50 protein-coding genes (1 of these 50 cut by a window edge) are annotated in these 56,065 nt (G+C 74.1%); 28 read left to right on the forward strand and 22 right to left on the reverse strand.

The genetic code is table 11. The features are described from left to right. Positions 1-124 precede the first annotated feature (124 nt). Entirely contained in the window at positions 125-1,810 is a 1,686-nt protein-coding gene (locus tag ACFY2K_RS17215; protein ID WP_387712168.1) for an LCP family protein, read from the reverse strand. A gap of 222 nt (positions 1,811-2,032) precedes the next feature. On the opposite strand from ACFY2K_RS17215, the gene ACFY2K_RS17220 reads away from it, so the two are divergent. The 3 genes from ACFY2K_RS17220 to ACFY2K_RS17230 all read left to right on the forward strand — a co-directional run bounded on the left by ACFY2K_RS17220 (position 2,033) and on the right by ACFY2K_RS17230 (position 4,570). Then, the gene (locus tag ACFY2K_RS17220) at positions 2,033-2,431 is read left to right on the forward strand and encodes a hypothetical protein (RefSeq protein WP_380642059.1); all 399 of its coding nucleotides are present in this window, start codon (positions 2,033-2,035) and stop codon (positions 2,429-2,431) included. A 163-nt stretch (positions 2,432-2,594) separates the two neighbouring features. Beyond that, positions 2,595-3,800 carry a trans-sulfuration enzyme family protein gene (locus ACFY2K_RS17225; RefSeq protein WP_380642056.1) on the forward strand — a complete coding sequence of 402 codons (1,206 nt, stop codon included), beginning with the start codon at positions 2,595-2,597 and terminating at the stop codon, positions 3,798-3,800. 134 nt (positions 3,801-3,934) lie between these two features. Next, entirely contained in the window at positions 3,935-4,570 is a 636-nt protein-coding gene (locus tag ACFY2K_RS17230) for a hypothetical protein (RefSeq protein WP_375890969.1), read from the forward strand. A 63-nt stretch (positions 4,571-4,633) separates the two neighbouring features. Here the strand turns inward: ACFY2K_RS17230 and ACFY2K_RS17235 are convergent, their stop codons facing one another. Further along, positions 4,634-6,361 carry a SpoIIE family protein phosphatase gene (locus ACFY2K_RS17235; protein ID WP_387712172.1) on the reverse strand — a complete coding sequence of 576 codons (1,728 nt, stop codon included), beginning with the start codon at positions 6,359-6,361 and terminating at the stop codon, positions 4,634-4,636. A gap of 182 nt (positions 6,362-6,543) precedes the next feature. On the opposite strand from ACFY2K_RS17235, the gene ACFY2K_RS17240 reads away from it, so the two are divergent. Both ACFY2K_RS17240 and ACFY2K_RS17245 read left to right on the forward strand, forming a co-directional pair. Further along, positions 6,544-7,416 (forward strand): SDR family NAD(P)-dependent oxidoreductase, encoded by an 873-nt coding sequence (locus tag ACFY2K_RS17240; RefSeq protein WP_387712175.1) that lies wholly within the window; start codon positions 6,544-6,546, stop codon positions 7,414-7,416. 200 nt (positions 7,417-7,616) lie between these two features. Continuing rightward, complete coding sequence (locus ACFY2K_RS17245; protein ID WP_375890975.1) at positions 7,617-8,837, forward strand: ROK family protein; 1,221 nt, start codon at positions 7,617-7,619, stop codon at positions 8,835-8,837. Between the two features lie 106 nt (positions 8,838-8,943). Here ACFY2K_RS17245 and ACFY2K_RS17250 read toward each other — a convergent pair whose 3' ends face one another. After that, entirely contained in the window at positions 8,944-10,119 is a 1,176-nt protein-coding gene (locus tag ACFY2K_RS17250; protein WP_380523017.1) for a S1 family peptidase, read from the reverse strand. 239 nt (positions 10,120-10,358) lie between these two features. On the opposite strand from ACFY2K_RS17250, the gene ACFY2K_RS17255 reads away from it, so the two are divergent. After that, positions 10,359-10,865, forward strand: coding sequence for a hypothetical protein (locus ACFY2K_RS17255; protein ID WP_380589158.1), 507 nt, complete (start codon positions 10,359-10,361; stop codon positions 10,863-10,865). A gap of 1 nt (position 10,866) precedes the next feature. On the opposite strand, the gene ACFY2K_RS17260 is transcribed toward ACFY2K_RS17255, so the two are convergent. The 6 genes from ACFY2K_RS17260 to ACFY2K_RS17285 all read right to left on the reverse strand — a co-directional run bounded on the left by ACFY2K_RS17260 (position 10,867) and on the right by ACFY2K_RS17285 (position 15,132). Then, the gene (locus ACFY2K_RS17260) at positions 10,867-11,517 is read right to left on the reverse strand and encodes a transcriptional regulator (protein ID WP_387712179.1); all 651 of its coding nucleotides are present in this window, start codon (positions 11,515-11,517) and stop codon (positions 10,867-10,869) included. 204 nt (positions 11,518-11,721) lie between these two features. Beyond that, positions 11,722-12,120 carry a hypothetical protein gene (locus tag ACFY2K_RS17265; protein ID WP_387712182.1) on the reverse strand — a complete coding sequence of 133 codons (399 nt, stop codon included), beginning with the start codon at positions 12,118-12,120 and terminating at the stop codon, positions 11,722-11,724. A 109-nt stretch (positions 12,121-12,229) separates the two neighbouring features. Beyond that, positions 12,230-12,808: a DUF6817 domain-containing protein gene (locus ACFY2K_RS17270; protein ID WP_387712184.1), complete on the reverse strand. Its 579-nt coding sequence runs from the start codon at positions 12,806-12,808 to the stop codon at positions 12,230-12,232. Between the two features lie 108 nt (positions 12,809-12,916). After that, on the reverse strand, positions 12,917-13,789 hold the full coding sequence (locus tag ACFY2K_RS17275; protein ID WP_387712186.1) for a ketopantoate reductase family protein: 873 nt from the start codon (positions 13,787-13,789) through the stop codon (positions 12,917-12,919). A gap of 72 nt (positions 13,790-13,861) precedes the next feature. Next, positions 13,862-14,611 carry a hypothetical protein gene (locus ACFY2K_RS17280; RefSeq protein WP_387712189.1) on the reverse strand — a complete coding sequence of 250 codons (750 nt, stop codon included), beginning with the start codon at positions 14,609-14,611 and terminating at the stop codon, positions 13,862-13,864. After that, a complete protein-coding gene (locus ACFY2K_RS17285) occupies positions 14,608-15,132 on the reverse strand; it encodes a hypothetical protein (protein ID WP_380589176.1) in 525 nt (174 codons plus the stop codon). Before ACFY2K_RS17285 ends, ACFY2K_RS17280 begins: the two co-directional genes overlap by 4 nt. 124 nt (positions 15,133-15,256) lie before the next feature. Here ACFY2K_RS17285 and ACFY2K_RS17290 point away from each other — a divergent pair, with 124 nt between their 5' ends. The 4 genes from ACFY2K_RS17290 to ACFY2K_RS17305 all read left to right on the forward strand — a co-directional run bounded on the left by ACFY2K_RS17290 (position 15,257) and on the right by ACFY2K_RS17305 (position 20,560). Beyond that, entirely contained in the window at positions 15,257-16,624 is a 1,368-nt protein-coding gene (locus tag ACFY2K_RS17290; protein ID WP_380523026.1) for a HEAT repeat domain-containing protein, read from the forward strand. A gap of 250 nt (positions 16,625-16,874) precedes the next feature. After that, positions 16,875-17,648, forward strand: coding sequence for an ABC transporter ATP-binding protein (locus tag ACFY2K_RS17295; RefSeq protein ID WP_380523027.1), 774 nt, complete (start codon positions 16,875-16,877; stop codon positions 17,646-17,648). 5 nt (positions 17,649-17,653) lie between these two features. After that, on the forward strand, positions 17,654-19,048 hold the full coding sequence (locus ACFY2K_RS17300) for an FtsX-like permease family protein (protein ID WP_380589185.1): 1,395 nt from the start codon (positions 17,654-17,656) through the stop codon (positions 19,046-19,048). A 201-nt stretch (positions 19,049-19,249) separates the two neighbouring features. Then, positions 19,250-20,560 carry a sensor histidine kinase gene (locus ACFY2K_RS17305; protein WP_387712378.1) on the forward strand — a complete coding sequence of 437 codons (1,311 nt, stop codon included), beginning with the start codon at positions 19,250-19,252 and terminating at the stop codon, positions 20,558-20,560. A 45-nt stretch (positions 20,561-20,605) separates the two neighbouring features. Here ACFY2K_RS17305 and ACFY2K_RS17310 read toward each other — a convergent pair whose 3' ends face one another. Beyond that, complete coding sequence (locus ACFY2K_RS17310) at positions 20,606-21,271, reverse strand: response regulator transcription factor (protein WP_380405365.1); 666 nt, start codon at positions 21,269-21,271, stop codon at positions 20,606-20,608. A 114-nt stretch (positions 21,272-21,385) separates the two neighbouring features. On the opposite strand from ACFY2K_RS17310, the gene ACFY2K_RS17315 reads away from it, so the two are divergent. Both ACFY2K_RS17315 and ACFY2K_RS17320 read left to right on the forward strand, forming a co-directional pair. Further along, positions 21,386-21,910 (forward strand): MarR family winged helix-turn-helix transcriptional regulator, encoded by a 525-nt coding sequence (locus ACFY2K_RS17315; RefSeq protein WP_387712194.1) that lies wholly within the window; start codon positions 21,386-21,388, stop codon positions 21,908-21,910. Then, on the forward strand, positions 21,907-23,430 hold the full coding sequence (locus tag ACFY2K_RS17320) for an MFS transporter (RefSeq protein ID WP_387712197.1): 1,524 nt from the start codon (positions 21,907-21,909) through the stop codon (positions 23,428-23,430). Before ACFY2K_RS17315 ends, ACFY2K_RS17320 begins: the two co-directional genes overlap by 4 nt. An 82-nt stretch (positions 23,431-23,512) precedes the next feature. Here the strand turns inward: ACFY2K_RS17320 and ACFY2K_RS17325 are convergent, their stop codons facing one another. Then, positions 23,513-24,559: a ScbA/BarX family gamma-butyrolactone biosynthesis protein gene (locus ACFY2K_RS17325; protein ID WP_387712200.1), complete on the reverse strand. Its 1,047-nt coding sequence runs from the start codon at positions 24,557-24,559 to the stop codon at positions 23,513-23,515. A 608-nt stretch (positions 24,560-25,167) separates the two neighbouring features. On the opposite strand from ACFY2K_RS17325, the gene ACFY2K_RS17330 reads away from it, so the two are divergent. From ACFY2K_RS17330 to aspA, 5 genes are all read left to right on the forward strand, one after another. After that, complete coding sequence (locus ACFY2K_RS17330) at positions 25,168-26,268, forward strand: lactonase family protein (RefSeq protein ID WP_387712203.1); 1,101 nt, start codon at positions 25,168-25,170, stop codon at positions 26,266-26,268. Positions 26,269-26,465: 197 nt separating this feature from the next. Further along, complete coding sequence (locus tag ACFY2K_RS17335; protein WP_380523089.1) at positions 26,466-27,143, forward strand: FadR/GntR family transcriptional regulator; 678 nt, start codon at positions 26,466-26,468, stop codon at positions 27,141-27,143. Beyond that, complete coding sequence (locus tag ACFY2K_RS17340; RefSeq protein ID WP_380523033.1) at positions 27,140-28,660, forward strand: amino acid permease; 1,521 nt, start codon at positions 27,140-27,142, stop codon at positions 28,658-28,660. Before ACFY2K_RS17335 ends, ACFY2K_RS17340 begins: the two co-directional genes overlap by 4 nt. Before the next feature lie 81 nt (positions 28,661-28,741). Continuing rightward, the gene (locus tag ACFY2K_RS17345; RefSeq protein WP_380589199.1) at positions 28,742-29,770 is read left to right on the forward strand and encodes an asparaginase; all 1,029 of its coding nucleotides are present in this window, start codon (positions 28,742-28,744) and stop codon (positions 29,768-29,770) included. A gap of 76 nt (positions 29,771-29,846) precedes the next feature. Beyond that, a complete protein-coding gene (gene aspA / locus ACFY2K_RS17350; RefSeq protein WP_387712381.1) occupies positions 29,847-31,256 on the forward strand; it encodes an aspartate ammonia-lyase in 1,410 nt (469 codons plus the stop codon). 115 nt (positions 31,257-31,371) lie between these two features. Here the strand turns inward: aspA and ACFY2K_RS17355 are convergent, their stop codons facing one another. The 4 genes from ACFY2K_RS17355 to ACFY2K_RS17370 form a co-directional block, all read right to left on the reverse strand. After that, on the reverse strand, positions 31,372-32,835 hold the full coding sequence (locus ACFY2K_RS17355) for a SulP family inorganic anion transporter (protein ID WP_380523035.1): 1,464 nt from the start codon (positions 32,833-32,835) through the stop codon (positions 31,372-31,374). Positions 32,836-32,954: 119 nt separating this feature from the next. Beyond that, a complete protein-coding gene (locus tag ACFY2K_RS17360; RefSeq protein ID WP_375891007.1) occupies positions 32,955-33,545 on the reverse strand; it encodes a carbonic anhydrase in 591 nt (196 codons plus the stop codon). Between the two features lie 209 nt (positions 33,546-33,754). Beyond that, complete coding sequence (locus ACFY2K_RS17365) at positions 33,755-34,105, reverse strand: hypothetical protein (RefSeq protein WP_380589202.1); 351 nt, start codon at positions 34,103-34,105, stop codon at positions 33,755-33,757. A gap of 238 nt (positions 34,106-34,343) precedes the next feature. Beyond that, positions 34,344-34,880, reverse strand: coding sequence for a TetR/AcrR family transcriptional regulator (locus ACFY2K_RS17370; RefSeq protein WP_387712384.1), 537 nt, complete (start codon positions 34,878-34,880; stop codon positions 34,344-34,346). Between the two features lie 268 nt (positions 34,881-35,148). On the opposite strand from ACFY2K_RS17370, the gene ACFY2K_RS17375 reads away from it, so the two are divergent. After that, positions 35,149-36,096 carry an alpha/beta hydrolase family protein gene (locus ACFY2K_RS17375; protein ID WP_387712209.1) on the forward strand — a complete coding sequence of 316 codons (948 nt, stop codon included), beginning with the start codon at positions 35,149-35,151 and terminating at the stop codon, positions 36,094-36,096. A gap of 113 nt (positions 36,097-36,209) precedes the next feature. Here the strand turns inward: ACFY2K_RS17375 and ACFY2K_RS17380 are convergent, their stop codons facing one another. After that, the gene (locus ACFY2K_RS17380) at positions 36,210-36,485 is read right to left on the reverse strand and encodes an HPr family phosphocarrier protein (RefSeq protein WP_380405335.1); all 276 of its coding nucleotides are present in this window, start codon (positions 36,483-36,485) and stop codon (positions 36,210-36,212) included. 333 nt (positions 36,486-36,818) lie between these two features. On the opposite strand from ACFY2K_RS17380, the gene ACFY2K_RS17385 reads away from it, so the two are divergent. From ACFY2K_RS17385 to ACFY2K_RS17395, 3 genes are all read left to right on the forward strand, one after another. Further along, complete coding sequence (locus tag ACFY2K_RS17385) at positions 36,819-37,580, forward strand: DeoR/GlpR family DNA-binding transcription regulator (protein WP_380642010.1); 762 nt, start codon at positions 36,819-36,821, stop codon at positions 37,578-37,580. Then, positions 37,577-38,536, forward strand: a complete 960-nt coding sequence (pfkB, locus tag ACFY2K_RS17390; protein ID WP_375891018.1) for a 1-phosphofructokinase — start codon at positions 37,577-37,579, stop codon at positions 38,534-38,536. The genes ACFY2K_RS17385 and pfkB overlap by 4 nt, the downstream gene beginning before the upstream one ends. A gap of 107 nt (positions 38,537-38,643) precedes the next feature. Continuing rightward, the gene (locus tag ACFY2K_RS17395) at positions 38,644-40,647 is read left to right on the forward strand and encodes a fructose-specific PTS transporter subunit EIIC (protein ID WP_380642007.1); all 2,004 of its coding nucleotides are present in this window, start codon (positions 38,644-38,646) and stop codon (positions 40,645-40,647) included. Between the two features lie 42 nt (positions 40,648-40,689). Here the strand turns inward: ACFY2K_RS17395 and ACFY2K_RS17400 are convergent, their stop codons facing one another. The 6 genes from ACFY2K_RS17400 to ACFY2K_RS17425 all read right to left on the reverse strand — a co-directional run bounded on the left by ACFY2K_RS17400 (position 40,690) and on the right by ACFY2K_RS17425 (position 47,623). Further along, positions 40,690-41,400 (reverse strand): lactate utilization protein C, encoded by a 711-nt coding sequence (locus tag ACFY2K_RS17400; RefSeq protein WP_380523042.1) that lies wholly within the window; start codon positions 41,398-41,400, stop codon positions 40,690-40,692. Continuing rightward, positions 41,397-42,890, reverse strand: a complete 1,494-nt coding sequence (locus ACFY2K_RS17405; RefSeq protein ID WP_387712214.1) for a lactate utilization protein B — start codon at positions 42,888-42,890, stop codon at positions 41,397-41,399. Before ACFY2K_RS17405 ends, ACFY2K_RS17400 begins: the two co-directional genes overlap by 4 nt. Further along, positions 42,887-43,627, reverse strand: a complete 741-nt coding sequence (locus tag ACFY2K_RS17410; protein ID WP_387712217.1) for a (Fe-S)-binding protein — start codon at positions 43,625-43,627, stop codon at positions 42,887-42,889. Before ACFY2K_RS17410 ends, ACFY2K_RS17405 begins: the two co-directional genes overlap by 4 nt. 218 nt (positions 43,628-43,845) lie before the next feature. Then, positions 43,846-44,766, reverse strand: a complete 921-nt coding sequence (locus ACFY2K_RS17415; RefSeq protein WP_380523044.1) for an NADP-dependent oxidoreductase — start codon at positions 44,764-44,766, stop codon at positions 43,846-43,848. A 160-nt stretch (positions 44,767-44,926) separates the two neighbouring features. Beyond that, a complete protein-coding gene (locus ACFY2K_RS17420) occupies positions 44,927-45,343 on the reverse strand; it encodes a winged helix-turn-helix transcriptional regulator (protein ID WP_375891027.1) in 417 nt (138 codons plus the stop codon). 201 nt (positions 45,344-45,544) lie between these two features. Then, complete coding sequence (locus ACFY2K_RS17425; RefSeq protein WP_380642000.1) at positions 45,545-47,623, reverse strand: radical SAM protein; 2,079 nt, start codon at positions 47,621-47,623, stop codon at positions 45,545-45,547. A 380-nt stretch (positions 47,624-48,003) separates the two neighbouring features. Between ACFY2K_RS17425 and ACFY2K_RS17430 the strand changes: the two genes are divergently transcribed. From ACFY2K_RS17430 to ACFY2K_RS17460, 7 genes are all read left to right on the forward strand, one after another. Beyond that, complete coding sequence (locus tag ACFY2K_RS17430) at positions 48,004-49,128, forward strand: LLM class flavin-dependent oxidoreductase (protein ID WP_380523046.1); 1,125 nt, start codon at positions 48,004-48,006, stop codon at positions 49,126-49,128. Positions 49,129-49,196: 68 nt separating this feature from the next. Further along, positions 49,197-49,361: a thiomuracin/GE37468 family thiazolyl RiPP peptide gene (locus ACFY2K_RS17435; protein WP_380523047.1), complete on the forward strand. Its 165-nt coding sequence runs from the start codon at positions 49,197-49,199 to the stop codon at positions 49,359-49,361. A gap of 61 nt (positions 49,362-49,422) precedes the next feature. Next, positions 49,423-49,587 (forward strand): thiomuracin/GE37468 family thiazolyl RiPP peptide, encoded by a 165-nt coding sequence (locus ACFY2K_RS17440; protein WP_375891032.1) that lies wholly within the window; start codon positions 49,423-49,425, stop codon positions 49,585-49,587. A gap of 120 nt (positions 49,588-49,707) precedes the next feature. Then, positions 49,708-51,705 carry a hypothetical protein gene (locus tag ACFY2K_RS17445; protein ID WP_387712223.1) on the forward strand — a complete coding sequence of 666 codons (1,998 nt, stop codon included), beginning with the start codon at positions 49,708-49,710 and terminating at the stop codon, positions 51,703-51,705. After that, a complete protein-coding gene (locus ACFY2K_RS17450; protein ID WP_380589231.1) occupies positions 51,698-53,383 on the forward strand; it encodes a TOMM precursor leader peptide-binding protein in 1,686 nt (561 codons plus the stop codon). The genes ACFY2K_RS17445 and ACFY2K_RS17450 overlap by 8 nt, the downstream gene beginning before the upstream one ends. Positions 53,384-53,409: 26 nt before the next feature. Then, positions 53,410-55,035, forward strand: a complete 1,626-nt coding sequence (locus tag ACFY2K_RS17455; RefSeq protein ID WP_387712226.1) for a SagB family peptide dehydrogenase — start codon at positions 53,410-53,412, stop codon at positions 55,033-55,035. A gap of 20 nt (positions 55,036-55,055) precedes the next feature. Further along, positions 55,056-56,065 carry the 5' end (the start) of a lantibiotic dehydratase gene (locus ACFY2K_RS17460; RefSeq protein ID WP_387712229.1) on the forward strand. It continues 1,642 nt past the right edge of the window, so only the first 1,010 of its 2,652 coding nucleotides appear in the window; it begins with the start codon at positions 55,056-55,058; its stop codon lies beyond the right edge, outside the window.

The following is a 56,065-nucleotide window of genomic DNA, read 5'->3' on the forward strand; positions in this document are numbered from 1 at the left end:
CGGCGTGCTCGGCGACGGCGCCGCGCTGCTGGCGGGTCTGGCCCTGGGGCGGCTGGCCCGGGGGTAGCGGCCCCGTCGCGTCGTCCCGGGCCGTCGGTCGCGGGACGGCCCCGGAGCGGGAGGCTCAGCCGTACGACACGTTGGCGCACGGGTCGTCGTCGGCCGAGCGGGCGGTGCCGCTGACGCTGCTCGGCAGCGGGGCCGGGGCGGCGGGCGCGCCGGGGGTCGAACCGGCGGCCGGGCCCGGGTTGGCGGCGGCGAAGTCGTGGCCGAGCACCACGCTCAGGCCCTTGCCGCCGGCCTGGACGCTCGCTCCGGGGAAGAGCTTGGCGACGGCCTCGGCGTTGCTGCGCTCGCCCGCGCCGTACTCGACCACGGTGGTGCTGCGGGCCTTGCCGGCCGCGTTGCCGACGGCGGTGACGGTGTAGCCGGCGCCCTTGACGGTCTCGGCGCCCTTGCTGCCGATGCCGCTCTCGCCGGTGCCGTTGAGGACGGCGACCTTGATGTCCGCGTTCCTGGCGGCCGCGGCGGGGGAGGGGGTGGCCTCGGCCGCGGGCGGGGTGCTGGGGGCGGCGGAGTCGGTGGCGGCCGGGCTCTGGGCGCTGGCGTCCTGGCCGTCGATGGTGCGGTCGGCCTTGAGCGCGGCCCAGAGCTGCTCCACGTCGGGGTGGACCAGGGCGACCCGGGGGCCTTCGTAACGCCAGGGTGCGGTGAGGAACTTGACGTCGTGCAGGTCGACGTCCTTGATCGACATGGCGAAGGACATCAGCTTGGCGGCCGAGCCGAGGTCGGGGTCGACGGTCAGCGACTTGGTCGCCGCGTCGGCGAGCGGCAGCAGGGTGGTCGGGTCCATGCCGCGGGACTTGACCTCCTTGATGAGGGAGGAGAGGAAGGCCTGCTGGCGCTTGGTGCGGCCGATGTCGGAGCCGTCGCCGATGCCGTGCCGGACCCGGACGAAGTCCAGTGCGGACTGGCCCTCGACCTTCTGCTTGCCCTTGGCGAAGATCTGCTTGCCCTTGTGGCCGAGGTTGGGGTTGAGGTCCCCCTCGTAGACGTTGTTCGGCAGGCAGACCTCGACGCCGCCGACCGCCGTGGTCATCGCGGCGAAGCCGCCGAAGTCCACCACGATGGTGTGGTCGACGCGCAGGTTGGTGAGCTTCTCGACGGCGTTCTGGGTGCAGGCCGGGTTGCCCTGGTCGGTGTTGCCGACCGAGAACGCGCTGTTGAACATCACATTGGTCTGTTCCTTGGTCCACTTGCCGTTGGGCAGCTTGCACGGCGGGATGTCGACCAGGGAGTCGCGGGGGATCGAGATGCCGACGGCGTGCTTGTGGTCGGCGTAGATGTGCAGCAGGATCGCGGTGTCCGAGCGGGCGCCGTCGTCCCCGCCGCCGCCCAGGTTGCTGTTGCCGTTGCCGCGGCTGTCCGAGCCGATCATCAGGACGTTGACCGGGGTGCGGCCCTGGGCGTCCGGGGCGGCCGCCTCCGGGCGGTCCTTGCTCAGGGCGTCGCGGTCGAAGGTGGTGATGTTGCTGTTCAGGCGGTAGTAGACGGCGCCGCCGGCGAGGACCAGCAGCGCGGTGCAGCCGGCCGTGACCCAGAGCACCTTCTGCTTGGTGCTGCGCTTGGGCTTCGGCTTGGCCCGGCCGGCGGGGCGGGCGTCGGGTATCTCCTTGCCCGGGCCGTCCTCGACCGAACCGTCCTTGGCCGAACCGTCCCTGCCCGTACCGGGCTTGCGGTTCGCCGCTCTGCTTCCACCGGCCCGGTGCGACGAATTCTCGCCCTCGGTGGAACCCCTGCGACCCGACACGGCGTCATCCTCCACAGTTGCCACGGAACCCCCGACGGAGCGGTGGCTTGCGTGGTCCTGGGTCGGAGTGTCGATCCGGGTCGTCCCGCCGCTAAACTTTTACACCGCTGTAGAACTTCCAGAGGAGCATACTAGGCGCAGATGAGAAAAATACTGGTCAGACCATGAGAGAAGGTCGACCGGGTCTCATCTCCGTCGCTCCGTACCCGCACGAGGAGCACGATGACTCACCGGATCGCACGTTCGATAGCCGGCGCCCTGGTGGCACTGCTGGCCGCCGTCGGCCTCAGCGCCGCGGCGTCGAGCGCGACGGCGGTGGCCGCACCCCGGACCGCCGCGAGCGGCACGGCCGTTGCCGGGGGACCGGCGGCCGGCGCCGCCGCCCAGGCGCCCGTTGCCGTCGGCGCCGCCGGCACCGTCGCCCAGGGCGTTCAGAGCGTTCAGGGCGCGCAGGACCGGCAGGTCGCGCACGTCGCGGCCAAGGAGGAGAAGAAGAAGTCCGGCTTCTTCGCCAAGCTCGGCAAGTTCCTGCTGGTCGTGGTCATTCTGATCATCCTGTTCATCATCCTGGTGATCTGGGGCATCGTTCACCTGGTGCGGAAGCTCTTCCGCCGTCGCTGAGCCGCTGGGTCGCTGAGCCGCTGGGTCACTGAGCGGCTGGGCCGCTGAGCCGCTGGGCCGGTTCCGGGGCGGTCGGCCCGGGCGCCGACACGGCGCCGGGGCCGGGCCACCCGGCGGTGATTGGCCCTGTCCCGCCCGACCGCCGCGCCCCAGGATGGGCGGCATGAGCGACTTCCCGCGCAACCCCGCCGCCGCGCTGCGCCCCGAGAGCCGGATCGTCCACCCGCCGCTGGCCGGACTCGGCGGCGCCCGGCCGCTGGGCGTCCCGCTGCACCAGGGCCACCTGTACGCCTTCGAGACCAGCGAGGCGCTCACCGCCTCCTTCGCCGGCCCCGACGGGGCGTTCGTCTACAACCGCTACGGCAACCCCACCGTCCGGTCGCTGGAGGACGCCGTCGCCGACCTGGAGGGCGGCACCGGGGCGCTCGCCACCGCCTCCGGAATGGGCGCGATCAGCACCGTACTGCTCGCCCTGCTGCGCTCCGGCGACCACCTGATCGCCCAACGGAGCCTGTACGGCGGGACGTTCGCGCTGCTGGCCGACCTCGCGCAGCGGTGGGGCGTCGAGGTCACCCACGTCTCCGGCTCCGACCCGGACGAGGTGGCGGCGGCGCTGCGGCCCACCACCCGGCTGCTGCACCTGGAGACCGTCTCCAACCCCACCACCCGGGTCACCGACCTGCCCGGGCTGATCGCCGTCGCCAAGCGGGCCGGGGTGCTCAGCGTGGTCGACAACACCTTCGCCACCCCGCTGCTGTGCCGCCCGATCGAGCACGGTGCGGACGTGGTGGTGCACTCGGCCACCAAGTACCTGGGCGGGCACTCGGACGTGCTGGCCGGGATCGCCGTCTTCGCCGACCCCGAACTGCACCGGAAGGTCTGGCACCACGGGACCGAACTCGGCGCCAGCGCCGATCCCTTCGCCGCCTGGCTGACCCTGCGCGGCCTCCAGACGCTGGCGTTGCGGGTCCGCCGCCACTGCGACTCCGCGCTCGACCTGGCCACCCGGCTGGCCGCCCACCCGGCCGTCGACGCCGTCCACTACCCGGGCCTGCCCGACCACCCCGACCACGAACTCGCCCGCCGCCTGCTGCCCGACGGCCACGGCGGCGTGCTGGCCTTCGACCTGGCGGGCGGCCGGGAGGCGGCCCGGGCCTTCACCGAGTCCGTCCGGCTGGCCGCGCTGGCACCCTCGCTGGGCGGCGTCCACACCCTGGTGGTCCACCCCGCCAGCACCTCGCACCGGCAGCTGTCGGACGAGGAGTTGGCGGCGGCGGGCATCGGCCCGGGCACTGTGCGGGTCTCGGTGGGCATCGAGCACCCTGAGGACCTGTGGGCGGACGTCGAGCAGGCCCTCGCGAAGGCCTGAGGTCCGACCCGGAGGCCGGGGGAGGCCTGAGCGGGAGGCCGGGCGGGGCCTGAGCGGACGACCGGGTGAGACCCGCCCCGGCGGGGTGGAAATCCGGCTGCGGGGGTACCGGCGGACCGGGCATGATCCGGTCCATGGGAACGGACATCCGGGGCTTCGTGGAGTGCCGCACCTGGGCCCCGGGCCTCGACCCCGGGGAGCGGGCCTGGCAGGCGGCCGTCGACCTGTCCCTGCTCGGCCCGACCAGGGACTACGGCTCCTTCGCCTGCCTCTTCGGGGTCCGGGACCCGCACCGTCACTGGCGGCCGGTGGTCGGTGCCCGCGGCCTGCCCGCGGACGCCTCGGCCACCACCCGCGCCGGGCACGCCTCCTGGGGCCCGGCGGCCTTCGGCGCCACCTGGCTGGGCTGGGACGAGGTGCTCGCGGTGGACTGGGACGAGCCGGCGCTGCCCCGGGCGACCAGGATCGCCCGGTACCGGCGGCGGCCCGACGGCTCGCTGGAGCCGGTCCGCCGGGAGGACTGGAGCCGGGCCTTCGCCCGGGCCGCCGGGATCGACAGCCGGACCTTCGACTTCGGCCGGCTCGGCGAGCACTGGGCGGAGGGCACCGAGTGGGACACCGGACCGCTGCTCTTCCGGGCCGAGCGCGACCGGCGCCGCGACGCCGTTCCCGCGGACGGGCCGTGGCGGCCGGTGTGGACGGTGCTGCGCACCCTCGCCGAGGTGCACGGGGAGCAGCACGTCCGGCTGGTGGTCTGGTTCGAGGAGTAGTCCGGCGGAGGGGCGGGCCGGGTCGGTTGGCGTGGAGCGAGGAGTAGGCCGGCGGGCCGGCCGTCAGCGGGCCCTGGGCCGGGCGGCGAGCAGGGCGATGTCGTCCTCGGCGGCGGGTGCCGGGGGCGGGGCGAGGGAGTGCAGGACGGCGTCGAGCAGCTCGTCGAGGTCGCCGGTGGCAGGGAGCCGGAGGGCGGCGAGGCGCGCCAGCGAGGTGTCGATGTCCTCGTTCCGCCGCTCCACCAGGCCGTCGGTGTAGAGCAGCAGGGTCTGCCGGGGGTCGAGCGGATGGGTGGACTGCTCGTAGCCGCCGAAGCCGGTGCCCAGCGGTGGGCCGGTGGGGACGGCCAGCAGTTCGGTGGGGTGGTCCGGGGTGATCAGGGCGGGCGGCAGGTGGCCGGCGCTGGAGAAGGTCCAGCGGGCGCGGCCGGGGTCGGCGAGGGCCAGCAGGCAGGTCGCGGGGCGGGCGGTGTCGTCGGCGGAGATCACGTGGTCGAGCTGGCGCAGGATCCGGTGCGGGGGCAGGTCCATGCCGGCGACGTCGCGCAGCGCCGAGCGGTAGTGGCTCATGTCGACGGCGGCCTCGACGCCGTGCCCCATCACGTCGCCCATGGCCAGCAGGGTGCGGCCGAAGGGCAGCCGGACCGTCTCGTACCAGTCGCCGCCGACCACCGAGCTGCTGCCGGAGGGCAGGTAGCGGGAGGCCAGTGCGAGGTTCTGGTGCGGGTTGCCGGGCTCGCTCAGCAGGGCCCGCTGGAGTTCCAGGGCGATGCCCTGGGAGCGGGTGTAGCTGCGGGCGTTGTCGATGGCGGTGGCGGCGCGGGCCGCGAGGTCGCCGAGCAGGGCGGCCTCGTCCGGGGTGAAGGCCGGGCTGGCGTCGGTGCGGCCGAGGGTGAGCACCCCGACCAGGTGGCCGCGGGCGGCGAGCGGCAGGACCAGCAGTGAGGCGGTGCCCGCCGGGCAGGCGTCGGCGGGGCCCGGTGCGGTGAGCACGGCGACGCCGCCGGCCAGGCCGCGGGCCGCGGCCGAGCCCTCGCGGTGGCGCACGGACTCGCCGGGGCGCGCCAGTTCGGCGAGGGCGGCGTCGAGTCCGGGGACGGCCCGGACCGCGGCGCGGTGCAGCCGCTGGGCACCGGCCCGGCCCGGGCGGGCGGGTTCGGCCTCGGGCGGCAGCACGTCGACGACGGCGAGGTCGGCGAGGGCGGGCACGGTGAAGCCGGCGAGTTCGGCGCAGGTGGTGCGGATGTCGAGGGTGGTGCCGATCCGCTCGGCGGCGGCGTCCAGCAGGGCGAGCCGGGCGCGCGCCTGTTCGAGCTCGCGCAGCTGCGCGCGGGCCGGGTCGGGGTCGTCCAGGACCACGACGATCACGCCGGTGGTCCGCCCGCCGTGCCGCAGCGGCCGGTAGCGCACCCGCAGTCCGGGTGGCACGGGGGCGCCCGCGCCGTCGGGGCCGCCGGTGACGTGCTCGCGGTCGCGGCCGTCGGCGAGGACGCGGCGCAGGGTGGGGACGGCACCGGCGAAGGGGGTGGTCGCGGCGGCGCGGCCGAGCAGGTCGGCGCGGCGCAGGCCGGTGACGGTGGTGAACGCGGGGTTGAGGTAGTGCCAGCGCAGCTGGTCGTCGAGCAGGGCGATGCCGACCGGGGCGGTGGCGAGCAGCTCGCGGAGCAGGTCGGGGTCGTTCCCGGGGCCGTGGCCAGGGTCGTGACCGGGGTCGTGGCCGGAGGGTTCGGAGGCGGGGTCCTCGTCCGGGGGCGGGGTGCCCTCTGCGCGGGGCCCGTGCCGGAAGTGCATAGGCCCATGATCACGCGTCGGGGCGCGGCACGCCCACAACTGGGTGAAACCTTGACCGCTCGGAGACGGTGTTGTAGCGAAGCGTGCCCGGTTGCGTGCGCGCACACGCACTTGTAGAGTGCGTGCACACGCACACAGTCATGGCCGTCCGGAACCGTCCGGCGGCCGCGAGGAGGGCCCGCATGGCAGTCACCCCGATGAACGGCACCCGGATCGTCCTGATCACCGGCACCTCCTCCGGAATCGGCCTCGCCGCCGCCGTGGCCGCCGCCCGGGCCGGCTTCCGGGTGGTCGCCACCATGCGCGACACCGGCCGGGCCGGGAACCTGCTGCGCGCGGCGGAGGAGGCGGGCGTCGCCGAGCGGATCGAGATCGAGCGGCTCGACGTCACCGACCCCGCCTCCGTCGCGGACTGCCTCGGCGTCGTCGTCGAGCGGCACGGGCGGCTGGACGCCGTGGTCAACAACGCGGGCGCGGGCTTCGTCGGCACCGTCGAGCAGGACGGCATGGCACCGGTGCGCGCCGCCATGGAGGTCAACTACTTCGGCGTGGTCGAGGTGACCAGGGCGGCGCTGCCGCACCTGCGCGCCGCCGGCGGCCGGGTGGTCACCGTGACCAGCGTCGGCGGGGTGGTCGGGCAGCCCTTCAACGAGGCCTACTGCGCGGCCAAGTTCGCCGTCGAGGGCTTCATGGAGTCGCTGGCGCCGGTCGCCGCCGCCGTCGGGGTGGCCGTCACCGTGGTCGAACCGGGCGCGGTGGCCAGCGAGTTCATCGGCAACCAGGGCATCGACGTGCCCGCGCTGGTGGCCGCCGCCGGCCCCTACGGCCCCGCCCTGGAGGCGTACGTCGACCGGACCATGAAGGCCTTCGGCAGCGCCCAGACCCCCGAGGAGGCGGCCGCGCCGATCGTCGACGTGCTCACCGCCGAGCGGCCGCCGCTGCGGGTGCAGACCTCCGAGGCGGCCCGGGCCTTCGTCGGGGTCAAGTTGGCCGACCTGGACGGTTCGGCGGTGGGGGCGATGACCGGCGGCTGGGTCGCGACCGGCGGCGCCTGACGTCGGGCGGGGTGCGGGGGTGGGGGCACCGGGGTGCTGGGTGCGTGCGGCTCCGGGTCCGGGCGACGGGTCGCGGGTGATCAACGGTCATACTTGGGCGGCGGCGCCCGACACCGGGTGCCGCAGACGGTGCCACAGCGCCGTTCGCAGGCAACGGGCCGCCAGGAGCGGCCCGTCGGCAGCCCAGACCGGAGGAACCGATGAGCCCCCACCAGCCGACCAGTCGTCCGGCGGCAGGGGCCCCCGGGGTGCCGTGGAACCGGCAGCGGCTGCGCAGCAACAACGAGTGGCTGCTGCTGGAGCTGCTGCGTACCGGCGGCGGTACCTCACGCGCCCAACTGGCCCGGGACACCGGCCTGTCGAAGCCCACCGTGTCCGCCGCGCTGGCCGACCTGGAGCAGGCCGGGTTGGTCCGCGAGGCCGGGCGGGTGGCCCCGGAGCGGGGCCGCACCGCGGTGCTCTACGAGGTCGACCCGACGGCCGGTCACGTGCTCGGCGTGGACGTCGGCCGGGCCCGGCTGCGGGTCGCCGTGGCGGACCTGGCCGGCACCGTGGTCGCCCGGCGGGACGTGCCCAACCGGGGGCGGACCGCGGACGCCGTCGCGGACGCGGTGGTCGCCGCCGCGGGGGAGGCGACCGCCGAGGCGGGCCTGGCCGCCGGGGACCTCGTGCACGCGGTGATCGGCACGCCCGGGGTGTGGGACGAGGAGCGGCGCGGCCTCCGGTACGCCACCAGCCTGCCCGACTGGGGCCGGCCGGGGCTGTTCGACCGGATCGGCGAGGGTCTGGGCACGGCCGTGACGGTGGCCAACGACGCCAACCTGGCCGCGCTCGGCGAGTACACCCTGGGAGCCGGGCGCGGCAGCCGGATGTTCGCCTACCTGCTGGTCGGCACCGGCCTCGGGGTCGGGGTGGTGAAGGACGGCGAGCTGCTGCTCGGTGCGCACGGCGCGCTCGGCGAGATCGGCCTGGTGCCGCTGCCCGCCCGTCCGGGCGAGCCGGCCGTGACCACGCTGGAGGAGGAGGCGGCGGCGGACGCGGTGGTGCGTGCCGCCCGGGAGTTCGGGCTGGCGGGGAAGGGCCGGAGCCGGCTGACCGCCAAGCAGGTCTTCGAACGGGCCCGGGCCGGGGAGGACGCGGCGCTGCGGGCGGTGGAGTGGGAGGCGGAGCGGCTCGCGTACGCGGTGGCGGTGCTGTCCGCCGTGCTGGACCCGGACCTGCTGGTGCTCGGTGGGGGGATCGGCAGCAGCGCGGACCTGCTCCTGGAACCGCTGGAGCGAGCCCTGCGCCGCTTCGCGCCGATGCGTCCGACGCTCGCCCCGAGCCTGCTGGGGGAGGAGGCGGTCCTCCTGGGCGCGGTGGCCACGGCGCTGGAGACGGCGCGTCCCGAGGTGTTCGAGCGTCGGACGGCGGAGTTGTGAGGCCGGGTCCGTAGGTGTGAGGCGGGGTCCGTAGGTGTGGGGCCGGGGCCGGTGGGTGTGGGGCCGGGGCCGGTGGGTGTGGGGGAACCCACCGGCCCCGGGCGGGTCAGCCGGTGGCCAGGGTCAGGCCGTAGGTGCTGAGGATCGGGTTGACCGGCTGGAAGTAGGTCTCGCCGCCGGAGGTGCAGTCGCCGGAGCCGCCCGAGGTCACGCCCTGGGCCTGGTTGCCGGAGATGAACGAGCCGCCGGAGTCGCCCGGTTCGGCGCACACGTCGGTGCGGGTGAGGCCGTAGACGCTGCCCTCCTGGTAGTTGACGGTGGCGTTCAGCTCCTGGACGGTGCCGCAGTGCCAGCCGGTGGTGGAACCGGAGCGGCAGACCGAGCCGCCGACCGCCTGCTCGGACGAGCCGCCCACCGTGACCGCGCCGCCGGCGTAGTCGTTCACCTGCGGCTGGGCCGTCCAGTCGGATCCGGCGGCCACCCAGGAGTAGTCGTTGCCCGGGAAGGTCGAGCCCTGGAAGGTGCCGATCGAACTGCCGTCGGAGGTCGTGGCGTTGGAGCCGGGCTGGCCGCAGTGGCCGGCGCTGACGAAGCCGGGCTGGCCGTTCTGGGTGACCGGGAAGCCGATCGAGCAGCGGGCGGCGTTGTCGATGTAGTAGGCGTCCCCGCCGTGCAGGTCGGCGAGCGGTCGGGGTGCGGCGGTGGCCCGCTCGACCCGGACCAGGGAGCGGTCCACCCCGGCCCGGTCCAGGAAGGCCCCGGTGCGGGCGTCGTCGGCGGACTGCACCACGACGGCGTTGGAGCGGACGTCGACGTACCAGAGCGGGGTGGCGTCCGGGGCGGCCGCCCGGGAGGCCCGGTCGAGCGCGTCCTTCGCCCGGTCCAGGGACGCCAGCGCGTGGCGGACGACGGTGGCCCGGCCGCCGTGGGCGGTGATGGTCCGGGCGGCGGAGGCGTCGGTGGTGGCGACCACCAGGTCGGCCTGCGGTCCGTCGATCCAGGCGCCGGCCCAGTGCTCGCCGAGCGCCTGGGTGAGGGCGTGCTGGACGGCGGTGGCGCGGCCCTCGCGGGCGATCCGGTCGGCGGCGGCCTGCGGGGCGAGCCCGAGGTCGCGCTGCATCGCGTGCAGCAGGGCGGTGGGCACGGCCGTGGTGCGGGTGGGGGTGGCGGCCAGGGCGGCCGTGACGGACGGGTCGTCAGCGGGGGCGCTGACGGCGGGTGCTGCGGTGAGCGCGACGGTCGCGAAGGCTGCGGCGACGGCCAGCGCACGGATCCGGAGCATGGGGTCTCCTCGTTCGGCGTGGGGGTTGCCGGAACCGTAGCGACCTGATTGGCATGTCCGGAACATGTCGTAACGCCCCGCGCTCCGGCGCTATACCCCCCCCGCCGGAGGCTCGACGTGGGGGCCGGAAGATCTCGATCCGCCAACGAGTGGGGAAACGGTGCTCACAGCGTGTGCGGACTCTGCTTGAATCGCACGCCTCACCCGTACGGACCTACGGAACGGAGCGTTCTCCCCTCATGGCCTCACCGATATCCGGGCGCCGCAGAACGGCCGGCCTGGCCGGATTCGCCGGACTCGTCCTCACCGTCGGCCTGGCGCTGACCGGTTGCGACCCGTCGGCGGCGGACGCCACGCCGACCTCCTCCCCGACCGTCGCGGCCACGCCGGCTTCCGCCACGCCCACCGCGGCGAGCCCGACGGTCCCGGCGCCGCCGGTGGTCACCCCCTCGGCGCCGCCCGTCGCGTCCGCCCCGCCGCCGTCCGCCCCGCCCGCCGCGCACCCGCAGACGCCGTCCGCCAAGCCGCAGCCCAAGGTCACCACCGCCCAGCCGCCGAACGACCCGCAGCCCCAGCACACCCAGGCAGCGGGCGGCACCGAGTGCGAGCTCCGCTCCAACGCGGGCAACTGCTACGCGGCCGGCCAGTTCTGCCGCAACGACGACCTGGGCCGGAGCACCCACGACGCCAACGGGCGGATGATCTACTGCCGGATGGTCAGCGGAAAGCCGCACTGGCAGGCGTGAGTCACCCGCCGAGGGTGTCCCAGAACAGGTGCTCGTAGGCCTGGAGCAGCAGGCCGTACTCCCGGGCGGCGGTCAGTGCGGGGTCGTCCAGCGGGTCCGGGCCGAGGGCGTCGGCGGCCTGCTGTTCCAGTTCGGGGGCCGGCTGGGCGAAGAAGTCGAAGAAGGCGCAGGCCTCGTCGGAGAAGCCGTGGTGACGGCGCAGCGCCGCGGCGATGGTGGCACAATAGCCGCCCCAGGCGGCGAAGTTGGCCACCAGGGCGGCGGCTGCGGCCGGTGGCGGGGCGTTCAGGGCGAGCCAGGCGAGGTAGGACGGGTAGGCCTGGCAGCCGGGGAGCGGTACCCGGGCGGCGGCCGCCCGGCGGTCCAGGCCGCAGGCTTCGGCCAGGGCGGGCAGGGTGCGCAGGGCGGCGCTCTCGCCCCCGGCGAGAGTGACGTACCAGGCGCCGAGCGGCCGGTCGGCGCAGCGGGTGGCGAGCAGCAGCAGGCTGCGCCGGTCCGAGGTGATGATCCGCTGCTGCTGGGCGGCGAGTTCGGCCACCGCGGAGAGCGGGGCGGTGCCGGCGGCGAGCGCGGTGACCAGGGCGGGCACGGTGTCGCCGGGGGCCGACTCGGCGCGCAGGCGGCGGATCTGGTCGAGGATCGGGTGGTTCACCGGTGCCTCCGGGGTGCGGTTCGGTCCGGTGCCCATTCCTACCGCGTGCGGGCCTCGGTGCGGTGGCGACAGGCCGGGGTGCCCGGGGGCGCTCGGGGATGTCCCGGGAGCGCTCGGGGATGTCCCGGGGGTGCTCGGGCGGTGCGGGTGCCGGGAGCGCCCGGTGGTTCGGCGCTCCCGGCCCGGGTGGCGGCTGTGCGGGGATCAGGCTCCGGCGCAGGCCTTGGTCAGCTCGCCGGCGGCGTCGCCGATCGGCCCGAAGTCGGGTTCCTTGCCCTTGGAGACGGCGGTCTGGGCGTTGTCCACGGCCTTGGACAGCTTGTCGGCCGCCGCGTCCACCTTGCCGTCCCCGTCCTGGCGGATCTTCTTGACGTCCTCGACGATCTTCTTGAGGGCCGTGACGGTGTGTTTGCGCCGGCTGTCGTCGGTGATCTGGCCGACGTTGAGCGCGGAGTCGGTGAGGTCCTGGACGTCGCCGGTGAGGCTGATCGCCCGCTTCCCGCAGTCGAGGGCCTGGTCGGTGTTCTTGCACGCGGTCAACAAGGGGGCCGCCACGAGCAGAACGAGCGCGGTGGCGGCCAGGCGGTACGGCTTCTTTGTCATGTCTGTATCCCTCCCGCGTTCTAGAACGTCCCGTGCTCGCGCGGCGGTTCCGGTGCGGAGGGTGAACGGTCGGCGAAGTCTCGACTTCGGGTGAAAAAGTGACGGATCGTCAGGTCGTGCTGCTCTGCCGGTGATGCCAGTCCTGCCAGTCCTTCCAGGCGGCGGGCGGGAGCAAGGTGCGGCTGCGCGAGACGAGTTCGTGGAGGCCGGGTCCGTAGCAGGCGGCCAGCTCGGCGTTGTGGACGAACACGTCGAGCTCGTTGGCGGCGGTGATGGCGAGGAAGGCCCGCAGGTCCTCCTCCGGCGGGGTGTGGTCCTCGCCGGTGAAGCGGTCGTGGAACAGCGGCGTCTCGTCCCGGCCCAGGCGCGGGTAGACGGCGGCCCGGCCGCAGCTGGCGTACAGGTAGACGATCGCCTCGGCGCGGTCGCCCAGGAGGTCGACCAGGGTGGCCCGTTCGTCCAGGGCCAGCAGGGCGCCGTCGAACCCGTCGGTCCCGTACGCGGCGTGGCAGAGCCCGGCTGTCTGGACGGCGGAGTCGGTGCCCCAGTCGGCCAACCGGGCCGCCACCCGGGTCAGGTGCGCCAGCAGGGTCCCGCCCGGGTGGGGGATCCGGTCGGCCTCGTGGGCGCGCAGGAACTCCTCGATGTGGCTCCAGGCGGGAGCGGTGGGGTGATCGGGTGAGGTCATCCGACGAGTTCTACTCCGGTGCCCGACCGCCCGCAACCGGGTTCGGCCATGGGGGTCGAACGCCCGCCGTCGGTCCGTGCAGAGGTTCGACGGCGGGAGTTCGAGGCGTCAGGAGAGTTCGCGCACCAGTCGGGCGATGGCCGGGGTGGGGACGGAGTGGGCCTCGGCGACCCGCAGCACCGCGCCGCCGATCGCGTCGAGTTCGGTCGGTCGGCCCGCCTCGACGTCCCGCTGCATCGAGGACTTCATCCCGGCGGGGATCCGATCGAAGGCGGCGAGCAGCGCCTGCGCATCCGCCGGGGCGCCGACGGCGTCGGCGACGGCGGTGATCTCGTCCAGGACGGCGAGCAGTTCGTCCCGGTGCTCGGTGCGCACGACGCCGACGCCGTCGGCGTGGCGGGTGGTCAGCAAGGCGAAGGGCGCGAGGAAGGAGAGCTTGCTCCAGAGCATCGCGGTCTCGTCCTCGCGCAGCGTGACGTCCAGCCCGGTGCGCCGCAGTTGCTCGGCGAACTCCGTCACGGGACCGGCGAGTTCCACGGCGGCGAACGGGCTGGTGTGCTCGATCCGGCCCGGCGCGGTACGGGTGGCCTCGACCCGGATCGTGCCGGCCACCACCTGCCCGGCCGGGTAGCGCCCGCGCAGCAGCGTCATGTGGTCCAGGCCGTTGAGCAGCGGCACCACGATGCCGGTGCCGAGCGTCTGCGGCGGCATCCGGTCGAGCGCGGCGGTCAGGGCCGTCTCCTTGACGGTCACGAAGGCGGCGTCGACCGGCGCACGGAGTTCGGTCGCGGCCTCGACCCGGGCGGTGAACTCGCCGAACTGGGTGCTGCGCACGTGCAGTCCGTCGCGGGCGAGGACGGCCGCGCTCTGCTCGCCGGCCAGGCAGATCACGCGGTGGCCGTCGCGCGCGAGCAGCCCGGCGATCAGGCCGCCGACGCCGCCGGGGCCGAGGACGGCGACGGTGAGGGGGGTGGTGGTCATGCGGACTCCTTCGTGGGGCGGGGTGGGGAGGGGTTGGTGACCGGTGCGTGAGCGGGGCGTTCGGGGCCGTCGCTACGGGGCTTCCCAGGAGAAGCGGCCCTCCAGGCCGTCCGGGCTGAGGAAGCCGGAGCCGACGCCGTAGCCGAAGTTGAGGAAGTACGGATCGCCGTCGTCGGGGGCGTCCGAGAGTGCGAAGAGGAACTGCCAGGGCGCGGGCACCCGGGCCCGGCCGTTCGGGAAGGACGGGAGGCCGCCGAGGTGGTCGCGCACGTGGTCGCCGTCCGGGACCGGGGCCTCGGGGCCCTCGTGGCGCAAGTACCGCTGGAAGGCGGCCCGTTGGTCCATCGAGCGGTCCAGCTCGGCCGACAGCGGCAGCAGGTCGAGGTGGAACTCGACCGGGACGGTCCGGTCGGTGTCGGGATCGTCGCGCCAGAGCGTGCGGCCCCGGGTGCCGGGTGGGCCGATCACGGCGAAGGACGGGATCCGGCCGCCCGGCTGGACGAGCAGCACGCCGTCGCCGTGCTCCGGATCCTGGCCGCCCATGATCAGCGCGTCCTCCTCCAGGAAGAGGTACGCCAGCCGCAACTCGTCGCCGGGGACGGGGAACTGGCCGATGAACACCAGGGGCTCGCCGGTGCCGGGGGCCAGCGGCCAGGTGGGTTCGGCCAGCCAGCAGGGCTCGCCGCCGAGCTTGGCGACCGGCTCGGTGATCGGCCGCTCGGCGGGGCGCGCGGAGAGCGCGAGGCGGGGGAGGAAGGCGGCGTCGTACGGGCCGGCGGCGGTGCCGGTGGGGCGCGGGGGCGACGGTGGGGGGTGGTTCATCGGGTGGCCTCGGTGGTGGTGATGGTGCGGTGGAGGGAGACGAAGTCGAAGTGGTAGGGCGCCTCGTGGCGGGCCTTGCGGCCGGGGGCCGGGCGGGGCGGGCGCCCGGTGCTGGCATGGAGGTAGAGCCCCTGGTGGCGCAGCGTGCCGTGCTCCGGGTCCGGGACCGGCAGGCCCTCGGTGCGCAGGGCCTCGGCCAACTCCCGGGCCGGCCAGGCGAAGACGTCGATCCCGAGGTGGCCGACCGGGCAGGGGGGCCGGTCGTCGTACCGGTTCAGGCCCACCGAGACCCCCTCCAGGCCGCCGTCCTCGCCCCCGGACAGCGTGACGCCCACCCCGGGGAGTCCGAAGCCCAGGGCCCAGCTGGTGCCGCAGACGAAGGTCGGGCGCACCCCGTCCGGCAGCAGCTCGCCGTGCGGGGCCAGCAGCGCGCGTACGGCCTCCTCGGTGAGGCCGAAGCGCAGTTCGGGCAGCGGGGCCGGCAGGCGAACGCCTCGGCCGGGCAGCAGGTCGATGGTCACCCGATCATGATTCCTCCTCGGGCCCGCCGACGGGAGTCCGTGCTGCCGTGGCAGGCGTCACGGAGCGCGAGCCGCCGTAGGCTCGGTGCGGGGTGGCGCGGAGGCGGAACCGGAGGGGGAGCGGATGGCGGCGGATCAGGTACCTGCGGACGCCCGGCTCGTCGAGGCGGTGCGGGCCCGGGACGAGGACGCGGTGTGGGCGGCGCTCGGCGCGGGGGCGGACCCCGACGTGCGGGGCGGGGACGGGTTGCCGGTGCTGTGCGCGGCCGTGGCCGGGTTCGACCACGCGGTGGCCCACGCGCTGGTCACCATGGGCGCCGACCCCGACCTCCCGCTGCCGGACGGGACGACCCCGCTGCTGCGCGCCGTCGACCTGGGCTCGTACGCCGTCCTCGGAGCCGTCCTCGGCGAGGACCCCGCGCTGCGGCTGGGGCCGGCGGAGCGGGAGCGGCTGCTCGGGCTGGCCCGGTCCTGGTACGCGACGGGTGCGCAGGCCGAGCTGCGCCGCCGGACGGGCGCGGAGGGGCCGGGCGAGACCCTGCTGATCGAAGAGGGGTTCTGCCAGGTCGAGCAGGTCTCCCTCGGCGGGCTCACCGTCCGGGCCGGGCACGGGGCCGTGCTGACGACGCTGGAGTGGACCTTCCGGATCGCCACCCCGGTCGACGAGCTGGTGGCCCGGGCCGTGCGGCAGCCCGACGACCGCCACGTCGACGGGGCGGCGTGCCAGTACGTCCTCGCACAGCGCCCCGACAGGGCGACCTGGGAGGCGGTGATGGCGTACCGCCGGCACCCCGACCCGCGCCACCGCCGCTTCACGGCCTCCTTCCTGACGACCAACCGAATGGTGCCGCCCGCCCTGGTCCCCTCCTTCGAGGAGGAGAAGGAGGACGAGCTGCTCGCCGTCTGGGCGGCGGAGGAGACCGACGGCGAGGTGCTCGCGGAGGTCCTCCAGGCGCTGCTGATGCGCGACCACCCGGGGACGGAGGGCCTGGCGCTGCGCCACGCCGACCACCCGGACCGGGAGGTGCGCACCGTGGCGACGCACTGTCTGGGGGCGGGCGGTCAGCCCTTCTCGGCGGAGGTCACCGCCTGCCTGCTGCGGCTGGCGCGGGACGAGTGGCCGCCGGTCCGGGCCGGAGTGGCCTGGAGGCTTGAGAACCGTCCGCTGACGGAGGAGTTCAGGGCGGTGCTGCTCGCGCTCGCCGGGGACGAGGACGCCCGGGTGCGGCTCTCGGCCGGGTGCGCCCTGGCGGAGTCGGACGCGTCGGACGACCGGACGGGCGAGGTCGCCGACGCCCTGGCCGCGCTGTCGGACGAGGAGGACCAGCGGGCGCGGGTGGTCGGCGCGTACGGGCTCGTGGTGCGGGGCGACCGGCGGGCGGCGGAGGCGGTCGACCGGGTCGGGGCCCTCCCCTGGCACGAGTACCGCTACGACCACCGGGCGGAGGCGATCTGGGCCTGGCGGACGGGCGGCGGGGCCGAGGGGACGTAGGGGGTGTCTTGTGGCTCAGGCCGGGCCCGCGACGCCAGGGCACGCACCTCGCCGCGTTGTCGTCGGTCGCCAATGCGCTGCATGGACTCCCTCCTCCGCCTTGCGATGCACGCACCCTGACGCCGCGGGCTCATCCGACCTGAGCCACAAGACACCCCCTGGCACCACCTGCGGGGTTCGGTTTTCCGAACCCCGGATTGGGGTGCCAGCACAATCGACCCGGTCGTCCCGGATGTCCAGGATTGGGGGCATGAACGGGATCACGACAGCCGCCGACCGGGCGGCGCACGGCGAGGTGACGGGGGCGGCCCTCAGCGGTGAGGGGCTGCACCGCGAGTACGGGCGCGGCGCGGCCGCCGTCCGGGCGCTGCGAGGGGTGTCCGTGGCCTTCGCGCCGGGCACCTTCACGGCGGTGATGGGGCCCTCGGGCTCCGGCAAGACCACCCTGCTGCACTGCCTGGCCGGGATGGACCGCCCCACCCGGGGCACCGTCCGCTGGGGCGGTACGGAGGTGTCCGGCCTGCCCGAGCGGCGGCTCGCCGAGCTGCGGCGCACCAGGGTGGGGTTCGTCTTCCAGGCCTTCAACCTGATGCCCGCGATGACGGTCGCGCAGAACGTCGAACTGCCCGGGCGGCTGGCCGGGAACCCGCCGGAGCGGGCCCGGGTGCGGGAGGCGTTGGCCCGGGTCGGGCTGGCCGGGCGGGAGCGGGACCGGCCGGGCCGGCTCTCCGGCGGCCAGCAGCAGCGGGTGGCCATCGCCCGCGCCCTGGCCGCCCGGCCCGAGGTGCTGTTCGCCGACGAGCCCACCGGCGCGCTGGACCGGGCGACCGGGCGCGACGTCCTGGACCTGCTGCGCGCGGGCGTGGACGAGGACGGGCGGACGTGCGTGATGGTCACCCACGATCCGGTGGCCGCCGGCTACGCGGACCGGGTGCTGCTGCTGGCGGACGGCCTGCTGGTGGACGAACTGGACCGGCCGACGGCGGCCCAGGTCGGCGAGCGGCTCAGCAGGTTGGGCGGGTGAGGGCGATGCGTGGCGGTTCCGTGCCGACCCTGGCGGTCGGTCAGATCAGGCGCCGGCCGGCGGCCTTTGCCGGGCTCGCGGCGGCGCTGTTCCTGGCGGTGGCGGCGGTGACGCTGTTCGGTTCCCTGGTCGCCGCCCAGGTCACGGCGCCGGCCCCGGTGGCGCGGGCGGCGGTGGCCGGGCCCGGGCTGCTGGTGATCGCGGGGGCCTTCGGTGAGATCGCCGTCCTGGTCGCGCTGTTCGTGGTGGTGAACGCGCTCGGGTTCACCCTCCGTCAGCAGCACCGCGACCTCGCCCTGCTGCGCACGGTCGCGGCGACGCCCCGCCAGATCCGGCGGCTGGTGCGCCTCCAGGTCACGGCGACGGTGCTGGCGGCGGCCGTTCCGGGCGGTGCGGCGGGCCACTTCGCCGCCCGGGCCTTCCTCACCGCGCTGCAGCGGCGCGGGATGGCCGCACCGGGGCTGCGGATACCCGGGACACCGGTGCCGGTGCTGATCGCGCTCGCGGTGGCGCTGCTGGTCGGCCTGGCGGCCACCGCGCTCACGGTCCGGCGGATCACCCGGCCCGCCCCGGCGGCCGCGCTGACCGACAGCGCGGTCGGGCAACGGTGGACGGGCGTGGTGCGGCTGCTGATCGGCGGGGCGGTGTTGGCGGGCGGCGGTCTGCTGCTGCGGCTGGCCGGCACCCGACCGGCCGGGGAACTGGACAAGGCGGGGCAGGCGGCCCTGCTCGGTGCCCTGGTGCTGCTGGTCGCCGTCGCCCTGCTGGGGCCGGTGGTGGCCCGGCTGCCGATGGCGGTGCTCGGTGCCCCGGTCCGGGCGCTGCTGCCCAGGGTCGGCTGGCTGGCGGACGCCAACCTGCGCGGCTACGCCGTCCGGCTCTCCTCGGCGGTGGTCCCGGTCGCGCTGCTGGTCGGGCTCTCGGCCACCATGCTGATCATGACCGGCACGGCGGAGCGGGCGGCGCTGGCGACCGGGGCCACGACCAGCGTCACCAAGGCCAGCGACGTCTGGCTGCGGCAGGCGGAGCTCGGCCTGCTGGCCGGCTTCGCGGCGGTCTCCACGGTCAACACCCTGGTCGCGCTGACGGCCGACCGGCGGCGGGAGTTCGCACTGCTCCGGCTGGTCGGGGCGACGCGGCGGCAGCTGCTGCGGATGCTCCTCGTCGAGGCCGTCCTGACCACGGCGGTGGGCGTGCTGCTCGGTGCGGCGGTGGCGGCCGCGGCGACCGGGGCGTTCAGCCGGGCGGTCACCGGATCGCTGCTGCCGGTGGTGCCGGGCGCCGCCTGCGGCTGGGTGGTGGCGGGCGCGGCGGTGCTGACGGTGCCGGGGATCGTCGGCACGGGGCTCTGGGCGATCGGCGGTCGTGCGGTGGAGGAGGTGGGCGGGGAGCGGGGGTGAGTGGGAGGAGGACGGTTGAGGGCGGCTCTGGACAGGTGACGAGGGAAGAGGGCGGATGAGGACTGCGGAGGTGAGGGGAGGTTCGGGGCGGCCCCGGGCCGTGAGGTGGCCTGCGGTGACGGAGGGTCCGGGCAGGCGGCGGACCTGGTGGTGGCTGGGGGATGCTGGGGGTCGGTTGATCGGTGAACGGTGGGGCACGTGGTGACTCGGTGGCGGCGCGGACTGTCGGTGCGGGGCGGTGAGGTGGCGTTCGCCCTCCTCGGACTGCCACTCGGAGTGCTGGGCGGCGTCTACGCGGTCGCCGTGCTCTACGCGGGGGCCCTGCTCTCGCTCACCGTCCTGGGGCTGCCGTTCGTCGCGGCCGCCCTGGTCGGGGCACGCGGGATCGGCGGGTTGCACCGGCGGCTGGTCGGGCGGCTGCTGGGTGAACGGGTGGCCGCGCCGCCGGCGTCGGCACGCCCCTCGGGGCTGCTGGCCCGGGGGCGGGTCGTACTGACCGACCCGGTCGCCTGGCGGGCGCTGCTCTACCTGCTCCTCCGGCTGCCGCTCGGTGCGCTCGGCTTCCTGGCCGTGGTCGGACTGCCGCTCGGCTCGGTGTGGCTGGCGGGCTTTCCGCTCTGGGTACGGCTGTTGGAGCCGGGGCCGCGAGCGGTCGACTGGCTTGACGTCGCCGGGCCGCCGGTGGGGCTCGCGGTGCTGGCCGCCGTACCGGCCGTACTGCGGGCCCTGAGCCGGGCCAACCGCGCGCTGGCCCGCGCGCTGCTCGGGCCGGTGCGGTCGCAGCAGCGGGTGCGGGAGCTGGAGCACGCCCGCGCCACCCTGCTCGCCGAGAACACGGACCGGCTGCGGCGGCTCGAACGCGACCTCCACGACGGCACCCAGGCGCAGTTGGTCGCGCTCGCCATCACCCTCTCGCTGGCGGACGACGCGCTCGGCGAGGCGGCGCCTGGCGGGGCAGTGGCCTTCGGCGGGGCGGCGGTGTCCGGGGCCGAGGGCGGGGCCGGTGCCAGCGCGGGGAGCGACGCCGGGAGCGGTGCCGACCTGGGGCGGCTGCGCGCCCTGGTCGACCGGGCGCGTGGGCAGACCGATGACACCATCACCGGGCTGCGGCGGCTGACCCGGGGCATCCACCCGGTGGCACTGGACGGCGGCCTGGCCGAGGCGCTGCCCGCACTGACCGCCACCTCGCCGGTGCCGGTGACGCTCCGGCTGGACCTGCGGGAGCGGCCGGCGGAGGTGATCGAGCGCGCGGTGTACTTCTGCGCGGCCGAACTACTCACCAACGTGGCCAAGCACAGCGGCGCCCGGGCGGTCGACCTGACGGCGAGCGCGGTCGACGGCCGGGTCCGGCTGACGGTGCGCGACGACGGGCGCGGGGGCGCCGGGATCGGTGCGGGGACGGGGCTGACGGGGTTGGCCGAGCGCCTGGCGGCGGTGGACGGGAGGCTGCGGGTGGACAGCCCGCCCGGTGGGCCGACGCTGGTCACGGCGGAACTGCCGAGCAGGCTGTGAGGCCGTTGGGCCGTGTCGCCCCGGACGGGCAGGGGGCCGGGCCGCTCAGGCCCCGGTCTCCGCGAGGTAGGCCAGGACGGCCTTGACCCGGCGGTTGTCGGCGTCCGTCGCGGGCAGGTCGAACTTGGTGAACACAGCGGCCACGTGCTTCTCCACCGCTCGCTCGGAGACCACCAGCCGTCCCGCGATCGAGCGGTTGGAGTGGCCCTGGGCCATCAGCTCCAATACCTCGCGCTCGCGGGCGGTGAGCGAGTCCACCCGGTTGCGCCGCCCGCCGTGCATCAGCCCGTTGACGATCTCCGGGTCGAGCGCCGTGCCGCCCGCCGCGACCCGGTGCAGGGCGTCCACGAACTCGGCGGTGCGGGCCACCCGTTCCTTGAGCAGGTAGCCGATGCCCGCGGCGCCGCCGGCCAGCAGCCGGGCGGCCCAGGCGGTCTCCACGTGCTGGGAGAAGACCAGGATGCCGGTCCCGGGTGCGGTGGCCCGGATCTCGACCGCGGCCCGGATCCCCTCGTCGGTGTGGGTGGGTGGCATCCGGATGTCCACCACGGCCACGTCGGGCCGGTGCTCGGTGACGGCGGCGACCAGTTCGGGGGCCGTGCCGGCGGTGGCGACCACCGCGCACCCACGGGCGGTCAGGAGCTCGACCATCCCCTCGCGGAGGATCACCGAGTCCTCGGCGAGGACGACGCGGAGCTGCTTGTCGATCATGACGCCATTATCCGGACCGTCCGGGTGGGCGGTGGTGCCGGGTCCGGTTCGCCTTGGCGATGTAGGTCTACAGCAAGGCTGGACAGTTTGGACTGATGAAATTACCGTGGAGCGGTGACCGAGAAGCGAATCGCCCCAGCCGTTCCGGAGGCACCGCCTGCCTCGGAGTCCCATGCCGACACGGCCGCGCTGGCCGCCCGGGAGCTCCGGGCCGTGTTCAGCAGGTTGCGCCGGACCCTCCAGGAGAAGGGACAGGGTTCCAGCGGGCTCACCCCCTCGCAGACCGCGGTGCTGAACCGCCTGATCACCGACGGGCCGGCCGCCGCGAGCGCGCTGGCCGCTGCGGAGCGGGTCCGGCCGCAGTCGATGGCCGCCACGCTGGCCGCGCTGGAGGCGCACGGGCTGGTCGCCCGCCGCCCCGACCCCGAGGACGGGCGCCGCCAGGTGGTGGACCTCAGCGCGACCGGGCTGGAGTGGATCGCGGACAGCCGCCGGGCCCGTGAGGAGTGGCTGGCCAGGGCCCTGGGAGAGGAGTTCAGCGAGGCCGAGCGCGCCACCGTGCTGGCGGCGCTGCCCCTGCTGGACCGGCTCAACCGGGCGAGTCGGCTGAGCCGACCGAGCCGGCTGAACCAGCCATGACCGGCCCGTCGACGCTGCTGGCGCGGCTGCGCTCCCGACGCCAGGGCGCGGACCGGGCAGCGGCCCCGTCCATCCCGGCCCAGTCCGTCCCCGCCTCGTCCGTCCCGGCCCCGCTGGCCCCGACCGGAGCCGACGGGCCGGCTGGGCCCGGGCCCGGGGACGGGTTCAACCGTCGGCTGCTCGCCCCGATGGTGCTGGGTTCGGTGCTCAACCCGATCAACTCCTCGATGATCGCGGTGGCCCTGGTGCCCGTCGGCACCGCCTTCGGTGCGCCGCCCGCCGAGACGGCCTGGCTGGTGAGCGGGCTCTACCTCGCCACTGCCGTCGGCCAGCCGGTGATCGGCCGGCTGGTGGACAGCTACGGGCCGCGCCGGCTCTACCTGGCCGGGACGGCGCTGGTCGGCCTGGCGGGACTGGTCGGTGTGCTGGCGCCCACGCTCGGGCTGCTGGTCGTCGCCCGGGTGCTGCTCGGGATCGGCACCTCCGCCGCGTACCCGGCCGCGATGTACCTCACCCGCAGCGAGGCCGAGCGGACCGGGCGGACCGGGCGGACCAGCCCCACCGGGGTGCTGACGGTGCTCGCCGTCGCCAACCAGACCATCGCCGTGATCGGGCCGACGCTCGGCGGCCTGCTGATCGGGCTGGGCGGCTGGCGGACGATCTTCGCGGTCAACGTCCCGCTGTCGCTGGTCTGTCTGGTGCTCGGGTCCGCCCGGCTGCCCGTCGCCGGTCCGCGGCGGGACGGCCGGGACGGCGGGGGGCGGCTGGACCGGTCCGGGATCGCCTTGTTCGCCGTCCTCCTGCTGGCACTGATGCTGTTCGTGATGCGGCCCGGCGCGGAGCGCTGGTACCTGCCGGTGCTCGCGGTCCTGGCCGGCGTCGGATTCGTGCTCCGGGAGACCAGGGCCCGCAGCCCGTTCATCGACCTGCGGGCCCTGGCCGGCAACCGTCCGTTGGTCGCCACTTATCTGCGCCAGGTGCTCGGCTGCACGGCGGGTTACGCCTTCCTCTACGGCTACACCCAGTGGCTGGAGCAGGGGCGCGGCCTGAGCGCCGCCTCCGCCGGGCTGGTGCTGCTGCCGCTCTCGCTGACCGCCCTCGCGGTCTCCGGTGCGACCGGTCGCCGTGCGGCGGTGCGGGGCAAGCTGGTGGTCGGCGCGGCGGTCCAGATGGCCGCCTGCGCGGCCCTGTTGACGGCGGGGTCGGCGAGTCCGCCGGTGCTGCTGATCGCCGTCGGGGTGCTGGCGGGCATCCCGCAGGGGCTGATCGGCCTCGGCAACCAGACCGCGCTCTACCACCAGGCCGACCCGGCCGCCATCGCCTCCGCGGCGGGGCTGCTGCGGACCTTCATGTACCTCGGGGCGATGGCCGCCTCGGCCGCGAACGCGGCCTTCTTCCCGCACGGCGCCACCACGGCCGGACTGCACCACCTCGCGCTGTTCATGTTCGGCGGCGCGGCCCTGCTCTTCCTCCTCGTCCTCCCCGACCGCTCGCTCGGCCGACTCGGGAGTGCTTCCTGATCAAGGGACATGACGGACCGTCGGTCAGCGGTGCGGGCCCGTCCGACCCGGGGCCGGACGGGCCCGCACGGGGGCGTGCGGGTCAGCCCCGGTCGGGTCGGCCGGTGAGGACCGTGGTGAAGACCGGCTCGCCGTGCTGGCGTCCGGTCACCGTGGTGGTGACGGTGTCCGGCTCCTCGCCGGGGGTGCGCCGGGCGGTGACGGTGGTGGGCGCGTCGTGTTCGGCGTAGCGGTGGAAGGTGGTGGCCGCGGCGGTCGGGGCGATGGTGACCGGGGCGATGGTGGCCGGGGCGCCGAGGGCGTTGGCGGCCTGGCGGGCGGCCTCCAGCAGCACCATGCCGGGGATGTGGTCGCCGGCGTGGTCGAAGAGGATCGGGTGCCGGAGGTCGGGGGTGAGGAGCCAGGTGCCGGGGGTGTCGGTGGGGGTCAGCACGACGTCGCAGGGCCGGACCCGCCCGACCAGGGTCGGCGGTAGGGGGCGGGCGGTCCCTGCCTCGGCTGCCTCCGGTATCGGGCTGCCTACGGGGCGGGCGCCGCGCAGCCGGCGGTAGGTGGAGTCCGGCACGGTGGTGAAGCGGGCCTCGCCGGTCGCGGCCAGGTGGGGGCCGCGGCGGACGGTCGCGGTGAAGGTGAAGTCGACCGTGCTGCGGGTGCGCCGAGGGCGCGGGAGGAGTCTGGCCTCGATGGTGAGGTCGGTGGGTGTCTCCCCGATGGACAGCCGGCGGGCGCGGGCGGTGTAGTCGAGGTTCCACATCATGAACCTGTGGTCGAGCGGGACGCCGTACCGGGTGTGGGCGAGGTAGAGCCCGGCTTGGCGAACCGTTTCGGCGGCGAGCATCGGGTCGTACCCGGTCCCGTCCGGGGTGCTGAAGAAGGTGTGCGCCCGCGGCCACTGGGCGGTGACGGTGAACGCGGTGTCGCCGAGCGGCTCGCTGCCGGTGATGAAGACCTCGGCGTGGCAGGCCCGGTGGACGTACTCCTTGGCGACGGTGCTGGTCAGTCGGGGAGCCGGAGCGGCCGGACGGATCGGCGCGGGGGGTGTGCCGAGGGGCCCGGTGGCCGGGGCGAGGGCCGGGGTCGGGGTCGGGGTCGGGGCGAGTGTGGGGGCGAAGTAGGCGAGCAGGGACATGGGGGAGCGCTCCAAGGGGCCGGGGTGGGCGGGACCGGCTGCTCAGGGCGCGTGGGGGTACGCACCTGCCGGTCCGCTCGTCGGGGAGCCGGGGCCGGGGGCGCGTCGGCGGCCGAGCGCAGCCGTGTCAACGCCGGGACTGTCCGTCCGCGCCCGACCGATCACCTCGACGGTCAGCACACGGCCGTTCACCTGCGGTGATGCGGACGATCCGGGTTGACGAGCCCATCATCACAAGCGCTGGGAGCAGGGGCGTCACCGGCTCGGGCGGCCCGGTCGTAGCAGCGGAACGGGGCCGGTGCCGGGCCTTCCCGGGTGGTCGTCAAACGGCCGACCGGGAGGCGCAGTTGCCACGCCGTACCACCCGCCCGATGCCGGTTCCCGCGCGCTCGGCCGCCGGATAGACTTCGGCACTTCCCGCCCCACCTCACCCCACCCCCCACCTCACGGCCCGGTGCCACCGGGACGATCGACGGGTCCGCCCGCTCGTGGGGTGACCACCTCGACAGCCCGGCGCGAGCGCGTACGGCCGATCCCGTACGGCCGGTGCCGGGTGGGACCGACGTCGCGGATCGCGCGCCACCCGGAGAGCAGAGAGCAGGTCTTTCGTGAACCATCCTCCGACCACGTCGCCCGGCGGACTGCTGGTCATCGGCAGTGCCGCCCCGGCCGACGTTCCCGGAGCGGGGCTGTGCACGGTCGGTTACGACGGAACCGGCGCCATGAGTCCCGTCCGCACACTCCCGCTGGACCACCCCTCCTACGCGGCGGTCGACCCGACGCGCGCGGTCGTCCACGCCGTCCTGGAACAGGCGGTCGGACGGATCGTCTCGGTGCGCGTGGATACCGGTGCCGAGACCGGTGCCGCTGCCGACGCCGATGCCGTGGTCGCCGACACCGTCAGTGGCGGTGCGGGCCCCTGCCACCTCGCGGTCCACCCCAGTGGGTCGCACGTCTTCGCGGCCCACTACGGCGACGGCGTCCTCTCGGTCGTCGCGACCGGTGCCGACGGCGCGGTCGCCACCGCCGAGCCGGTGCAGACCGTCCGGCACCCGGGCCGGGAGGCCTCCGGGGACCGGCTCACCTCCCCGCACGCCCACATGGCGGCCCCCTCGCCGGACGGGCGCTTCCTGCTGTGCACCGATCTCGGCACCGACCGGGTGTACGTCTACGCCTTCGATCCGGCCGACGGCCCGCTCAGCGCCCACCGGACGGTGCAACTGCCGTCGGGCCGCGGCCCCCGGCACCTGGTGTTCCACCCGTCGGCCCGGTACGCCTACGTCCTGAACGAACTCTCCTCCACCCTCACCGTCTGCACCTGGGACGCGCTCTCCGGCCGCCTCGACCCGGTCGCCGAGGTCGAGACCCGACGGGATCCGGGTGCGCCGAACGCCAACTCCGCCGCCGCGGTCCGCGTGTCGGGCGACGGCCGTTTCCTCTACACGACCAACCGTGGCGACGACGCGATCTCGGTGTACACCGTGCACGACGACGGCGCGTCCGTGGAGCTGCTCACCACCGTGCCCTGCGGCGGGACTTGGCCGCGCGACATCGCGCTCACGCCGGACGGCCGGCTGCTGTTCTGCGCCAATCAGCGCTCGGACACGGTCACGGTCTTCCACCGCGACCCGTCGACCGGCCTCCTGAGCCCGGCCGGGGAGCCGCTGGCGGTCAGTGAGCCCACGTCCGTCCTGCCGATCGCCCGCTGACCTCGGGCCCCGAGGTGCCCGGCGGGTGAGCCGTCGGGCACCGACGGGCCCGTGGACGTTCTCAAGCGGTCCCTCATGCGGTCTCTGAGGTGAGCGCTCCCGACGTCTTGACACCGTCCGCCCCGTCGGCCCAGGATCGTCCTGTGAACCTGTCAGACAGCCAGACAGCCGGATCGGTCCCCCGACGCGTGAGCGCGATGGAAGCGGTGTTCGGCCACCTGCGCGGCGCCATCGAGCGCGGCGAGTACGCCGTGGGGGACAAGCTCCCCTCCGAAGCGGAGCTGTGCCGCACGCTGGAGGTCAGCCGGCCCGTGCTGCGGGAGGCGCTCCGGGCGCTCCAGACCATGGGCCTGACCGTCTCGAAGACCGGCAAGGGCACCTTCGTCGTGGCGAACACGGTCGACGACCCGACCTTCGGCGACTACGCGGCCAGCGACCTGCTGGAGGTGCGTCGGCACGTCGAGATCCCGGTCGCCGGGTACGCGGCGCTGCGCCGGACCCCGGAGGACCTGGACCAGCTGGCCCACCTGCTCGACCGGATGGACCGGGAGACCGACACCACCGCGTGGGTCGCGCTGGACACGGTCTTCCACCTGGCGGTGGCCGAGGCCTCCCGCAACCCGGTCTTCCGCCGGGTCATCGAGGAGATCCGCGACGCACTGGCGCGTCAGTCGGCCTTCCTCAACGAGCTGGGCGATCGCCGCGAGCAGTCCAACTGCGAGCACCGGGCGATCGTCGAGGCGCTGGTCGACGGTTCCGAGCCCGACGCGGTCGCGGCGATGTCGCACCACCTCCACCGCGTCGAGGCGACCCTCACCCACATCGTGCACCCAGGACGCACGGAGACCCCCACGGAAGGCAGAGCCGAGGCGTGAGCGAGCAGTTCCTCGACGACGAGAAGCGCCGCACGACCCCCACCACCTCCACTATCCCGACTGCCCCCACAAGCCCTGAGAGCCCCACGAACCTCACCGCCCCCACCACCTCCACGACCCGTCACGTCGACGCCGGTGACGCCGGTTACAGCAAGTCCTTGAAGCCCCGGCACGTCAACATGATCGCCATCGGCGGCGCCATCGGCACCGGCCTGTTCCTCGGCGCGGGCGGTCGGCTCGCCGACGCCGGGCCCTCCCTGTTCGTCGCCTACGCCGTCTGCGGCGCCTTCGCCTTCCTGGTCGTGCGCGCGCTCGGCGAACTCGTCCTGTACCGCCCGTCCTCCGGCGCCTTCGTGTCGTACGCCCGGGAGTTCCTGGGGGAGAAGGGCGCGTACACCGCGGGCTGGATGTACTTCCTCAACTGGGCGACCACGGGTATCGCCGACATCACCGCCGTCGCCACCTACACCCACTACTGGCACCTGTTCTCCGACATCCCGCAGTGGGTGATCGCGCTGGTGGCCCTGGCCGCGGTGCTGACGGTGAACCTCATCTCGGTGCGGATCTTCGGTGAACTGGAGTTCTGGTTCGCCATCGTCAAGGTCGGCGCGCTGCTGGTCTTCATGGGCATCGCGATCTTCCTGCTGGTCACCCGGCACCCGGTCGACGGCGCCGTCCCCGGCCCGTCCCTGATCACCGACAACGGCGGGATCTTCCCCAACGGCCTGATGCCGATGCTGCTGATCATCCAAGGAGTCGTCTTCGCCTACGCCTCGGTGGAACTCGTCGGCGTCACGGCAGGGGAGACCGAGAATCCCGAGAAGATCATGCCGAAGGCGATCAACTCGATCATGTGGCGGGTGGGCCTGTTCTACGTCGGCTCGGTCGTCCTGCTGTCGATGCTGCTGCCCTGGAACAGGTACAGCTCCGGCCAGAGCCCGTTCGTGACCGTGCTGTCCCACATCGGCGTCCCGGCGGCCGGCAGCGTGATGAACCTGGTCGTCCTCACCGCGGCCATGTCCTCGCTCAACTCCGGCCTCTACTCCACCGGCCGCATCCTGCGCTCCATGGCCGTGAGCGGCTCGGCCCCCCGGTTCACCGCCCGGATGAGCCGCACCCAGGTGCCGTACGGCGGCATCCTGCTGACCAGCGGCATGTGCGTGCTCGGCGTCGGCCTCAACTTCGTGGTCCCCGCCGACGCGTTCGAGATCGTGCTGAACTTCGCGGCGATCGGCATCCTCGCCACCTGGGGCATGATCATGGTCTGCCACCTCCTCTTCTGGCGGAAGACCCGGGCCGGCGAACTGACCCGGCCCGGCTACCGCCTCCCCGGCTCGCCGTGGACCGAGCTCGTGACGCTGGCCTTCCTCGTCTCCGTCCTGGTCCTGATGTACGCCGACGGCGGCGCCGGGCGCACCACCGTGCTGTGCCTGCCGCTGATCGCCGGGGCGCTGGTTGCGGGCTGGTACGCGATCCGCGGCCGGATCGCCCGTGTCGCCGCCGGGGCCGGCGACTGAACCCGCCGGCGGCCCGAGGGATCCCACACGCCGGGCTCCCGCAGGCCGCCGGCACAACCACCACCGATCGAGGCACGTCTCATGTTCAACAGTCCCCTCGCGGACGCCCCCGCGATCCGCGAGCCCCGCCACGAGCCCGTCGCCCACGTGATCCGTGGCGAAGTGGTCGAGGGCGTCCACTACGGTTCCGTCGTCGTCCTCGGTGAGGACGGCGGCGGCAACGGCGAGGTCCGGTTCCGGCTCGGCGACGTCGAAGCCGCCTGCTACCCGCGATCGGCCCTCAAGCCGCTCCAGGCCGTCGCCATGGTCCGGGCGGGCCTGCCGCTCGACGGCGAACTGCTCTCCCTCGCGATGGGCAGCCACTCCGGTGAGGAGCGCCACCTCGCCGGTGCCCGGCGGATCCTGGAGCTCGCCGGCCTCTCCGAGGACGACCTGCGCAACGTCCCGGACCTGCCGTACGACCCGGCTGTCCGCGACACCTGGATCCGGGAGGGCCGCCCGGCCTCCCGGCTCGCCCAGAACTGTTCGGGCAAGCACGCCGCGATGCTCTACCTCTGCAGGCTCAACGGCTGGTCGTCGGCCGACTACGACGACCCGGCCCACCCGCTCCAGCGGCTGATCGCCGGGGTCGTCGAGGAGTTTACCGGCCAACGCATCGCGCGGGTCAGCGTCGACGGCTGCGGCACCCCGCTGTTCGCCGTCTCGCTGCACGGCCTCGCCCGCGCCGCCGCCCGCATCGCCACCGGCGCGCCGGGGACCCCCGAGTCCCGGGTGGCGGACGCGCTGCGCGGGCACCCGGAGATGGCCTCCGGCGCGGGCCGGGACACGGCCGCGCTGATGCGCGCCGTGCCCGGACTGCTGGCCAAGGACGGCTTCGAGGGTGTGCAGATCGCCGCGCTGCCGGACGGCCGCGCCGTGGCCGTGAAGATCGCCGACGGGGCGAACCGGGCGCGCGTCCCGGTGGCGGCGGCCGCGCTGGCCCTGGCGGGGGTCGAGCCGCGGCTGCTCACCGCGTTCGCGGGGGCGCCGACGACCGGTGGCGGCAGGCTCGTCGGCGGCGTCCGGCCGGTGGCGGCGCTCGACCCGTCGGCGCTGCCCGCCCCCGTCTGACCCGATCCACCGTTCCACGAAGGAAGAGGACCGCACACCCATGACCGCCGCCATACCCACGATCGCCGCGACCCCCATGACCGCCGCCACCCGCAGCGAACACGACCTGCTCGGAGACCGCGACGTCCCCGCCGACGCCTACTGGGGCGTCCACACGCTGCGCGCCACCGAGAACTTCCCGATCACGGGCACGCCCATCTCCACCTACCCGCACCTGATCGACGCCCTCGCCGCCGTCAAGGAGGCCGCCGCCCTCGCCAACGAGGAACTCGGCCTGTTGGAGCCCGCGAAGGCCGCCGCGATCGTCGCCGCCTGCCGTGAGATCCGGGGCGGCGGGCTGCACGAGCAGTTCGTCGTGGACGTCATCCAGGGCGGCGCCGGGACCTCGACCAACATGAACGCCAACGAGGTCATCGCCAACCGGGCGCTGGAACTGCTGGGGCACGCCAAGGGGGAGTACCGGCACCTGCACCCCAACGAGCACGTCAACCTGGGCCAGTCCACCAACGACGTCTACCCGACGGCCGTCCGGATCGCGACCGTCTTCGCCGTGCGCGGCCTGCTCGACGCGATGGCCGTGCTCCAGGAGGCCTTCGCCCGCAAGGCCGTCGAGTTCCGCGACGTGCTGAAGATGGGCCGCACCCAGTTGCAGGACGCCGTGCCGATGACGCTCGGGCAGGAGTTCTCGACGTTCGCGGTGATGCTCGACGAGGACCGCAGCCGGCTCGGGGAGGCCGTCGAGCTGATCCTGGAGATCAACCTCGGTGCCACCGCGATCGGCACCGGCCTCAACGCCCCCGCCGGGTACGCCGAGTCCGCGCGCCGCCACCTCGCGGACCTCACCGGGCTGCCCCTCGTCACGGCGGCGAACCTGGTCGAGGCCACCCAGGACTGCGGGGCGTTCGTCCAGATGTCCGGGGTGCTCAAGCGCGTCGCCGTCAAGCTCTCGAAGAGCTGCAACGACCTGCGCCTGCTGTCCTCGGGGCCGCGCGCGGGCCTCGGCGAGATCAACCTGCCGCCGGTGCAGGCCGGTTCGAGCATCATGCCGGGCAAGGTGAACCCGGTGATCCCCGAGGTCGTCAACCAGGTCGCCTTCGAGGTGATCGGCAACGACGTCGCCGTCACCATGGCCGCCGAGGCCGGGCAGCTCCAGCTCAACGCCTTCGAGCCGATCATCCTGCACTCGCTGTCGGAGTCGATCACCCATCTGCGGGCCGCCTGCCTCACCCTCGCCGAGCGGTGCGTCGTCGGCATCACCGCCAACACCGAGGTGCTGCGCGCGACCGTCGAGAACTCCATCGGCCTGGTGACCGCCCTCAACCCGCACATCGGGTACACGGCCGCCACCGACATCGCCAAGGAGGCGCTGGCCAGCGGCCGGGGCGTGGCCGAACTCGTCCTGGAGAAGGGGCTGCTCCCGGCCGAGCGGCTCGCCGCCCTGCTGCGGCCCGAGGTGATCGCGGGCACCGGCGCGCCGGTGGCCTGACGCGGAGCACGGATAACGAAGCGCGGAGCACGGAGCACGGCGAACGCGTCGAACGACGCGTCGCCGCACCGGAGTTCCGGTGCGGCGACGCGCGTTCCGCGGGACGGGGTCAGGGTCAGGCCGGACCGGCCAGCGCGGGGATCAGCCGCACGTCCTCCGGGGCCCGGGCGTTGTGGCGCTCGGTCCAGGTGGTCAGCGCGGACTGGCAGGCGTGGTCGAGGTGCCGGAGCCCGGAGAGGTCCAGCTCCACGACGCGGTCGGCGGGCAGCGCCTCCAGGGCGTCCAGGAGCTTGGGCAGCCGGAGGAAGGTGGCGTTGCCGGTCAGCCGGACCCGGAGCAGGCCGCCGGGCCGCTCCTCGGTGTCGACGTGCAGCCGGGAGGTCTCCCAGGCCGACTTGACGACCGACAGGCCCAGGCCGATCAGCACGCCCTCGAACATGTTGACCGTGACGATGGCCACGGCGGTGGCCGCGAGGACGAGCGCCTCCGCCCGGTGCTCGCGCCACAGCGGCCCGAACTGCTTGAACGGCAGCAGCTTGAACCCGGCGTGCACCAGCACCCCGGCCAGCGCCGCGACGGGGATGACGCCGAGGGCCGCGGGGAGCAGCGCGGCGAAGAGCAGCAGCCACACGCCGTGCAGCACGCGGGACGCCTTGGTCCGGGCACCGGCCTGGACGTTGGCGGCGCTGCGGACGATGACCGCGGTCATCGGCAGGGCGCCGAGGGCGCCGCAGAGCGCGTTGCCCGCGCCCTGCGCCATCAGCTCCTTGTCGTAGTCGGTGCGCGGCCCGTCGTGCAGCCGGTCGACGGCCGCCGCGCTGAACAGGCTCTCGGCCGAGGCGACGAGGGTGAAGGCCACGACCGTCACGACGAGCGCCGGGGTGAGCTGCTCGAACACCCCGCTGCCTGGTGGCTGGACGGCGTCCAGGAGGCCCTGGACCTCGACCTTCTTCACCGGGCGGTCGAGCAGCCAGACGGTGCCGGTGGCGAGCAGCACGGCCACCAGTGCGCCGGGGACGACCCGCACCCGGGCGGGCAGCCGCTGCCACAACAGGATCACCGCGATGGTGCCGGCGCCGATCACGAAGGAGTAGCCGGCGGCGGGCGAGGAGACGAGCCGGGCGAGCAGGCCGGGAAGGCCCAGGAGCTTGTCGACCCCGCTCGCGGGCGCCGGCCGGTCGGCCATCGCGTAGAGCTGGCCGGCGATGATGACCAGGCCGATGCCGGCCAGCATGCCCTCCACCACGGCGACGGAGATCGCGCGGAACCACCGGCCCCAGCGCAGCGCGCCCAGCAGCAGCTGGAGCAGGCCGGTGGCGGCGACCACGAGGCCGAGGGCCGGCAGGCCGAACCGTTGCACGGTCTCGGCGACCAGCACGGTCAGTCCGGCGGCCGGGCCGCTGACCTGGAGGCTGCTGCCGGGGAGCATGCCGGTGACCAGGCCGCCGACGATGCCGGTGATCAGGCCGAGTTCGGCGGGCACGCCCGAGGCGACGGCGACGCCGACGCACAGCGGGAGGGCGACCAGGAAGACGACGAGCGAGGCGGTCAGGTCGTACTTGAGCGTGGGAAAGCGCATGGGAGCCCTCATCGGTGGGAGTCCGGGGGTGGTCGGCCGCGGCGTGGTCGGCTGCTGTGCGGCCGACGGTGGTGTGGCCGGCGGCGGCGCGGTGGGCGGCGGCGAGCCGGGCCGCCGGGTCACAGCGGCAGGAAGACGTCGCTGCCGGGGCGGTGGCTGAGCACCGCGCCGGTGTGGACCTCGTAGAACCAGCCGTGCAGGCCCAGCCGGCCCTGGTCGGCCCGGCGGGCGACGCTCGGGTGGGTGCGCAGCCTCGCCAGCTGGTCCAGCACGTGCCGCTGCACCGGGGCAGCCAGGTCGTGGCTGGGCTCCCCGGCGGGTGTCAGTTCGGTGCCGTCGGCCAGCCAGTCGCGTACGGCGGGCACCCCGGTGAGGTCCTCGCCCCGGACGACGGCGCCCACGGCGCCGCAGTGGGAGTGGCCGCAGACCACGATGTCGGCGACCCCCAGGACCTCGACCGCGTACTCGATGGTCGCGGCCTCGGCCGAGGGGGCGGACGGGCGGTGCGGCGGGACGATGTTGCCGGCGGTCCGCAGCTCGAAGAGGTCCCCGGGCCGGGCGCCGGTGACGGCGGAGGGGATGATGCGGGAGTCGGAGCAGGTGATGAACAGCGCCTGCGGGCTCTGGCCCGCCGCCAGCCGCCCGAAGGCGTCGGCCTCCTGCGCGGCGCGGCGGCGGAAGGTGCGGGCGTGGTCGATGAATCCTTGCATGTCGTGCCTCGGGCCCTTCGGAAGTCCTGTGGGAACGGTGACTTCGGGACCGTGCCGCTCGCTCGGTACGGGGGCAGCGCGGAGCGCGGCGGCGCGGGCAGGCGGAAGCACTGCCGCGGGCCGTCGTGGACTGCCGGGACGTGGGGCGGTGGGTCACCCGTGGGGAGTGTCGCCACCGTCGTCGAGCGTGCGTGCGCGGTCGGGACCGATCAGCAGCGGAACACCTGGAGGACGGCGGCTCTGGGCTGTCTGCGCGCCCCGTGCGGCGGGTCGGAGGCGCGGGTCGCCGACGGGTCGTCCCCGGTGGACGCCTCGTCGGCGAGGGCCGGGTGCAACTCCCGCTGGCACGAGGGGACTTCGACGCTCCGCGGACGCGTCCAGCCGAGCCCCGGCGGGCACTTGGGGGCCACCGCCTCCTCGGCGAGCTTCGCCTCCGCGACCATTCGGGGGCAGCGTTCCTCGCGGGTGAGGGCGGACGCGGACTGGGACAGCACCACCAGCCCCAACACGGCCACGAGGGCCACGGCGGCGGCGCCGATCACCCTCCTGACCAAGGACATTGCCGTTCCTTTCCCCGCCCGTGGGATGTGTCGAACCGTCATGAATTCCGACGGCCACGGGCGGGGGCGAGTTCCGGTTTTGTCGTGAACAGTCCGTGAATCAGTTCGGCCGACCGGTGATGGTCCATGAACTGACGGGGTGGAATGCGGGCAGGCGGTGAACCGTTCGGGGCGGGAGTGTCGGCTTGCTCCGTTCCGGAGGCGATCCGACCGCCCGGTCGCCCGGTCGCCGCCGGCGTCACGCCGGCCGGGGGTACTGCAGCCCGTGCAGGAGCAGGTCGATCAGGCGCCGTGGGTCGTACTGCGGGCCGCTGCCTCCGATGCACAGGTTGCCGATGCCGCGCATCAGCTCGAAGGGCCGGGTGCCCGCCCTGATCTCACCGGCCTCGACCGCGGCGTCGAGCAGCTGCGCGCAGACCGGCAGCAGGCGATCGAGGAAGAGGCCGTGCAGGGCGGCGAAGCCGGTGCTGTCCGACTGCATCGCGTCGGCCAGCCCGTGTTTGGTGACCAGGAAGTCGACGAACAGGTCGATCCACCGGCGGAGCGCGTCGAACGGGGAGTCGGCGGCTGCCAGCAGTCGCGGGCCGGCCTGTGCGCACTCCTCGATCTGGTGGCGGTAGACGGCCGTGATGAGATCGGCCCGGGTCGGGAAGTGCCGGTAGATCGTTCCCGTTCCGACGCCGGCCTCGGCCGCGATCCGGCGGATCGGTGCGTCGACGCCCGAGGTCACGAACACCTCGGCCGCGGCCGCGAGCAGCGCCTGCTGATTGCGCATCGCGTCGGCCCGCTTGCTCCGGGCCGACGTCCTTCCCGTGGGGTCCTCGCCGGGCACGACTCTTCCTCCAGTATCCGTTGACAAAACGGAACCATGTTCCGGATAGTAAGTGGGACAGCGTTCCGCTTCAGCTTAGCCGAAGCGGGGCGCCCCTGAACCCCTGCCTGCCTGCCTGCCGCCGCCCGGCCTGGGCCGACCGCGGCGACACCCATCGCAGGGCTACACCCGTCGCAGGGCGACGCCCATCGCAGAAGGAGCACTGCTCAGCATGAGCGCAACCACCCGCACCGCACCCGTCCCGGTCCTGTCGTACAGCCCGGTGGTCCTGTCCGTGCCCGGGCGGCCGGTGGACCTCCAGGTGCGCGTCTCCGCGCCCGGGACCGGAAGCGGCCTGCCCGTCATCCTGCTCTCCCACGGCCACGGCCCCTCGCACCACCTGTCCTCGCTGCACGGCTACGCGCCGCTCGCCAACGCCTGGGCGGAGCAGGGCTTCGTCGTCATCCAGCCCACCCACCTCACCTCCCGGACGCTGAGCCACCTGGTCGCCGACGCCCCCGGCGCACCGGACTTCTGGCGCTCCCGCGCCGAGGACATGACCCACGTCCTCGACCGGCTCGACCAGATCGAGCGCACCGTGCCGCAGCTCGCGGGACGGATCGACCGCACCAAGGTCGCCCTCGCCGGGCACTCGCTCGGCGGCTTCACAGCGGCCCTCCTGCTGGGCGCCGGACTCAACGACCCCGTCACCGGGAACGTGGTGCAGCTGGCCGAACCGCGGATCAAGGCGGGCGTCCTGCTCGCCGCGCCCGGCAGGGGCGGCGACGTCTTCAACGGGCCGATGGCCGAGCAGTGGCCCGTCATCGGATCCGTCGACTTCTCCACCATGACCGCTCCCGCGCTGGTCGTCGCGGGCGACAAGGACGACTCGCGGCACTTCACCGACATGGGACCGGACTGGCACGCCGACCCCTACACCCTCGCCCCCGGCCCCAAGGACCTGCTCACCCTGTTCGACGCGGGGCACGGACTCGGCGGGATCGCCGGGTACGACGCCGCCGAGACCACCGACGAGAATCCCGGGCGGGTCGCTGCCCTCGGACGGCTCACCGCCGCCTACCTCCGCAGCCGGCTCGCGCCGGGTGACGGGGCCTGGCAGGCCGCGTGCGAGGCGCTGGCAACCGGCCCCGACCCGGTCGGACGGGTCGAGGTCAAGTAGGCGCAGGGCCGGTGCCGCTGGGCCGGTGCCGCTGGGCCGGGGCCGCAGGGCTCACGGGGGAGCCCGGCCCGGTGCCCGCCCGGCGCCGGGCGGGCACCTTCCGGCGGGGGCGGTCAGGCCGCCGCGTCGAGGTCGGAGGCGAGCAGGTCGGCGAGAGCCCGGAGGGCGTCCTCGGCCCCGTCGCCGGAGGCGGTGAGCTCCAGGACGTCGCCGGAGCGGGCGGCCAGGGCGAGCACCGAGAGCAGGCTGCGGGCGTCGACGGGGGTCTGGCCCGGGCGTCCGACGGTGACCTTGACCGGCTGCCGGGCGGTGGCGGCCTGGACGAACAGTGACGCCGGGCGGGCGTGCAGGCCGCTGCTGGAGCCGACGGTGACCTGGGTCGAGTGCATGGGAGTCCTTGGGGAGAGGGGGAGAAGGAGGGGACGACGGTCGGCCCGGGTGGGATCCGGGCCCGGTGGTGCCCGGCCCCCCGCGGTACGGGGGCGGTCGCGGGGGCCAGGCGGTCTTTGGTTTCACGCCCGTTGGCGTGTTGTTTCGGTTGGTTCTACGCCCGGTTGCGAGCAGATGTCAACACATTCGGGCGTACGTCACGGACCGAACGGGAGGCGACGAGAGGCGACGAGAGACGGCGAGAGGCGGAGCGGCCCCTTGCATTTCCGTCCGAAGCGCGTATGGTCGGGCTTCACCAGGCGTAAACGGACATGAAACGGACCCAATCCCACATGTACGCACCCGAGCGGCAGCAACAGATCCTCCACCTCGCCCAGGAGCGGGGCCGGGTGGACGTGCCGACCTTGGCCGAGGACTTCGGTGTCACCCAGGAGACCATCCGGCGTGACCTGAGCGCCCTGGACAAGGCCGGCCTGCTGCACCGGGTGCACGGCGGCGCACTGCCCGTCGGTGCCCTGCACCTGGAACCCGGCCTGGCCGAACGGGACTCCACGGCCGCCGCCGAGAAGGAGCGCATCGCCAGGGCGGCGCTGGCCCTGCTGCCCACCGAGGGCAGCGTGATCCTGGACGCCGGGACGACCGTCTCCCGGCTGGCCGGACTGCTGCCCCTGGACTGCGCCCTCACCGTCGTCACCAACGCCCTCCCGGTCGCGGCCCGGCTGGCCGACCACCCTTCGCTCGCCCTGCACCTCGTCGGCGGGCGGCTGCGCCACCGCACCCAGGCCGCCGTCGACGCCTGGGCGCTGCGCGACCTGGCCGACGTCCACGCGGACGTCGCGGTGGTCGCCACCAACGGCTTCTCCCCGGAGGGCGCACTGTCGACGCCCGACCTCGCCGAGGCCGCCGTCAAGCGGGCCATGCTCGCCGGTGCGCGACGCGTCGTCCTGGTGGCCGACTCCTCCAAGTACGGCGCCCGCCACTTCGCCCGGTTCGGCTCGCTGGAGCAGGTCGACGTGCTGGTCACGGACACCGGACTGACCGACGAGCAGACCGCCCAGATCGAGAACCACGGACCGGAAGTCATCCGCGCATGATCGTCACCATCACCCCCAACCCCAGTCTCGACCGCACCTACGAGCTGGGAACGCTCGCCGTGGGCGAGGTCAACCGGGCCGGGCAGGACCGGCTCGACCCCGGCGGCAAGGGCGTCAACGTCTCCCGTGCGCTCACCGCCGCGGGCCACCGGACGACGGCGGTCCTGCCGCTCGGCGGCCCGTCCGGCGGACTGCTCCGCGACCTGCTGCGCCGCCAGGGCATCGACGTCGCGGCGGTCACCATCGCGGGCGACACCCGGATCAACGTCTCGATCGCCGAGGACGGCGGCGGCCTCACGAAGATCAACGCGGTCGGCCCCGAGCTCAGCGCCGCCGAGTCGGCCGCACTGCTCGCCCTCGTCCGCGACACCCAGCAGGCCGGACGGGGCACCGGCGACGGCGTCGACTGGCTGGCCTGCTGCGGCAGTCTGCCGCGCGGCCTCCGGCCCGGGTGGTACGCGGACCTGGTCGCGCAGGTGCACTCGGGCGGCGCCCGGATCGCCCTGGACACCTCCGGCCCCGCACTGCTCGCCGCGCTCCCGGCCCGCCCCGACGTGGTCAAGCCGAACCGCGAGGAACTCGCCGAGGCCGTGGGCCGCCCGGTCGCCACCGTCGGCGACGCCGTGGCGGCAGCGGGGCAACTGCGCGAGCGCGGCGCCCAGCAGGTCCTCGCCAGCCTCGGTGCGGACGGGATGCTGCTGATCGCCGAGGAGGGCAGCTGGTACGGCAGCGCGCCGGTCGCCGCCGTCCGCAGCGACGTGGGAGCGGGCGACGCCTCGCTCGCGGGCTTCCTCGGAGCCGGCGGCACCGGCCCTGAGGCACTGGCGGCGGCCCTGGCGCACGGCGCCGCCGCCGTACAACTGCCGGGGAGCGTCATGCCGACCCCGGCCGATCTGGACCCGGCCGCCGTGGTCGTGACGGCGGACCTCCCGCTCGAACGGCCGCTCCGCGGCTGAGCACCGCCTCCTGCCGGAGGCACCCCGCCGGACCGTGTGGGACGGGCACGGCGGACATTCCCGGGGGCAAGGGAACACTGTCAGGCACCAGTCGAAGGACCGACACGATGAGCGACACCAGCGGACTGATCACACCCGCACTCGTTGACCTCCACCTCGCCCCCGCGGACAAGAGCGAGGCGCTGCGCTCCCTCGCCCAGCGCCTGGTCGCCGAGGGCCGGGTGACCGACCTCGACGGCTTCCTCGCCGACGTGGCCGCCCGCGAGGCCCAGGCCCCCACCGGGATGGGCGACGGGATCGGCATCCCGCACTGCAGATCACCCCACGTCACGCGGCCCAGCCTGGCCTTCGGCCGGAGCACCAGGGGCGTGGACTTCGACGCCGCGGACGGTCGGCCCGCCGACCTGGTCTTCATGATCGCGGCACCCGCCGGCGCGGACGACACCCACCTGCGGATCCTCGCCGCGCTGGCCGGTCGGCTGATGGACCCGGCGTTCACCGGCGCCCTGCGCGAGGCCGAGAGCCCGGCCGCGGTCGCGGCCCTGGTCAACGGGGAGGAGGCACCGGCTGCCGCTCCCGTTGCGGCGGTCGATCCGGAGACGGCCGCCGCCCCGGAGGCGGACGTCGCCGGCGGCGGGCTGCGGCTCGTCGCGGTGACCTCCTGCCCGACCGGCATCGCCCACACCTACATGGCCGCCAAGGCCCTCGAACTGGCCGCCGCCCGGGCGGGCGTGCAGATCCAGGTCGAGACCCAGGGGTCGGCCGGGACGACGGTGCTGGCCCCCGAGGTGATCGCGGCCGCCGACGCCGTGATCCTCGCCCATGACGTCGAGGTCCGGGACCGCGCGCGCTTCGCCGGCAAGCCGACCGTCGACGTGGGTGTGAAGGCCGGCGTCAACCGCGCCGACGACCTGATCGCGCAGGCTGCCGGGCTGGTCGCCGAGGCCGGCAGCGGAGCGAGTGCCGCCCCGGTCACCGCGGCGAGCGCGCCGACCGGCGAGCACTGGGCCCAGCGGCTGCGCAAGTACCTGATGACGGGCGTCAGTTACATGATCCCGTTCGTCGCGGCGGGCGGTCTGCTGATCGCCCTCGCCTTCGCCGTCGGCGGGTACCAGATCGCCTCCGCGCCGTCCGTGCTGGGCCACTTCGACTGGACCTCCTCGCACAGCTGGGCGGCGATGCTGTTCCAGACCGGCAAGACCTCCTTCGGTTTCCTCGTCCCGATCCTCTCCGGGTACATCGCCTGGGGGATCGCGGACCGGGCGGCCCTGGCCGCCGGCATCGCGGGCGGCGCCGTCTCGGTGGCGGTCGGTGCGGGCTTCCTCGGCGGCATCGTCTCCGGCCTGGCCGCGGGCTTCCTGGTGCTGTGGATGATCCGCTGGAACGTGCCGCGCGCGATCAGGGGCATCATGCCGGTGGTGGTGATCCCGCTGCTGTCGGTGGCGGCGGTCGGCTTCCTGATGTTCGTGCTGGTCGGCTCGCCGATCGCCTCGGCGATGAACGGCCTGACCGACTGGCTGAACGGCCTCTCCGGCTCCAACGCGATCCTGCTCGGCGTGCTGCTCGGCGCGATGATGGCCTTCGACATGGGCGGCCCGCTCAACAAGGTCGCCTACACCTTCGCGGCCGGTGCGCTCACCACCGCGGGCACCACCCCGGACGCCGGCAGCCTCAAGGTGATGGCCGCGGTGATGGCCGCCGGCATGACCCCGCCGCTGGGCATGGCCCTGGCCACCGTCGTCCGGCGCAGGCTGTTCACCCCCGAGGAGCGGGAGAACGGCAAGGCGGCCTGGGTGCTCGGCGCCTCGTTCATCACCGAGGGCGCGATCCCGTTCGCCGCGGCGGACCCGCTGCGGGTCATCCCGGCGAACATCGTCGGCAGCATGACGGCCGGCGGCCTGGTGATGGCCTTCGGCTCCACCCTGCGCGCGCCGCACGGCGGGATCTGGGTGCTGCCGCTGATCGGCAGCCCGTTCCTGTACCTGCTCGCGGTCGCGGCGGGCACGGTGGTCACCACGGCGGTGGTCGTCCTGCTCAAGGGGATGCGGAAGGACGCCGCCCCGGCGGCTCCGGGATTCCCGGTCGAGGAGAAGGCGCTGGTCGGCGCCTGAGCCGAGGGGGCCCGAGCGGATCCGCCCGGGCCCGACGGCACGTCAGTGTTGACCTCCGGGAGGTTGCCAGGAGTGCCCGGCGTTGTTCGAGCCGGGCACGATCCTGCGGTGGACCTCCAGGTCGTCGACGATGATCACGACCAGGGTCCGGGGCCCGTGCACGCCTTCGACCCGGGTGAGTTCGATGTCGCTGGTCGCGGACGGGCCGGAGATGAAGGTCAGCGGCAGGTGCGGGTCGAGGCGGGCGAGCGCCCCGGGGACGTCGTCGACGATCTGCTCGGCCCGGACCACGCACAGGTGGTAGTCGGGGACGAGGGTCAGGGCGCGCCGGCCCTGCCCCGGGCCGGTGTCCAGGACGACGGTGCCGGTGACGGCGATGCCGACGGCGGCCAGCGTGACGGCGCCGTCGAGGGCGTCCAGCGCGGGGACGTCCAGCGGCTCCCGGTGCCACTCCCAGCCGCCGGACGGCAGGAGGTCGTCCGGGAAGCCGTCGGGCACCGCCAGGCGGGTAGCGCCGCGCGCGGTGAGGGCGGCGGCGATCGCCCCGGGCAGCCCGGCCGGGGCAGTCCGGGTGACGGTGGCGCGGTAGTCGGCGACCCGCTCGGCGAACAGGGCCACCAGGTCCTGGCCGTCGGCGGTGTGACCGCGCCGGTAGTCGCGCGGGACGGGCACGTCCTGCGGGCCCTCGTCCGTGGGGACGTCGGCGAGCGCGGCGCGGATGCGTCCGAGCACGGCCTCTCGGGTGGTCGTCACTTTCCCTCCCGGTTCTTGCGCCACCAGGCGCGGAACGACTCGGCGGGCGGCGCAGGGGTGTCCCGGTCGGCGGACCAGCCGCTGAACGGGCCGGGCAGCCGGCCGATCCGGCCGTTGCGGGCCAGCGCCCGGCCGCCGAGCGAGGCCGCCTTCTGGGCGGCGCCCAGCAGTGCGGGGGAGCCGAGGACGGCGGCGGCCGCCTTCATCGCCAGCGCCTCACCGGTGGGCAGGCCGCCGGCTCCGCGCTCGGCCTCGACGACCTCGGCCCGCAGGTGCACCAGCAGCTTCGGGATGTCGATCTTCACCGGGCAGGCGTCGTAGCAGGCCCCGCACAGGGTGGAGGCGAAGGGAAGGGAGGCCGCACTGCTTTTGATGTCACTGCGGACACCGACGAGCTGCGGGGTGAGCACGGCGCCGATCGGCCCGGGGTAGACCGAGCCGTAGGCGTGCCCGCCCGTCCGCTCGAAGACCGGGCAGACGTTGAGGCAGGCGGAGCAGCGGATGCAGGCCAGGGCCTGCCGGCCGACGGTGTCGGCCAGGGTGTCGGTGCGGCCGTTGTCGAGCAGGACGAGATGGAAGTCCTGCGGGCCGTCGGCCTCCGTGGTGCCGCTCCAGGTGGAGGTGTACGGGTTCATCCGCTCGCCGGTGGAGGAGCGCGGGAGCAGCTGGAGGAACACCTCCAGGTCCGCCCAGGTGGGGACGACCTTCTCGATGCCCATCACGGTGATCAGGGTCTCGGGCAGGGTGAGGCACATCCGGCCGTTGCCCTCGGACTCCACCACGACGACCGTGCCGGTGTCGGCGACCGCGAAGTTGGCACCGGAGACGGCGACCTTGGCGCGCAGGAACTTCTCCCGCAGGTGCCGGCGGGCGGCCTCGGCGAGTTCGGCGGGCTCGTCGCTCAGCCCCTCGGGGGCCGGCTGCCCCCACTCGCCCATCCGCTCGGCGAACAGGTCACGGATCTCGGTCCGGTTGCGGTGGATCGCCGGGACCAGGATGTGCGAGGGGCGGTCGTCGCCGAGCTGGACGATGAGCTCGGCGAGGTCGGTCTCGTAGGCGGTGATGCCGGCCTCGGCCAGCGCCTCGTTGAGGCCGATCTCCTGGGTCGCCATGGACTTGACCTTGACGACCTCAAGCTTTTCATCGTCACTGCCGCCGGTGGCCCGCACCAGTTCGGTGACGATCCGGTTGGCCTCGGCGGCGTCGGCGGCCCAGTGGACGGTCCCGCCGGCCGCGGTGACCGACTCCTCCAGTCGCACCAGGTGGTGGTCGAGGTGACGCAGCGTCCGGGTCTTGATCGCGTCGGCGGCGGTGCGCAACTCCTCCCAGTCGTCCAACTCCGAGGCGACGGCGAGGCGTTTGTCGCGAATGACGGTCGTGGCGTGTTTCAGGTTGGCGCGCTGCCGGGTGTTCCCCAGGGCCTCGCGGGCGGCGTCGGGGAAGGACGGCGAGCCCAGCCAGACCACTCCGCGGTCGCCGGGGGCGGTCACGGGCGTCCGCCTTCGGTCGCGGCCAGGATCTCGGCCAGGTGCATGGTCCGCACCCCGGCGGCCTGCCGGGACAGCCCGCCGCCGATGTGCATCAGACAGGAGTTGTCGACCGTGCACAGCACCTCGGCTCCCGTCTCCCGCACCGCCCCGACCTTGTCGGCGAGCATCGCGCCGGAGGTCGCGGCGTTCTTGACGGCGAAGGTGCCGCCGAAGCCGCAGCAGGAGTCGGCGGCCGGGAGCTCGACCAGGTCGAGCCCCTCGACGGCGCGCAGCAGCCGCTGTGGCCGGTCGCCGAGGCGCAGTCCGCGCAAGGAGTGGCAGGTGGGGTGGTAGGTGACGCGGTGCGGGAAGCGGGCACCGACGTCCTCGACGCCGAGGACGTCGGTCAGGAACTCGGTGAACTCGTGGACCCGGGGCGCCAGTTCGGAGACCTGTCGGTGCAGTTCCGGGGTGCTGTACTGCGCGGCGAGCTCGGGGTGGTGCTCCCGGACCAGCCCGGCGCAGGACGCGGACGGGGTGACCACCGCGTCGTAGTCGGCGAAGGTGCGGGTGAACCGGGCCACCAGCGGAACGGCGTCCGTACGGTAGCCGGTGTTGATGTGCAGCTGCCCGCAGCAGGTCTGCTCCTGCGGGAACTCCACGGTGTGGCCGAGCCGTTCGAGGACGGTCAGCACGGCGCGGCCGGTCCCGGGGAACATGGTGTCGTTGAAGCAGGTGATGAACAGCGCGATGCGCATCGGCAAGCCATCCTGTCGTCCGGCAGGGGCGGGGCGGGGCGGTTGCGGCGGGTCGACGGTGCGCGCCCGGCGCGGCGGTGGGCGCGTCCTGCTCGGCGGCCGTCTCCACGCGTGCCTCCGTCCGGGCGCCCGGGTACGCCGGACGGGTGAGGCCGGCGCTCCGCACCAGGGTGGGCCGGGCCCCCGCGGCCCGTGCTCCCGGCCGCGGCGGGCGGGGGTCACGGCACGACGACCAGCTTTCCGCGGGTGCGCCCGGTGCGGCTGGCGTCGAAGGCCTCGCCCGTCCGCTCCAGCGGGAAGGTCCCGGCGACCTCCACGGTGAGCGCGCCGCGGTCGACCGCCGCGGCGAGTTCGGCGAGCTTCGCGCCGTCCGGGCGCACCCAGATCCAGTGGCCGCCGTGCTGCGTCACTCCCGGGTCGGCGATCGAGACGTGCCGCCCGCCGTCGGCGAGCACGGCCAGGGTGGTGTCCAGCTGGCCGCCGACGAAGTCCGCGACGGCCGTCGCACCGCCGGGCACCAGCGCGCGCACCCGCTCGACCAGGCCGTCGCCGTACGCCACCGGTTCGGCGCCCAGCTCGCGCAGGTACGCGTGGTTGCGCTCCGAGGCGGTGCCGATCACCCGGGCCCCGCGGTCGCGGCCGAGCTGCACCGCGAGGCTGCCCACGCCGCCCGCGGCGCCGTGCACCAGGAGCACGTCGGCGGGGCCGACCGCGAGCCGGTCCAGGCTGCGCAGGGCGGTGAGCCCGGCCAGCGGCAGCCCGGCCGCCTGCGCCCAGTCGAGCCCGGCGGGCTTGCGCGCCACCGCGGGTGCGGCGACCGCGACGTACTCGGCGAAGGTGCCGGCCTGCACCGCGTCCTTGCGGGCGTAGGCCATCACCTCGTCCCCGGGGGAGAACTCGGGGGTGTCCGGGCCGGTGCGGGTGACCACCCCGGCCACGTCCCAGCCGGGGATGACGGGGAAGACCGTGTCCATCATGCCGTCCAGGCCGCCCGCCATGACCTTCCAGTCGACCGGGTTGACGGAGGCCGCCCGGACCTCGATCAGTACCTGGCCGGGGCCGACCTTCGGGTCGGGCACCTCGCCGTACTCGAGCCGGGAGTTGTCCGGGGCGTACGAGTCGTAGGTCACCGCGCGCATGAGTCGACCTCCAGGGAGCCGGGGTTGCGGTCTCGCGCACCGCCGCCCGGGGTGAGCGGGGCGCCGTGGGTCACGCTATGCCGGAGGCGGGCGCCCGGCACCTCGCCCCGCCGTCGCGGCGCCGTCCGCCGGTGGGCAGGGCACCACGCCGCACGCTGCGTCAGGCGTGTTCCGCCTCCTCCAACTGTCGTGGCACGGTGGCCTTCTGGTCCAGGAAATGGTGCGCGCGCCGGTCGTACTCCAGTTGGTGTGCCCGGATCTCCTCCGAATTGGCGGCGGTCCAGGCGCACAAGCGGTTGAACGGCTCCCGCAGGGACACGCCGAGCGGAGTGAGGGAGTACTCGACTCCGACCGGAGAGGTCGGCAGGACCTGGCGCATGATCATCCCGTTGCGCTCCAGCCGGCGCAGGGTCTGGGTCAGGACCCGCTGGGTGACGCCGTCGACGCGGCGTTTGATCTCGTTGAACCGCCTGGGCTCGTCAAGGACCGCCAGGACCGTCATCGACCACTTGTCGGTGATCTGGTCGAGAATCGAACGGCGTATGTCGGAGCACTGGACGGGGTGTTCGGTGGTCATGATCCCCCAACGTTCACGGGGCACGGCGGCGGCCTCGGGCGGGGTGCGGGTGCCCCAAGTTGTGCGTGATGCGTGTGATGCGCGTGATGTGCGCAAGGTGCGTGATGCACGTGATGTGACCATCATGTTCGTGTCAGTGAAGGGCTGTCAATCCCGCGGGCCCTTACCGGGAAGTGACGAACTCCGGTCACCGCAGAGCGGTCACGCGGCTGCGGGCAGCCCGTCCGGCAGGCCGTCCGGGAGCCCGTCCGGGAGCGCGAACAGCAGGTCGTACAAGGGTCGCCCGGTGCCGTGCCAGATGGACAGCGCGTAGACGCTGATCGGGTAGTCGACCCAGCGCGGCGGCGCCCACACCGTGCCGCGGACGACGTCCCCCTGCCCGCCGGCGTCGAGGCTCGACGGCACGTCGCCGGCCTCGACGAGCAGCTCCCAGCCCCGGCGCGGGACGGCGAACGAGGCCTCGGCGAGGTCGCCGCGCAGGCTGGCGCGCAGGATCGTCGTCGCCGCGATGTCGAGGCTCAACGCGCTGTCGACCAGCACGCGGTCGACCTCGAAGCCGGAGTCGGCCAGCCAGGTGGACAGGTGGTCGACGGCCGCGCCGAGCAGGTCCGCGGTGGCGCGTTCGGAGCGCACCGCGCGGCACAGCAGCGCCTGGTAGTGCACCTCCTCGGGTACGACGACCTGGTCGCCGATGACCGTCCTCAGCAGTCCCATGTCCAGGCTGGACGGGTCCCGGTAGACGGCGGCGACGTCGCGGGCGACGGCGCGCAGGAACGGGTCGGCGCAGTCGTCCAGGAGGAACGACCACAGCTGCCGGCACAGTTCGACCATGCGGACGCCGGTAGTCGTGTGGAGCACCCGGAGCGCGCAGCGCAGCAGGATCTTCTGGAACAGCGTCATGGAGACCCGGAACTCCATGCCCCGCACCCACTCCTCGGCGGTCATCGAGCCGTGCTCGACGACCACGTCGGCGATGAGTTCGGGATTGGTGATGTCGGCGGGCATCCAGCGGGTCCGCAGCCCCTGCTCGTCCTTGAAGGCCTCGCGCGAGTAGTCGGTGTTGTTCAGCAGCAGCAGTGGGTAGATCACCGGGGATCCGCCCGCGGTCAGCACCTCCTCGATCCCGTCGAGGTAGGAGTCGAAGGTTTCGCCGGGCAGGCCCCAGATCAGGTCGGTGTAGGTGGGCACGTCGAGTTCGCGGAAGCGGGCCAGCAGCCGGCGGTAGTGGTCGGTGCGGATGTTGGCGCGGTTGGCGATCTTGAGCACGTTCGCGTCGAAGGACTGCGCGGAGAGCGTGATCGCGCCGGTCAGCTCGGCGGCGTGCAGCATGCTCGCGATCTCCACGATGCGCTCGTTGCCGTTCTTCGCCCAGTTGGTGCTGACGATCAGCCGCTTCCCGTGGCGCCGGCTGAGCTCCACGATGTGCTCGGCGATCTGCCGGTCGCGGCCGAGGATGCCGAAGTTGGCGTCCGCGATGAACAGCGTGGCGTCCTGGGGCATCAGCCGGATCAGCCGGTCCAGTTCGGCGAAGATCCGCTCCAGGTCGAACTGGCGGACCTTGGAGTTGGTCGCCCCGCCCCAGTAGCAGAACGCGCACCCGTAGGGGCAGCCCCGGTTGGTCTCGTAGACGATCATGGACGAGCCGGTGATCTCCTCGTCGGAGTACACCGGGGTGAGGATCGGCGAGACGACCTGGTCGAGGTCGGTGATGCGGTCCGCGTCCGGATTGGTGACGACGGTTCCGTCCCGCCAGTGGCTGATGCCGGGGATCGCGGCGAGGTCCCCGTCGGTCAGGAAGGCGTGCAGCAGGTCGCGGAAGCGCAGTTCGCCCTCACCGTGCACCAGCACGTCCAGCCAGGGCGCCTCGGCGAACAGCGGCTCCTGCTGGTAGCTGACGTCGTTGCCCCCGACCACGACGCGGCAGTCCGGCCAGCGCTCCTTGACCTGGCGGGCCAGCTCCAGGGACTGGGCGCGGTTCCAGAAGAACACGGTGAGAGCGACGGCGAACGGCTCGTCCCAGGTGTCGAGAAGTTCCTTGGTGGCCTGCTCGCCACCGCTCTGCTCGCGCACGCTGATCCGGAAGTCGCAGGCCGCGTCGAGGGCGGGGTCGGCGGTCGCCGTCGCCTTGAGGTACCCGAGGGTGACGCTGTACCGGACCCCCTGCATCGCGGTGAACTCGACGAGCTGGACGGTCTTCCGCCGCTCGGGCACCGGTGCCGGCCGCCGGCCGGCGTCGGCCGCGCCGTCGGTGACGTGGTGGGAGTCGATGGTGGAGGTCATGACTGCACTTCCCGGCGAAGTAGGGCAAGCTCGGACAGTTCGCACGTGGCCGCGGCGCCTCGCGCACGCTCCTCGTGATCGCTCACAGCGCCGTGACACCCGCATGCGCGACATCGCCCGGGTTCCGTCTCCGCCGTCGTCCGCCCCGGCGCAATGCCCGGCTGTACGGGATGCCGGCGGCTGCCAACATTTCCAGCGCATTGCACCGGCGTCAATAACGCACTCCCAGGACCGTAGGTATCTCCGGGGATACCGGGAAGATTTGAGCTTAATTTGAGTTACGGTCCGGAATGCCGGTCGTTATTGACGGTCCTGATGGCCCGATGTAGCGTCAGCGGCGAAACACCCGGTGGCGTGCCGACTGGGCCCGGAGTGCTCGGGTGACGAACCCCCGAGATTCATCCGGTGAAAATCCGGCTGTTAAAGGGAGTGTGGTATCGGTGCGCTTCGGGCTTTCATTTCTTCCGGACTGCACGCCGGAGACGAAATCTCCGCAGGACTATTTCAGCGACGCGCTGGAGTTGTCGGTCCGGGCGGAGGCGGGCGGTCTGGATTCGGTGAAGATGACCGAGCACTACCTCCACCACTACGGCGGCTACTGCCCCAGCCCGCTGGGTTTCCTCTCCGCGGTCGCCGCCCGGACGAGCTCGGTCAGGCTCATCACCGGCTGCGTCCTCCCGGTCTTCCACCACCCGATCCAGCTGGCGGCGGAGGCCGCGCAGGTGGACGCGATCAGCGGCGGCCGGCTCGACGTGGGATTCGCCCGGGCGTACCTGCCGGACGAGTTCGACGCGCTCGGCGTCGACATGGACGAGAGCGTCGACCGGTACCGCGAGACCATCCGGGCGGTCCGGCGGATCTGGACCGAGGAGAAGGTCAGCGAGGAGACACCGTTCTTCTCCTACCGCGACGTGACCGGACTGCCCCGGCCCACCCAGCAGCCGCACCCGCCGATGTGGGGGGCCGCGGTGCGCACACCGGAGAGCTTCACCTGGCTGGGCACCGAAGGGCTGGGGCTCCTGATCACGCCGATGATCTCGCCCCACGAGTTCCGCGCCCAGCTGACCCTCTACCGCGACGCCTTCCGGGCGGCGCACGGCGGCTCCGGGCTGCGGCCCCGGGTCGCGGCCAGCCTGCCCCTGGTGGTCGCGGAGACCGACGAGCGCGCGACCGAGATCGCCGAGACCTATCTGCGGCGCTATCTGGACGTGTGGGCGGAGGCCGTGAACCCGTGGGACCGGCGGGAATCCTCCGCCTATCGCGGCTATTCCGGATTCGGCTGGATGCTGCGCAATCTGCGGCCCGAAAAGCTCTACACCGAAGGCGGCGCGATAGTCGGATCTCCGGCCACCGTCATCGACCGCATCCGTGCTTTCAACGACCACATCGGCGGCGTCGACCAGATCCTCTGGCAGATCGATTTCGGCGCGATGCCGCTCCCCGAAGCTCGGCAGACCCTGGAGCTCTTCTGCGACCAGGTGCTGCCGGAGGTGAAAGCACTCTGACCGCCGGTGCCGGCTCCCGATGTGGGTGGGGTCGCACCGGCCCGACGACGGGAAAGGAGGTGAACGACATGGAGGACTTCGACCTGGTGCTGGACGAGAGCGCCTTCGAGCTGGTGGACCTGGGCGAGGTGGTCCCCGCTTCGGTGACCGCCGGCTACGGCCTGACCGAGCTGTCCGCGTCCGGCGGCCAGAGCAGCTGCTGCTGTTGCTGCCCGTGCTGCTCCTGCACCTGATCCGGTGCACGACGCCGCGGGAGAGGTGTTCCGCACGAGACCCACGAAGGAGGTGAACGACATGGAGGACTTCGACCTGGTGCTGGACGAGAGCGCCTTCGAGCTGGTGGACCTGGGCGAGGTGGTCCCCGCTTCGGTGACCGCCGGCTACGGCCTGACCGAGCTGTCCGCGTCCGGCGGGGCGAGCAGCTGCTGCTGCTGTTGCCCGTGCTGCTCCTGCACCTGATCCGGTGCTGATCTCCTGGCACATGTGCTCTAGCCGGTGCGTGTTCATCAAAGAGGACCGGGTGGCTCTCGGTCCTTCCTGCTGGCCAGTCATCAATGAGTGAGTGAAGAAGCGGTGGTCATGGGAGTCGATGTCGAGCGGGTACGGCCACGACTGCGCGGGGACGTCTACGTCATGCGCGTTCCGGAGGGTGCGTACATCCGCAGCAACCTGGGCGGGTCGATTCTGAAGGGCGCCTCGACCTACGAGTTCGTCCAGCGGATCGCGCCGATGCTGGACGGCACCAGGACGCTCGGCGAACTGTGCGCCGTCGTACCGGAGTCCAGCCGTGCCGCGGTGGCGAAGATGATCATGCTGCTGCTCGCCAAGGGGTACGTCAAGAACGTGCTGGACGACCGTCCGCACACCCTGTCCGGCGAGCTGGCCGCCACCTACGCGGCCAACATCTCCTTCATCGAGTACTTCACCGACTCACCCGAACTGCGCTTCGAGACCTACCGCGACGGCCCCGTGGTGCTGACCGGCTCCGGCCCGCTGCTGCAGGCGCTGGCCAACTCCCAGCTGCGCGCGGGTGTGCGGACCGTCCCGCTCGCTCCGTTCGGTGAGTCGCCGTTCGACCGCGACCGCGTCCAGGAGCACCTGGAGGCGTCCCGGGCGCTGGACCCGGAGCAGCGGATCGTCGACCTGGAGGCGGACGTCGAGCGCCTCGACCTGCTGGCCGCCGACGCCACCATGGTGCTGCACGTCGCCGACCGGCCCATGGTCGAGCGTGCCCGCCGGCTCCCCGGGGCCGCGGTCGCCGCGGGTGCCGCGTTCGCCCAGACCGTCGTGGCGGGGGACGAGGCGTGGATCGGCCCGGTGATCGCGGGGAACGGTGATCCCACCGCCTGGGAGTCCGCGTGGCGTCGACTGTCCGCGCTCGCACCCGACCTGGTCGGCGCGGATCTGCGGGACCACCCGGAGGTGGCCCCGAGCGGGTTCCTGCGCGGCCCCACCGTCGCGCTGGTCGCCAACCAGCTCTGTTTCGCGGCGTTCCGCCATCTCACCGGCATCGACGGTGGCACCGGTGCCGACGCCGGCCGGCGGTCCGACCACCTGGTCCGGTTCGACCTGGAGAGCCTGGAGACCTCGAAGCACGCGTTCCTGCCGCACCCGCTCGCCCGGCCCGTGGTGCCGGACGACCCGGCCCGGCTGGCCGCCCTGACGACCGCGGCGCCCGTCGGCGACGAGGAACTGGCCCGGCGCGCGGTCGACTTCGTCGACCCCCGGACCGGCGTCCTGGCCGAGGTCACCGAGCGCGACCACGAGCAACTGCCGCTGTTCGTCAGCGAGGTCGTGGTCTCGGACCCGGTCGGCCTGGCCGGCGGCCCGTTCGCCGTCCACGGCTGCGGCGAGACCGTGGTCGAGTCGCGCCAACGCGCCGTCCGGCGGGCGTTCGAGCGCTACGCGGCCGTCATGGTCGACGCCCGCAAGGGCGACCGGCTGCACGGCCTGGACGTGCTGACCGGCGAGCCGGTCGCGGTGGACGCCGCGCAGGTCTTCCCCGCGCGGACCGTGGCCTCCGGCGACGACTGGGCCGCCGCCGTGCGCGCCGCCGTGGTGGCCGCTGCCAACGACGCGGTGGTCGCGGCCCTGTCGACCGCGACCGGACCGCTGCCCCTGCTGGACCTGGACACGGCCGAGCTCACCCCGCGCGCCGAGCGCTACCGGAAGCTGCTGGCGATCGTCGAGGAGTCCTTCGAGGTCCACGACCTGTCCGGTCTGCTCGGGCTGCCCACCTTCGCCTTCACCACCCCGGCGGGCACGGTCGCCCACGTGAGCGACCTGGACGTCGCCGCGGCACTGGAACAGGGCCTGGAGCGGACGCTGCTCGCCTACCAGGCCCGGGCCACCGAGCAGCCCGCCTACGCGCCGGCACCCGTGCCCGAGCTGCCCCCGCACCTGCGCGCAACCGCCGCGCCGGAGCGGGCCGCGGCGCCCCGCTCGGTGACGCTGGAGGAGGCCGTGGCCGGGCTGACCCGGGAGGGCGGCCGGGTGGTCGCCGTCCCGCTGGACCACGACGCCGCCGTGGCCGGCGCGTGTCCGTTCGTGGTGCGCGCCGTGGTCCTCCATGGCTGACCAGCCGCAGGCGCTGCTCGAACCGCCGCAGGTGCTCCGCGAACCGCGACAGGTGGTCGTCGGGCCGTGGGCACCGGGCTGCCCGGAGTGCCTGCGCACCCGACGCACCGCGGCGGCCTCCGCCGAACAGGCCGCCGAGCTGGCCGCCGGAGCGGCCGTCGGGGCGCCCGACCGGGAGCTGCCGAGCTTCCTGGCCGATACCGTCGCCGGGCTGGCCTCGGCGCACTCCGGGGCGCGGCGGTTCCGGACCGTCGACACCGCCACGCTGGCGCTGTCCCGGCACGCCTTCCTCGACGATCCGCACTGCCCGGCCTGTTCGGTGCCGGTGGCCGACACCGAGCAGGGCGCGAAACCCGTCCGCGAGGTGCGGCCCAAGCCGTCACCCGGGTCCAGCCGGGTCCGCCCGCTGGACCGGGAGGCGCTCCGGGCGGCCTACGTGGACGAGCGGAGCGGCCTGGTCCCCTCGGTCACCTCGTACACCGAGCACGCGTTCCCGTTCACCGGGGCCGTCCTGGCCGTGCCCGGCGCCACCGCCACGGAACCGGCCGGCTACGGCCGCACCCGCGACTTCGCCTCCGCGTGGTCCATCGCGGTGGCGGAGTCGCTGGAACGGCTGGCCGCGTACGCGCCCGCCAAGCGGACCGGGGTCCGGGCCGGCTACGCCGACGTGGCCGAGGCCGCGATCGACCCCCGCACGCTCGGCCTGTACCCCGAGGAGCGGTTCCAGCTCCCGGACTTCCCGTACCGGAGGTTCACCGAGGACGCGGAGACCGACTGGGTGTGGGGCTACTCCTTCGGCCGAGGCCGACCGGTGCTGGTGCCGCAGGGCTTCGTCCACTACCGCCTGCCGCTGCCCGCCGGGGAGCGCAGGTTCGCCAGTGAGATCTCCAGCGGCAACGCGCTCGGGGGCTGCTACGAGGAGGCCGTGCTGCACGGGATCCTCGAAGTCGCCGAACGCGACGCCTTCCTGATGGCCTGGTACGGGCGGACGCCGCTGCCCCGGATCGACCTCGCCACGGTGCCCGACCGCCGGATCCCGCTGGTGGCCGAGCGGATCGAGCGCCAGGGCTACCGGGTGCACGTCCTCGACAGCACCCGGGAGCACGGGATCCCGTCGTTCTGGACGCTCGCCGAGGACGTCAGCGGCACCGGACGGCCGAGGGCGGTGTCGACCGGCGGCAGCGGACTGAGCCCGGCGGAGGCGATCCTGGCCGCGCTGCACGAACTGAGCCAGACCGTCGAGTACGTGGGCGTCCTCGCGCTCGACCCGGGGTGGGGCGAGCGGGCCCGGCACCTGGCCGAGCACCCGGACGAGGTCGTGTCGATGGCCGACCACCTGCTCTGCGCGGCCGATCCGGGCTCGTTCGACCGGTACGCCTTCCTGCTCGACGACCCGGTCACGTCGACCTGGCAGCAGGGGCTCGAACGCTGGCGGTGGCCGAGCCACACCGACATCGGCGCGGACCTCGACGAGGCCGTCCGGCGCTTCGCGGCGGCCGGGATGGACGTCGTCGCCGTCGACACCACCTCCATGGAACACACAGCGGGAGGATTCAGATGCGTCAAGGTGCTGGCACCGGGCTCGGTGCCGATGACCTTCGGGCACGCGGCCCGGCGGGTGACCGGACTGCCCCGGCTGCCCGAGGTGCGCAACCCGCACCCGCATCCCTTCCCGTGAGCGACGCGGCCGTGACCGATCCGGCCGTGACCGATCCGACCGTGAGTGACGAGGAGACCATGACCGAGGGGGCCGCGGCCGCGCAGGAGGCCGGCGTGGGGCGGGAGTTCCTGCGGGTCAGCCTGGAGGACCTCGCCGAGGCGATGGAGACCCGGCAGTCCGAGTACGCCAACCCGGACGAGCCGTTGAAGTTCAAGATCTACCGGGGTCTGCCCCGACGCCCCCTGACCACCCGGGTGCCCGGGGTGCTCGGCGCGGTCGAGGCGCTCGACGACCCGGCGCTGTCGACGCTGCTGCGCTACGGCTACGGCATCTCCCGGCAGGAGTTCGACACCAACGGGACCTGGCCCTACCACCGGATGGTCGCCTCCGCCCGCTGCCTGTTCGCCGTCCAGCTGTACGTGTGCCTGGCCGACGGCGTCTACCACTACGACGCCCCGCACCACGCGCTGGTGCTGCTGCGCGAAGGGGACCACCGGCCGCTGCTGGCCAGGGCGACCGGAACCGCCGGCGCGCCGCCGGAGGCCGTGTTCGTGCTCTCCGGACTGTTCGCCAAGGCCGCCTACATCTACCGCGACTACGCCTACCGGCTGTGCACCCAGGAGGCCGGGCTGCTCACCGGCAACCTCGACCTGGTCGCGCGGGCCATGGGACTGCGGGCCCGGGTGCACCACCAGTTCCTCGACGAGCCGGTCAACAAGCTGCTCGGACTCGACCCCGACGAGGAGCCGGCCCTCGTGGTGCTGCCCCTCCACCTCGCCGGTGCGGGCGCCGGAGACCCCCGCCGCACGGAGACGGAGACGGCGGCGGCCCTGTCCGCGACCGTCGACCCGATCGAGCCGCAGGTGGTCCGCAGCGGGCTCGCGGTGGCGCGGGCCTGCCCGAGGCTCACGGCCGTCAACCGCGCCTCCTTCCGCACCGACACCGCGGGCTTCGCCGCCGCCGAGCCGGCCCCGCCCGTCCGGCCCGCCGTGGCCGCCGGGTCGGGCCGCGAGCCGCTGGCCCTGCCCGCGACCGAGGTCCCGGACCCGGACCTGGCACAGGTGCTGCGGAGCCGTGATTCCGGCCCCGGCATCTTCCGCCCGGTCGCTTCGCGGGTCGACGGCCTCGCACTGTGGGCGCGGCTGGCCCGCACCCGAACCGGGGTCGGCAGCGATGCCGTCCCGGCGGGAGCGCCGGTGCCGGTGGAGGTCTACCTGACCGTCGCCGACCTCATCGGCGTACCGGCCGGCTGCTACCGGCTCGACCCGGCCACCGGCGCCCTGCACCCGGTCGGCCCGGGAAGCCCGACGGGCCCCGGCACGGACGCCCTCACCGCGATCGAACGCGTCACCATCCCCGGACCGGTCTTCCAGCACATGAACGCCGTCGTCCACCTGGTCGTCGACCGTGACTGGGCGTTCGACACCTTCGGGGACCGCGGCTACCGGGTGCTCAACCAGGAGGCGGGCCTGCTCGCCCACCGGGTCTGCGTCGCGGCCGCCGCGCAGGGCCTCTCCGGCCGGATCGTCAACGCCTACCAGGCCGAGGGGGTGCGCGCGGTGCTCGGACTGACTGAGGAGCGCTACGCCCCGGTCTTCCAGATCCTGCTGGCCCGGACCGGACCGGGCGGCCGCGTGATCGTGCCGGTGGAGCCGGAGGCGGCGGAGTGACGGACGGGACGACGGACGAGATGACGGACGGACACTGGGAGGCCGGCCCCGAGCCGGTGCGGTACCTGCCCGGCCCGGCCACCGTGGTCCGCCTCGCCGGCAGCCCGGTCGCCGTACTGGACGGACTGCGCTGCGCGGAGAGCTGGCGCACCGCCACCGCCCTGCTGGCACTGCGCGCCGAGATCGCCGCCGGTGCCGACGAGTTGTCGACGTTGCTGCACGCGGCGATCGGCGCCACCGGGGACGGCGAGCTCAAGGCCCGGCTGGTCGCGGTGCGCCGGGCCGTGCACCGCGGCCGCCACGTCGACCCGGCCCGGCTGGCCGAGGTCCCCGCCGAGCTGGCGGAGCCGGTCCGCTCCTGGACGGCACGGATCGACGAACGCGACCGCCTGCTGGCGGCCCTGCCGGAGCACCTCGACCAGGATTGGGCCGCGAGCTACGAAGCCCTGCTCGCCGCCGCCCGGCTGCCCGCCTTCCAACTCGGCCTCGTGCACGCCAATCCGGACCTGTTCCTGGCCCTGCGGAAGTGGTTCGACACCGGCCGCCCACCGCAGCGCCAGACCGTGCTCCGGCTGGCGCAGTACCTGGCCCGTTGCGCTTCCAAGACCAGCCCGTACTCCACCTTCACCAGCAGCGGCCTGGCCGCCTGGGGCACCGGCCGGGAGATCGTCGAGCCGGCCGGGCCGCGGAGCGCCTCGCTGACCTCCACCGAGGTCAGCGTCGGATCGCTGCACCGGATTGCCCGCGCCGTCAGCGAACGCCCCGAGCTGCTCGGCGGCTGCCGGATCCGGACCAACCCCAGCGCCACCGTCCAGGACGGCGCCCTGCTGTTCCTGGGCCGTCGGCCGGACGAGTACGTGCACAGCCTCGCGCTCACCCCGACCCTGCGCGGGGTGCTGGAGCTGACCACGGGCGACCTCACCTTCGACGAGCTGCGGGGCACCCTCCTGGCCCGCGCGGCCGACGGGCGCCAGGTCGACGCGTTCCTGCGCCGCCTGGTGACGCTGGGCCTGCTGGAACTGGTCCCGCC

The organism is Kitasatospora sp. NPDC001309, from assembly GCF_042896295.1.
Taxonomy (GTDB): domain Bacteria; phylum Actinomycetota; class Actinomycetes; order Streptomycetales; family Streptomycetaceae; genus Kitasatospora.

Coding starts and splice junctions, on each gene's coding strand:
- ACFY2K_RS17220 (WP_380642059.1), top strand. CDS start 2,033: ATGACTCACCGGATCGCACGTTCGATAGCCGGCGCCCTGGTGGCACTG.
- ACFY2K_RS17225 (WP_380642056.1), top strand. CDS start 2,595: ATGAGCGACTTCCCGCGCAACCCCGCCGCCGCGCTGCGCCCCGAGAGC.
- ACFY2K_RS17230 (WP_375890969.1), top strand. CDS start 3,935: ATGGGAACGGACATCCGGGGCTTCGTGGAGTGCCGCACCTGGGCCCCG.
- ACFY2K_RS17235 (WP_387712172.1), bottom strand. CDS start 6,361: ATGCACTTCCGGCACGGGCCCCGCGCAGAGGGCACCCCGCCCCCGGAC.
- ACFY2K_RS17240 (WP_387712175.1), top strand. CDS start 6,544: ATGGCAGTCACCCCGATGAACGGCACCCGGATCGTCCTGATCACCGGC.
- ACFY2K_RS17245 (WP_375890975.1), top strand. CDS start 7,617: ATGAGCCCCCACCAGCCGACCAGTCGTCCGGCGGCAGGGGCCCCCGGG.
- ACFY2K_RS17250 (WP_380523017.1), bottom strand. CDS start 10,119: ATGCTCCGGATCCGTGCGCTGGCCGTCGCCGCAGCCTTCGCGACCGTC.
- ACFY2K_RS17255 (WP_380589158.1), top strand. CDS start 10,359: ATGGCCTCACCGATATCCGGGCGCCGCAGAACGGCCGGCCTGGCCGGA.
- ACFY2K_RS17265 (WP_387712182.1), bottom strand. CDS start 12,120: ATGACAAAGAAGCCGTACCGCCTGGCCGCCACCGCGCTCGTTCTGCTC.
- ACFY2K_RS17270 (WP_387712184.1), bottom strand. CDS start 12,808: ATGACCTCACCCGATCACCCCACCGCTCCCGCCTGGAGCCACATCGAG.
- ACFY2K_RS17275 (WP_387712186.1), bottom strand. CDS start 13,789: ATGACCACCACCCCCCTCACCGTCGCCGTCCTCGGCCCCGGCGGCGTC.
- ACFY2K_RS17280 (WP_387712189.1), bottom strand. CDS start 14,611: ATGAACCACCCCCCACCGTCGCCCCCGCGCCCCACCGGCACCGCCGCC.
- ACFY2K_RS17290 (WP_380523026.1), top strand. CDS start 15,257: ATGGCGGCGGATCAGGTACCTGCGGACGCCCGGCTCGTCGAGGCGGTG.
- ACFY2K_RS17295 (WP_380523027.1), top strand. CDS start 16,875: ATGAACGGGATCACGACAGCCGCCGACCGGGCGGCGCACGGCGAGGTG.
- ACFY2K_RS17300 (WP_380589185.1), top strand. CDS start 17,654: ATGCGTGGCGGTTCCGTGCCGACCCTGGCGGTCGGTCAGATCAGGCGC.
- ACFY2K_RS17310 (WP_380405365.1), bottom strand. CDS start 21,271: ATGATCGACAAGCAGCTCCGCGTCGTCCTCGCCGAGGACTCGGTGATC.
- ACFY2K_RS17320 (WP_387712197.1), top strand. CDS start 21,907: ATGACCGGCCCGTCGACGCTGCTGGCGCGGCTGCGCTCCCGACGCCAG.
- ACFY2K_RS17325 (WP_387712200.1), bottom strand. CDS start 24,559: ATGTCCCTGCTCGCCTACTTCGCCCCCACACTCGCCCCGACCCCGACC.
- ACFY2K_RS17335 (WP_380523089.1), top strand. CDS start 26,466: ATGGAAGCGGTGTTCGGCCACCTGCGCGGCGCCATCGAGCGCGGCGAG.
- ACFY2K_RS17345 (WP_380589199.1), top strand. CDS start 28,742: ATGTTCAACAGTCCCCTCGCGGACGCCCCCGCGATCCGCGAGCCCCGC.
- aspA (WP_387712381.1), top strand. CDS start 29,847: ATGACCGCCGCCACCCGCAGCGAACACGACCTGCTCGGAGACCGCGAC.
- ACFY2K_RS17355 (WP_380523035.1), bottom strand. CDS start 32,835: ATGCGCTTTCCCACGCTCAAGTACGACCTGACCGCCTCGCTCGTCGTC.
- ACFY2K_RS17360 (WP_375891007.1), bottom strand. CDS start 33,545: ATGCAAGGATTCATCGACCACGCCCGCACCTTCCGCCGCCGCGCCGCG.
- ACFY2K_RS17365 (WP_380589202.1), bottom strand. CDS start 34,105: ATGTCCTTGGTCAGGAGGGTGATCGGCGCCGCCGCCGTGGCCCTCGTG.
- ACFY2K_RS17370 (WP_387712384.1), bottom strand. CDS start 34,880: ATGCGCAATCAGCAGGCGCTGCTCGCGGCCGCGGCCGAGGTGTTCGTG.
- ACFY2K_RS17375 (WP_387712209.1), top strand. CDS start 35,149: ATGAGCGCAACCACCCGCACCGCACCCGTCCCGGTCCTGTCGTACAGC.
- ACFY2K_RS17380 (WP_380405335.1), bottom strand. CDS start 36,485: ATGCACTCGACCCAGGTCACCGTCGGCTCCAGCAGCGGCCTGCACGCC.
- ACFY2K_RS17385 (WP_380642010.1), top strand. CDS start 36,819: ATGTACGCACCCGAGCGGCAGCAACAGATCCTCCACCTCGCCCAGGAG.
- pfkB (WP_375891018.1), top strand. CDS start 37,577: ATGATCGTCACCATCACCCCCAACCCCAGTCTCGACCGCACCTACGAG.
- ACFY2K_RS17395 (WP_380642007.1), top strand. CDS start 38,644: ATGAGCGACACCAGCGGACTGATCACACCCGCACTCGTTGACCTCCAC.
- ACFY2K_RS17410 (WP_387712217.1), bottom strand. CDS start 43,627: ATGCGCATCGCGCTGTTCATCACCTGCTTCAACGACACCATGTTCCCC.
- ACFY2K_RS17415 (WP_380523044.1), bottom strand. CDS start 44,766: ATGCGCGCGGTGACCTACGACTCGTACGCCCCGGACAACTCCCGGCTC.
- ACFY2K_RS17420 (WP_375891027.1), bottom strand. CDS start 45,343: ATGACCACCGAACACCCCGTCCAGTGCTCCGACATACGCCGTTCGATT.
- ACFY2K_RS17425 (WP_380642000.1), bottom strand. CDS start 47,623: ATGACCTCCACCATCGACTCCCACCACGTCACCGACGGCGCGGCCGAC.
- ACFY2K_RS17435 (WP_380523047.1), top strand. CDS start 49,197: ATGGAGGACTTCGACCTGGTGCTGGACGAGAGCGCCTTCGAGCTGGTG.
- ACFY2K_RS17440 (WP_375891032.1), top strand. CDS start 49,423: ATGGAGGACTTCGACCTGGTGCTGGACGAGAGCGCCTTCGAGCTGGTG.
- ACFY2K_RS17445 (WP_387712223.1), top strand. CDS start 49,708: ATGGGAGTCGATGTCGAGCGGGTACGGCCACGACTGCGCGGGGACGTC.
- ACFY2K_RS17450 (WP_380589231.1), top strand. CDS start 51,698: ATGGCTGACCAGCCGCAGGCGCTGCTCGAACCGCCGCAGGTGCTCCGC.